The organism is Streptomyces hamibioticus, assembly GCF_047946815.1.
Classification (GTDB): domain Bacteria; phylum Actinomycetota; class Actinomycetes; order Streptomycetales; family Streptomycetaceae; genus Streptomyces.
In genome coordinates, this window is record NZ_JBKKQY010000001.1 from 4,251,941 (window position 1) to 4,308,673 (window position 56,733).

The 56,733-nt window shown below is 72.5% G+C and carries 50 protein-coding genes, 2 tRNA genes and 1 pseudogene (2 of these 53 only partly in view); 30 read left to right on the plus strand and 23 right to left on the minus strand.

Going from position 1 to position 56,733, the window contains the following annotated elements; translation table 11 throughout:
• The 3 genes from ACLGIH_RS19205 to ACLGIH_RS19215 all read right to left on the minus strand — a co-directional run.
• Positions 1–405, minus strand: partial view of a DUF2637 domain-containing protein gene (locus ACLGIH_RS19205; protein WP_416526475.1) — the 5' portion only. 522 nt of this gene lie to the left of the window's left edge; 405 of the gene's 927 nt are visible here — the first part of the coding sequence; the start codon lies at positions 403–405; its stop codon lies off the left edge, out of view.
• A gap of 354 nt (positions 406–759) precedes the next feature.
• Complete coding sequence (locus ACLGIH_RS19210) at positions 760–2,037, minus strand: DUF3631 domain-containing protein (RefSeq protein WP_416526476.1); 1,278 nt, start codon at positions 2,035–2,037, stop codon at positions 760–762.
• A gap of 233 nt (positions 2,038–2,270) precedes the next feature.
• Positions 2,271–2,486 carry a hypothetical protein gene (locus ACLGIH_RS19215; protein ID WP_416529423.1) on the minus strand — a complete coding sequence of 72 codons (216 nt, stop codon included), beginning with the start codon at positions 2,484–2,486 and terminating at the stop codon, positions 2,271–2,273.
• A 109-nt stretch (positions 2,487–2,595) separates the two neighbouring features.
• On the opposite strand from ACLGIH_RS19215, the gene ACLGIH_RS19220 reads away from it, so the two are divergent.
• Together ACLGIH_RS19220 and ACLGIH_RS19225 are read left to right on the plus strand one after the other, a co-directional pair.
• Entirely contained in the window at positions 2,596–3,279 is a 684-nt protein-coding gene (locus tag ACLGIH_RS19220) for a helix-turn-helix domain-containing protein (RefSeq protein ID WP_416526477.1), read from the plus strand.
• A complete protein-coding gene (locus ACLGIH_RS19225; protein ID WP_416526478.1) occupies positions 3,276–4,889 on the plus strand; it encodes a site-specific integrase in 1,614 nt (537 codons plus the stop codon). The genes ACLGIH_RS19220 and ACLGIH_RS19225 overlap by 4 nt, the downstream gene beginning before the upstream one ends.
• A gap of 44 nt (positions 4,890–4,933) precedes the next feature.
• Here the strand turns inward: ACLGIH_RS19225 and ACLGIH_RS19230 are convergent.
• The 3 genes from ACLGIH_RS19230 to ACLGIH_RS19240 all read right to left on the minus strand — a co-directional run bounded on the left by ACLGIH_RS19230 (position 4,934) and on the right by ACLGIH_RS19240 (position 8,273).
• A tRNA-Arg gene (locus tag ACLGIH_RS19230) sits at positions 4,934–5,009 on the minus strand.
• Positions 5,010–5,128: 119 nt separating this feature from the next.
• Positions 5,129–6,805 carry an IclR family transcriptional regulator domain-containing protein gene (locus ACLGIH_RS19235; RefSeq protein WP_416526479.1) on the minus strand — a complete coding sequence of 559 codons (1,677 nt, stop codon included), beginning with the start codon at positions 6,803–6,805 and terminating at the stop codon, positions 5,129–5,131.
• Positions 6,806–6,992: 187 nt separating this feature from the next.
• A complete protein-coding gene (locus ACLGIH_RS19240; protein WP_416529424.1) occupies positions 6,993–8,273 on the minus strand; it encodes a M6 family metalloprotease domain-containing protein in 1,281 nt (426 codons plus the stop codon).
• 339 nt (positions 8,274–8,612) lie between these two features.
• Here ACLGIH_RS19240 and ACLGIH_RS19245 point away from each other — a divergent pair, with 339 nt between their 5' ends.
• Positions 8,613–9,257: a TetR/AcrR family transcriptional regulator gene (locus tag ACLGIH_RS19245; RefSeq protein WP_416526480.1), complete on the plus strand. Its 645-nt coding sequence runs from the start codon at positions 8,613–8,615 to the stop codon at positions 9,255–9,257.
• 206 nt (positions 9,258–9,463) lie between these two features.
• The gene (locus tag ACLGIH_RS19250) at positions 9,464–11,008 is read left to right on the plus strand and encodes an MFS transporter (protein ID WP_416526481.1); all 1,545 of its coding nucleotides are present in this window, start codon (positions 9,464–9,466) and stop codon (positions 11,006–11,008) included.
• 126 nt (positions 11,009–11,134) lie between these two features.
• On the opposite strand, the gene ACLGIH_RS19255 is transcribed toward ACLGIH_RS19250, so the two are convergent.
• Positions 11,135–11,650, minus strand: coding sequence for a MarR family winged helix-turn-helix transcriptional regulator (locus ACLGIH_RS19255; RefSeq protein ID WP_416526482.1), 516 nt, complete (start codon positions 11,648–11,650; stop codon positions 11,135–11,137).
• Positions 11,651–11,781: 131 nt separating this feature from the next.
• Between ACLGIH_RS19255 and ACLGIH_RS19260 the strand changes: the two genes are divergently transcribed.
• From ACLGIH_RS19260 to ACLGIH_RS19270, 3 genes are all read left to right on the plus strand, one after another.
• Positions 11,782–12,543, plus strand: coding sequence for a dioxygenase family protein (locus ACLGIH_RS19260; protein WP_416529425.1), 762 nt, complete (start codon positions 11,782–11,784; stop codon positions 12,541–12,543).
• A 490-nt stretch (positions 12,544–13,033) separates the two neighbouring features.
• A complete protein-coding gene (locus tag ACLGIH_RS19265) occupies positions 13,034–14,032 on the plus strand; it encodes a sigma-70 family RNA polymerase sigma factor (RefSeq protein WP_416526483.1) in 999 nt (332 codons plus the stop codon).
• A gap of 591 nt (positions 14,033–14,623) precedes the next feature.
• Positions 14,624–15,370: a TetR/AcrR family transcriptional regulator gene (locus tag ACLGIH_RS19270; protein ID WP_416529426.1), complete on the plus strand. Its 747-nt coding sequence runs from the start codon at positions 14,624–14,626 to the stop codon at positions 15,368–15,370.
• 310 nt (positions 15,371–15,680) lie between these two features.
• Here the strand turns inward: ACLGIH_RS19270 and ACLGIH_RS19275 are convergent, their stop codons facing one another.
• The gene (locus ACLGIH_RS19275; protein WP_416526484.1) at positions 15,681–16,652 is read right to left on the minus strand and encodes a helix-turn-helix transcriptional regulator; all 972 of its coding nucleotides are present in this window, start codon (positions 16,650–16,652) and stop codon (positions 15,681–15,683) included.
• A gap of 251 nt (positions 16,653–16,903) precedes the next feature.
• Between ACLGIH_RS19275 and ACLGIH_RS19280 the strand changes: the two genes are divergently transcribed.
• The 4 genes from ACLGIH_RS19280 (at position 16,904) to ACLGIH_RS19295 (ending at position 22,599) form a co-directional block, all read left to right on the plus strand.
• Positions 16,904–18,343 (plus strand): MFS transporter, encoded by a 1,440-nt coding sequence (locus ACLGIH_RS19280; RefSeq protein WP_416529427.1) that lies wholly within the window; start codon positions 16,904–16,906, stop codon positions 18,341–18,343.
• A 255-nt stretch (positions 18,344–18,598) separates the two neighbouring features.
• The gene (locus tag ACLGIH_RS19285) at positions 18,599–19,360 is read left to right on the plus strand and encodes a DeoR/GlpR family DNA-binding transcription regulator (protein ID WP_416526485.1); all 762 of its coding nucleotides are present in this window, start codon (positions 18,599–18,601) and stop codon (positions 19,358–19,360) included.
• Positions 19,357–20,304 carry a 1-phosphofructokinase gene (pfkB, locus tag ACLGIH_RS19290; RefSeq protein ID WP_416526486.1) on the plus strand — a complete coding sequence of 316 codons (948 nt, stop codon included), beginning with the start codon at positions 19,357–19,359 and terminating at the stop codon, positions 20,302–20,304. The genes ACLGIH_RS19285 and pfkB overlap by 4 nt, the downstream gene beginning before the upstream one ends.
• Before the next feature lie 180 nt (positions 20,305–20,484).
• A complete protein-coding gene (locus ACLGIH_RS19295) occupies positions 20,485–22,599 on the plus strand; it encodes a fructose-specific PTS transporter subunit EIIC (protein ID WP_416526487.1) in 2,115 nt (704 codons plus the stop codon).
• Between the two features lie 120 nt (positions 22,600–22,719).
• Here ACLGIH_RS19295 and ACLGIH_RS19300 read toward each other — a convergent pair whose 3' ends face one another.
• From ACLGIH_RS19300 to ACLGIH_RS19315, 4 genes and pseudogenes are all read right to left on the minus strand, one after another.
• On the minus strand, positions 22,720–23,490 hold the full coding sequence (locus ACLGIH_RS19300; protein WP_416526488.1) for a DUF6227 family protein: 771 nt from the start codon (positions 23,488–23,490) through the stop codon (positions 22,720–22,722).
• 133 nt (positions 23,491–23,623) lie between these two features.
• A pseudogene (locus ACLGIH_RS19305) lies at positions 23,624–24,058 on the minus strand (L,D-transpeptidase); the annotation flags it as partial.
• Positions 24,059–24,090: 32 nt separating this feature from the next.
• Positions 24,091–25,122, minus strand: coding sequence for a P1 family peptidase (locus ACLGIH_RS19310; protein WP_416526489.1), 1,032 nt, complete (start codon positions 25,120–25,122; stop codon positions 24,091–24,093).
• Between the two features lie 55 nt (positions 25,123–25,177).
• Positions 25,178–26,419 carry a low temperature requirement protein A gene (locus ACLGIH_RS19315; protein WP_416526490.1) on the minus strand — a complete coding sequence of 414 codons (1,242 nt, stop codon included), beginning with the start codon at positions 26,417–26,419 and terminating at the stop codon, positions 25,178–25,180.
• Between the two features lie 145 nt (positions 26,420–26,564).
• Between ACLGIH_RS19315 and ACLGIH_RS19320 the strand changes: the two genes are divergently transcribed.
• Entirely contained in the window at positions 26,565–26,825 is a 261-nt protein-coding gene (locus tag ACLGIH_RS19320) for a hypothetical protein (RefSeq protein ID WP_416529575.1), read from the plus strand.
• A gap of 13 nt (positions 26,826–26,838) precedes the next feature.
• On the opposite strand, the gene mscL is transcribed toward ACLGIH_RS19320, so the two are convergent.
• The 6 genes from mscL to ACLGIH_RS19350 all read right to left on the minus strand — a co-directional run bounded on the left by mscL (position 26,839) and on the right by ACLGIH_RS19350 (position 32,680).
• Positions 26,839–27,306 carry a large conductance mechanosensitive channel protein MscL gene (gene mscL, locus ACLGIH_RS19325; protein ID WP_416526491.1) on the minus strand — a complete coding sequence of 156 codons (468 nt, stop codon included), beginning with the start codon at positions 27,304–27,306 and terminating at the stop codon, positions 26,839–26,841.
• 117 nt (positions 27,307–27,423) lie between these two features.
• On the minus strand, positions 27,424–27,903 hold the full coding sequence (locus ACLGIH_RS19330) for a hypothetical protein (protein WP_416526492.1): 480 nt from the start codon (positions 27,901–27,903) through the stop codon (positions 27,424–27,426).
• 342 nt (positions 27,904–28,245) lie between these two features.
• Positions 28,246–29,088 carry an S-methyl-5'-thioadenosine phosphorylase gene (locus ACLGIH_RS19335; RefSeq protein ID WP_416526493.1) on the minus strand — a complete coding sequence of 281 codons (843 nt, stop codon included), beginning with the start codon at positions 29,086–29,088 and terminating at the stop codon, positions 28,246–28,248.
• 107 nt (positions 29,089–29,195) lie between these two features.
• On the minus strand, positions 29,196–29,516 hold the full coding sequence (locus ACLGIH_RS19340; RefSeq protein WP_416526494.1) for an FmdB family zinc ribbon protein: 321 nt from the start codon (positions 29,514–29,516) through the stop codon (positions 29,196–29,198).
• Between the two features lie 67 nt (positions 29,517–29,583).
• Positions 29,584–30,867, minus strand: a complete 1,284-nt coding sequence (locus ACLGIH_RS19345) for an MFS transporter (RefSeq protein WP_416526495.1) — start codon at positions 30,865–30,867, stop codon at positions 29,584–29,586.
• A gap of 322 nt (positions 30,868–31,189) precedes the next feature.
• A complete protein-coding gene (locus ACLGIH_RS19350; RefSeq protein WP_416529428.1) occupies positions 31,190–32,680 on the minus strand; it encodes a potassium/proton antiporter in 1,491 nt (496 codons plus the stop codon).
• A gap of 338 nt (positions 32,681–33,018) precedes the next feature.
• Here ACLGIH_RS19350 and ACLGIH_RS19355 point away from each other — a divergent pair, with 338 nt between their 5' ends.
• Positions 33,019–35,850 carry a penicillin acylase family protein gene (locus tag ACLGIH_RS19355; protein WP_416526496.1) on the plus strand — a complete coding sequence of 944 codons (2,832 nt, stop codon included), beginning with the start codon at positions 33,019–33,021 and terminating at the stop codon, positions 35,848–35,850.
• Positions 35,851–35,965: 115 nt separating this feature from the next.
• Here ACLGIH_RS19355 and ACLGIH_RS19360 read toward each other — a convergent pair whose 3' ends face one another.
• Positions 35,966–36,583 (minus strand): 5-formyltetrahydrofolate cyclo-ligase, encoded by a 618-nt coding sequence (locus ACLGIH_RS19360; RefSeq protein WP_416526497.1) that lies wholly within the window; start codon positions 36,581–36,583, stop codon positions 35,966–35,968.
• 94 nt (positions 36,584–36,677) lie between these two features.
• On the opposite strand from ACLGIH_RS19360, the gene galU reads away from it, so the two are divergent.
• The 10 genes from galU (at position 36,678) to ACLGIH_RS19410 (ending at position 44,252) form a co-directional block, all read left to right on the plus strand.
• Positions 36,678–37,589 (plus strand): UTP--glucose-1-phosphate uridylyltransferase GalU, encoded by a 912-nt coding sequence (galU, locus tag ACLGIH_RS19365; protein WP_416526498.1) that lies wholly within the window; start codon positions 36,678–36,680, stop codon positions 37,587–37,589.
• Between the two features lie 134 nt (positions 37,590–37,723).
• On the plus strand, positions 37,724–39,013 hold the full coding sequence (gene glp, locus ACLGIH_RS19370; protein WP_416529429.1) for a molybdotransferase-like divisome protein Glp: 1,290 nt from the start codon (positions 37,724–37,726) through the stop codon (positions 39,011–39,013).
• A 191-nt stretch (positions 39,014–39,204) separates the two neighbouring features.
• Complete coding sequence (moaC, locus tag ACLGIH_RS19375) at positions 39,205–39,633, plus strand: cyclic pyranopterin monophosphate synthase MoaC (protein ID WP_416529430.1); 429 nt, start codon at positions 39,205–39,207, stop codon at positions 39,631–39,633.
• A complete protein-coding gene (locus tag ACLGIH_RS19380; protein ID WP_416526499.1) occupies positions 39,630–40,130 on the plus strand; it encodes a MogA/MoaB family molybdenum cofactor biosynthesis protein in 501 nt (166 codons plus the stop codon). The genes moaC and ACLGIH_RS19380 overlap by 4 nt, the downstream gene beginning before the upstream one ends.
• 23 nt (positions 40,131–40,153) lie before the next feature.
• On the plus strand, positions 40,154–40,807 hold the full coding sequence (locus tag ACLGIH_RS19385) for a GNAT family N-acetyltransferase (protein WP_416529431.1): 654 nt from the start codon (positions 40,154–40,156) through the stop codon (positions 40,805–40,807).
• A 169-nt stretch (positions 40,808–40,976) separates the two neighbouring features.
• On the plus strand, positions 40,977–42,152 hold the full coding sequence (sepX, locus tag ACLGIH_RS19390; RefSeq protein ID WP_416526500.1) for a divisome protein SepX/GlpR: 1,176 nt from the start codon (positions 40,977–40,979) through the stop codon (positions 42,150–42,152).
• Positions 42,153–42,248: 96 nt separating this feature from the next.
• Positions 42,249–42,322, plus strand: a tRNA-Ala gene (locus tag ACLGIH_RS19395).
• A 213-nt stretch (positions 42,323–42,535) separates the two neighbouring features.
• The gene (locus tag ACLGIH_RS19400) at positions 42,536–42,841 is read left to right on the plus strand and encodes a hypothetical protein (protein ID WP_416526501.1); all 306 of its coding nucleotides are present in this window, start codon (positions 42,536–42,538) and stop codon (positions 42,839–42,841) included.
• A complete protein-coding gene (locus ACLGIH_RS19405) occupies positions 42,763–43,074 on the plus strand; it encodes a hypothetical protein (protein ID WP_416526502.1) in 312 nt (103 codons plus the stop codon). The genes ACLGIH_RS19400 and ACLGIH_RS19405 overlap by 79 nt, the downstream gene beginning before the upstream one ends.
• Before the next feature lie 83 nt (positions 43,075–43,157).
• The gene (locus ACLGIH_RS19410; RefSeq protein WP_416526503.1) at positions 43,158–44,252 is read left to right on the plus strand and encodes a carbohydrate-binding protein; all 1,095 of its coding nucleotides are present in this window, start codon (positions 43,158–43,160) and stop codon (positions 44,250–44,252) included.
• 125 nt (positions 44,253–44,377) lie between these two features.
• On the opposite strand, the gene ACLGIH_RS19415 is transcribed toward ACLGIH_RS19410, so the two are convergent.
• On the minus strand, positions 44,378–44,866 hold the full coding sequence (locus ACLGIH_RS19415; RefSeq protein ID WP_416526504.1) for a GNAT family N-acetyltransferase: 489 nt from the start codon (positions 44,864–44,866) through the stop codon (positions 44,378–44,380).
• A gap of 66 nt (positions 44,867–44,932) precedes the next feature.
• Between ACLGIH_RS19415 and ACLGIH_RS19420 the strand changes: the two genes are divergently transcribed.
• A complete protein-coding gene (locus tag ACLGIH_RS19420) occupies positions 44,933–45,736 on the plus strand; it encodes an exodeoxyribonuclease III (RefSeq protein ID WP_416526505.1) in 804 nt (267 codons plus the stop codon).
• Positions 45,737–45,794: 58 nt separating this feature from the next.
• On the opposite strand, the gene ACLGIH_RS19425 is transcribed toward ACLGIH_RS19420, so the two are convergent.
• On the minus strand, positions 45,795–46,232 hold the full coding sequence (locus ACLGIH_RS19425) for an SgcJ/EcaC family oxidoreductase (protein ID WP_416526506.1): 438 nt from the start codon (positions 46,230–46,232) through the stop codon (positions 45,795–45,797).
• 44 nt (positions 46,233–46,276) lie between these two features.
• The gene (locus ACLGIH_RS19430; RefSeq protein ID WP_416526507.1) at positions 46,277–46,948 is read right to left on the minus strand and encodes a MerR family transcriptional regulator; all 672 of its coding nucleotides are present in this window, start codon (positions 46,946–46,948) and stop codon (positions 46,277–46,279) included.
• 143 nt (positions 46,949–47,091) lie between these two features.
• Here ACLGIH_RS19430 and ACLGIH_RS19435 point away from each other — a divergent pair, with 143 nt between their 5' ends.
• From ACLGIH_RS19435 to ACLGIH_RS19450, 4 genes are all read left to right on the plus strand, one after another.
• On the plus strand, positions 47,092–48,624 hold the full coding sequence (locus ACLGIH_RS19435; protein WP_416526508.1) for a flavin-containing monooxygenase: 1,533 nt from the start codon (positions 47,092–47,094) through the stop codon (positions 48,622–48,624).
• Positions 48,621–49,565 (plus strand): alpha/beta fold hydrolase, encoded by a 945-nt coding sequence (locus ACLGIH_RS19440; RefSeq protein WP_416526509.1) that lies wholly within the window; start codon positions 48,621–48,623, stop codon positions 49,563–49,565. Before ACLGIH_RS19435 ends, ACLGIH_RS19440 begins: the two co-directional genes overlap by 4 nt.
• The gene (locus tag ACLGIH_RS19445) at positions 49,562–50,446 is read left to right on the plus strand and encodes an SDR family oxidoreductase (protein WP_416526510.1); all 885 of its coding nucleotides are present in this window, start codon (positions 49,562–49,564) and stop codon (positions 50,444–50,446) included. The genes ACLGIH_RS19440 and ACLGIH_RS19445 overlap by 4 nt, the downstream gene beginning before the upstream one ends.
• Before the next feature lie 92 nt (positions 50,447–50,538).
• Positions 50,539–50,763: a hypothetical protein gene (locus ACLGIH_RS19450; RefSeq protein WP_416526511.1), complete on the plus strand. Its 225-nt coding sequence runs from the start codon at positions 50,539–50,541 to the stop codon at positions 50,761–50,763.
• Between the two features lie 106 nt (positions 50,764–50,869).
• Here the strand turns inward: ACLGIH_RS19450 and ACLGIH_RS19455 are convergent, their stop codons facing one another.
• Positions 50,870–54,175: a S41 family peptidase gene (locus tag ACLGIH_RS19455; RefSeq protein WP_416526512.1), complete on the minus strand. Its 3,306-nt coding sequence runs from the start codon at positions 54,173–54,175 to the stop codon at positions 50,870–50,872.
• A gap of 207 nt (positions 54,176–54,382) precedes the next feature.
• Here ACLGIH_RS19455 and ACLGIH_RS19460 point away from each other — a divergent pair, with 207 nt between their 5' ends.
• Positions 54,383–54,982, plus strand: coding sequence for a TetR/AcrR family transcriptional regulator (locus ACLGIH_RS19460; protein ID WP_416526513.1), 600 nt, complete (start codon positions 54,383–54,385; stop codon positions 54,980–54,982).
• 123 nt (positions 54,983–55,105) lie between these two features.
• A protein-coding gene (locus ACLGIH_RS19465) for an MMPL family transporter (protein ID WP_416526514.1) crosses the window boundary here: on the plus strand, positions 55,106–56,733 show its 5' portion. It continues 610 nt past the right edge of the window; only the first 1,628 of its 2,238 coding nucleotides appear in the window; its start codon is at positions 55,106–55,108; its stop codon lies beyond the right edge, outside the window.

Genomic DNA, 56,733 nt, shown 5'->3' on the forward strand with positions numbered 1-56,733 from the left:
CCAGTGCACAGTGCGGGCGTCGCTCGTTCCGCTCACGCCCGCCACGTTGAGCGCGATGGATCCGACCGACCCGATGGCGGTCACAGCGATGGCCCACAAGTCGGTGACCTGGCGCAGGCTCGCGCGGAGCATGAGCAGTTCGCCCGCGACGATGAACGCGTCGAGAGTGGCGGGCCACGCCCAGCGGCGGATCGGGGAGTTGCCGAGGCCGTGTTGGCCGGCAACGTCGGCCAGGTGCGCGTAGGAGAGCCAGAACGCTCCGGCCGTCAGGAGGACGATGACGACTCCGGCGGCGATGAGCGCGAACCGTTCGGCAGTGTGCCCAGTCGCCGTCGGCCGCCCCTCACCGGGCCTGCTACCCGGCTGCGTGCGGCGTAGTGGTCGAAGGCGGGAGAGGAGAGTCAAGCGGGGATACTCCTTGGGGTAGGGGTGTGAAGCGTCTTGGGCGTCTTGGCCGTTGCAAGCGCTGGTCAGGGCCGGTACGGCAGGCCCGGTCGGTGTCCGTCTCGGCCGCGCCCCGGGCGGAGGCGGGGCGCGGACGATACGGGGCTGCTTTCCGTCTTGGCCTCATGGCCGGTGACCTGCGGCGATACGGCACGTACGCGTGGGACGGCACGAGACGGATGCGGGCGACGTCCCGGCGCCGGCGGTCGTGATCGTGTGCCGTCTTGGGCCCGGTTGCCGTCTTGCACGTATGCCCTTTGACCTGCGCGATCACGGCAGGGACGGCAAGGACGGCAACCTGGGAGCGGGGCGGTGTCAGCCCTGCGGGAGGGTGCTTGCGGCGTCGACCGGGTGGACGGTCGGGCAGTAGCGGCGCCAGGGGTCGAGGAACTTGTTGCGCATGTAGCCCTTGCGCTGCGTTCCGTCGGCGATGCGGACGTTGCCGGGCTTGATGCCGAACTGCCGAAGCATCGAGCCGAGGTCGCGCGGGCTGAGCCCGCTGCGCCCCCACTCGGCCCACGGGTTCTCCGGGTCCTGGCGCAGGTGGTGGATCAGCTCCTCCGTGGAGAGGCTGTCCACCTCGCGCTGGGCGACGAAGACGCGCCGGATGTCGGCCAGAATGCGGGCCCCGCTGGGGTGGTCCTCCTCGGCCGCCGCCTCGGCGGCGACCATCCGCTCGCACGCGGTACGGGCACGGCGCGGCCAGGTACCGGCCGCGAGATCGGCGACGATGACCAGGGGCTCCCACGTGTCGGCGGCCCGGTCCTCGACCGGCATCATCGGTTCCAGGTCGGCGGCCTCGTCCACCAGGGGACCCGCCCAGGCCGCGATACGGTCGCGCAGGTCATGGAGTGCGGGGATGTCACGCCGCGACCGGAACGGCCGGACACTCTCTCCTTCCGCCCGCCGGCGCATACGGATGACCACCGATCGGTCCATGATCGTGTCGGGCAGGTCTCCGATCCCGGCGATGGCCGCCATGGCGAAGGTGGCGAACCGGTGGGGCGTGTGGTCGTTGCCGACCACCCGTGTCACGTAGCGGTTGCGCTGGTGGCCGGCGTTCAGCAGGCCGCGCATCTCCTCGTTCTTCTCCGCCTGCTTCGGCGTGCCGAAGATCGTGTCCGCCTCGTCCACGAGGAGCGTGGGCGGCTCCTCGGTGATGGAGCGGAAGACCGCCGCCGGCGTGGTGTTGATCGTGAGCATCGGCTCGTGGACCGTCTCGGTCAGCACGTCAAGCAGCCGCGACTTGCCGCACCGCTTTGCCGGCCCCACCACCGCCAGGCGCGGGGCGTGCTGCCACGCGGGCTGGAGATGCGTCGCCGCCACCCACAACGTGACGGCGTCGAGAGCCTGCTCGGAGGGCAGGATCACGAACTTCGCTATCCGCCGACGCAGTTCGTCCAGCAGGGCCGATCCTGCGGTCGGCTCGGGGTCCGGTTCCGTCTCCTCGGCAGGCTCGTCCGCCACAGCGCCCTCGATGTCGTCAGCGGCAGAAGCCTGACCGACGTACTCACCGGGCTTGCCGGGAGCGACCACCGGCGGCCACACGGGCTTGTCGGGGTGGGAATAGGGCTGGGGCTCGGGGTGTTCCACAGGGCAGCTCCTCGTCTGGCGGTGGCGGGCTCGCACGCCCTTGCCGCCGGGTTGGTTCTTCCAGGGCCGTTCGGGGTTGCTCGGGCCTCCGGCGTCGCACCGCTGGGGGCCCATCCCCTTCTCGCGGGCAGCAGGCCACCGCGAGGGAACACGGACAGTACGTCCACGCCTGGCCACAGTCCAGCGCTTCTGTGTCAGCTCAGCGCAGAACTGCCTGCTATGTTGCTTCGCCCTCAAGCGGCCAGCCCCAGCAGATTCAGCAGGTCGGCGGTCACCACGCGGTACGCCTTGCCCAGGCGCAGGACCTTGCACGGGTACTCGCCCCGCTTGGCCAACTCATAGCCCTTGCTCCGCCCGAGCCCCAACGCGCGGTTGCCCGTGTCCAGGTCAACGGCAACTGGAAGGGCCAGCAGTTCCTCGCGAGTCATGCCCCTCGCCTGCTCGACCATCGCCTCATCGCGCACGCAGCGCTCCCTTCGTCACAGCCCTCGGCGAACATGCCCAACACGTCCGGCTCCAGGCGGCTAGGAACCATCATGAGCGAGCTACTGTGTCTGCATGACACAACGTGGTTTCGATGATGAAGAGGACGACGACTTCCCCGAGTGGGTGGACCGGATCAAGGCCAACGTGGCCGGCGAGGTCCGGCGACGGAGAAAGGAGATGGGATGGAGTGCGCAGGACCTGGCCGACCAGTGCGAGCGGCTCGGGCACCCGATCCCGCGCAATGTGATCGCCAACATGGAGTCCGGACGCCGGGCCACCCTGCCGCTGGTGGACGTCATCGTGCTGGCCGCCGCCCTGGAGACGTACCCGGTCTGCCTGATCTTCCCGGTCGGATACGTCGATCAGACCCAGGAACTCCCGTTCCAGAGGCTCGTCCCCACCTGGGACGCCCTACGGCGCTTCACCGGCGAACAGGAGGTGCCCGAACGCGACGCGGGCATGGTCCCCGACTTCGAGCTGCACGCCAGACTCACGCGCACCGCGCTCGCCGCGCTCGAAGAGGAAGAACGGGCACGGTTCGCCGCCAAAACGGCCACCAGCCGCGCCCAGCAGGAAGAAGCCGAACGCAGGCGGACCGAATACGCCGACCAGGCCATCTCCGCCAAGTACAACCTCCGCCACCTCCGCCGCGATATCCGCGACGAGGGAGCCACCCCGCCAGACCTGCCACCCGCACTGGGCGATGTCGACCCACCCGAAACGGACCCCAACACCATCCCGGAGGAACGCCTTTGAAGGGCTCCACCCACCGCCGCTGCTACTGCCGCGACCCGAAGACTGGCAAGCCGCTCGGCAAGAGCTGCTCCAAGCTCTCCAGCCGCAAGCACGGCTCCTACTCCATACGTCAGGAGCTTCCCCCTCGTGAGGACGGCACCCGCCGTTCCTTCAGCCGCGCCGGCTACGAGAGCCTCAAGGAAGCCCAGGCCGACCTCGACCACGTGCGTGCCCTCCTGGGGCTCGCCGAGTCCGACGACCCCGAGGCCCTGGCCCAGATTGCCCAGCTTCTGGAGACCGTGGCCGCCGAGAAGGCGCCGCTGCCGAACATCGAGTCGACCCGGCGCCGCCTCACCCACGGCCTGGACCTGATCAGCAGGCTCACCGTCGGTGAGTGGCTGGACATGTGGCTGGCCGGCAAGAAGGGGCGGCAGAGCGCCATCAGCCGCGACGAGAGCAACATCCGCGTTCACCTCAAGCCGCGCATCGGCCACCTGCGGCTCGACCGTCTCCGCGTCTCTCACCTCTCGGAGATGTTCGAGGCCATCGCCGAGGACAACGTCGAGATCGCCGAGGGCAACGCCGCCCGGCGCAAGGCGTTCGAAGAGCTGGCCCGGGTCCCGTGGAAGGGGCGCGAGCCGCGCGCTCGCCGCAAGGCGATGAAGGCGGCCATCGCCGACATGGAGCCGTACCGCCGCATCGTCGGGCCGGCGACGCGCCAGCGCGTCCGATCCACCCTGCGCGCCGCTCTGAACTCCGCGATCGCGCAGCAGATGATCACCTTCAATCCGGCCGCTCACGTCGAACTGGAAGCGGGCAAGCGGCCCAAGGCGCTCGTGTGGACCGAGGAACGGGTCCTGCACTGGCAGCGCACCGGCGAGAAGCCCTCGCCCGTCATGGTCTGGACGCCGGAACACACCGGGCGCTTCCTCGACCACGCGGCGGACGACCGCCTGTACGCCCTGTTCCACCTCATCGCGTTCCGCGGGCTCCGGCGCGGCGAGGCGTGCGGGCAGAAGTGGACCGACACCCACCTGGACGCGGGCCTCATCACCGTCGCCAAGCAGCTCGTCGTCGACGGCTGGGAGGTCTACGAGGACGACCCCAAGACCGACGCAGGTGCGCGCACCATCGCCCTGGACGCGGACACGGTCGAGGTCCTGCGCCGGCACCGCGCTCGGCAGGACGAAGAGCGTGAGAAGTGGGGGACCGCCTGGGTGGAGACCGGCCGTGTCTTCACGCGGGAGAACGGGGAACTGCTCCACCCCGCCAATGTCACCCGCCGCTTCATCGAGCTGTACGAGGAGATCGGCCTCCCGCCGGTCCGGCTCCACGACCTGCGCCATGGCGCAGCGACCCTCGCCCACGCGGCTGGCGCCGACCTGAAGGACATCCAGGAGATGCTCGGCCACTCCTCGATCACCATCACAGCGGACACGTACACGAGCCTGCTGCCCGAGGCGGATCTCGTGATCGCCGAGGCGGCGGCCCGTCTTGTTCCGCGGGCACGTGCCCCTCGCGATGTGCCGGACGGTGCTGATCGTTTGGGGGCCATTTCGGGGGCTGCCGCCCCGTCCGCTCACGCAGCGCTCACGCAAACGGCCCCGGACGTGATGTCCGAGGCCGAGTGAGGCCCCTCCCTGGGGGGTAAACCCCAGGTCAGAGCGGTACTGCATGGTGCCCCCGGCAGGATTCGAACCTGCGACACCCGCTTTAGGAGAGCGGTGCTCTATCCCCTGAGCTACGAAGGCCGGTGATGGTGCGTGGCGGCGTCGCCGGTGCGGCGGTGCCACCGCGGACAGTGTAGCGGGTGGTGGGCGGAAGGCCGCGGGGTCGGGTCAGTGGGCCGCGGCGGAGCGGCCTGCCGCCGTCAGGCCAGGGGGACGCGGCGGAAGCGGCCCGCCGCCCTCAGGTCCGCTTCGATCGATGCCGCCGTTCTTCTCAGCTCGGGGAGGATGTCCTCGACGCACGCCGCGGTCGTGCGGCGGGCCGCGTGCATCGCCACGTTCAGGGCGGAGACGACGCGGCCCGCGCGGTCGTGGACCGGGACCGCGATGGAGCGCAGGCCGGCCTCCAGCTCCTCGTCGACCAGGGCGTAGCCGTGCGCGTGGACGTCGGCCAGGAGGGCGGTCAGGCGGGCCGGGTCGGTGATGGTGCGCGGGGTCAGGGCACGCAGGGGGCCGTACGTGCGTTCCGGGGCCGGGAGCGCCGCCAGCAGGACGCGGCCGAGCGACGTGGCGTAGGCCGGCAGGCGGGTGCCGACCGCGATGTCCGTGCTCATCACCCGGCCGGTGGCCACCCGGGCCGTGTACTGGATCTCCGTGCCCGTGTCCGCCAGGACGGCCAGGGACGTCGATTCGAGGACCCGGTCCGCGAGCTCCGTCAGGTGGGGCCGGGCGATCTGGGGGAGGGAGGTGCGGGAGAGCGGCGGGAAGCCCAGGGACAGGACCCTCGGGGTCAGCTCGAAGGTGTGGTCCGGTGCCGTCCGCACCAGACCCGCGTGTTGGTGGGTGATGAGGGCGCGGCGGGCCGTCGCGCGGGCCAGGCCGGTCGCCCGGGCCACCTCCGTGAGGGTCGGCGCAGGGCAGCCCTCGCCGAAGGCGGTCAGGACCGTCAGGCCGCGCGCCAGGGATTCGATGAAGTCCCGGCCCAGTTCCTGCTTCGACGCCGATGTCCAGGTGGCCAGGCCCGAGGGGGGCGCGGGCGGCTCCGGGGGCGGGGCCGTGCCCAGGTCGGTCTCCATCGTCTCCACCGCCGAGCGGAGACGGGGGAGGAGGGACGTGCGCAGGTCCTGTGCCGTGTGGCGGCTGGTGTGGCTCACCACGCTCGCCACACAGGCCACCCGGCCGGTCGCCGGGTGCCGTACCGGTACCGACACCGCGACCAGGCCCGGCTCGATCAACTGGTCGTCCAGGGCCCAGCCGTCGGCCGCCGCCCGTGCCGTGCGGGCTTCGAAGTCCTCGTCCGGGGGCGCCTGTTCCCGGGGCGGCACGGCCGGGAAGCCGTGGTCGTGCGGGTCGCTCGCCCGGCGGCCGCGCCAGCGGTCCCAGTCCGGATCCGTCCACTCCGCCGCGAACAGCGGTCCCGGCGCGGTGCGTTCGGCGGGCAGCAGGTCGCCGATGCGGAAGCTGAGGGACATCGCGCGGCGGCGGGTGGCCTGGTGGATGAAGCGGATGCCGTCGCGGTCGCCCACCGCGAGGGAGACCGACTCGTCCAGTTCGTCGGCGAGGGCGTCGGCCCGCCAGGACAGCAGGGCGGGGAGGCGGAGGGCGGCCAGGTAGGCGTTGCCCAGTTCCGTCAGGCGGGGGGCCAGGGTCACGTCGCGGCCGTCCAGGCGGACGTAGCCCATGCGGGCGAGGGTGGCCGTGACGCGGTCGACGGTGGAGCGGGCCAGGCCCGTCGACTTCTCCAGGGCGCTGAGGCTGAGTGTGCCGTCCGCGTCCGTCAGCCGCCGCAGGACGGTGATGCCGCGCAGCAGCGGGGTGACCGCCTCCGCCGGTGCGGCGGTGCCCTCGTCGGGGGCGTCGGGGGTGATGTGGGCGGGCATCGGGTCGGTCTCCGGTGGGCGGCGGTCGCGGCAGCCCTACCGTAATCGGAGAATCCGAGCGTCCCCGCTTGCCCGGCCATGTCCCTGGCCCTGTCTGTGGCCCTGGCCCTGACCTTCGACCCCTCCCCTTCCCCCTCGCCCCCTCGCCCTCCTCGCCGTCCGCCGCTCCGCCCGCCGGGCCGAGTCCTCACCTGCGCGTCACGCGGACCCGGTGGTGCCCCTCCAGATCCGCCCCGGCCACGGTGATCGTCACGCCGTCGCGCGGGTCCTTGAAGGTCTCGCCCGGAGTGAAGGTGGCGTCGGACAGCTCGGCGTGCACGTTCGGGCTGCGGGTGCAGCCGCCGCTGTCCCGGTGGGAGTCGTAGACCGTCACCGGCCCCATGCCGGTGTCCACGTCCGCGTCGACCTTGTAGATCAGTACGCCCGGACGGCACACCGCCTCGTCGTTGCCCGCCCGGGTGCGCAGCTCGACGGCGTACCCGGAGCGGGCGTTCAGCGGGACGAAGACCAGCTTCGAGCCGTCCTTGCCGGCCAGCGGCGTCAGCTCGTACTCCGTCGTGCCCGGCTTGGACGCGCAGTGCACCTGGTCGGCGTCCAGCCAGCCCAGCTTCCACTTGTGCCAGCCGAGCAGGTCGTTGTTGGCCCCCCAGTCCTCGCTCATGATGTCCCAGTGCCCGACCGCGCCCCCGCCCTCCTGGGTGTAGAGGTCGGGCAGGCCGAAGACGTGGCCGTTCTCGTGGGGCAGGACGCGGTAGCCGGTCTTGTCGTAGGAGCCGGAGCCGTCGTCCTGGCGGGAGTAGACGAAGGAGGCGTTCGCGACGGGCACGCCGTCGGCGACCGGCGCCTCGGCGTTGCCGGCGAAGGTGACGGACAGGACGGTGTCCAGGGCGGAGGGGCCCGCGTTGGGGGTCACCAGCACGTTCAGCAGGTCGTACGCCCCGAAGTCCACGTCCGCGTCGGCCGTCGCCACGATGTCCTCGACGAGCTTGCGGTAGCCCGGGTCGAAGGGGGCGCCGCGCTCTATGCCGTACTCGGCGAACGGCTTCGGCATGCGCAGCCAGTCCCGGATCGGGGTGGCGGGGCGGTAGTCGAGACGGCCGTAGGAGCTGGTGCGGAACCACTCCTCGGTCTGCGGGAAGAACTCCGCGTAGCGGTCGAGGGCGCGGCCCTCGCCGGGCGCGTCGGAGAAGTCGATCATCAAGGTGAGGGCGCGGACGGTGCCGGTCGAGCGGGTGTAGTCGTCGGAGGTCGGGATGCCCTCCGACATCTGGACCTGGGGACCGCCGGTGATCAGGCAGGGGCCGTGCGCGGAGGAGCGGGAGAGGGAGGACGGCCCGGCTCCGGCCGGTGCCGCACCCGGCGTGAGCTGCCCGGTGCCGGCCGAGGTGCTGACGGCGAGGGTCAGGACGGTGACGGTCGCCAGGGTGACCACGCGGCGCGGGCGTATCCGACGGCGCTGCGGCTGCATGCAGACCTCCCGGACCACGGCAGCCACCCGTCTCCGGCTGCTCCCTTGCGCTCACCCTCCGCCGAGGGACCCGGGGGCGCGCGCTGGAGGAGACCGATCGTGGGTTTCCCGGCGGTAGCGCACCGGAGGGCTGTGACACAGGTCACCGGAAGATTCTCGCGGGTGGGAAATAAGCGGGGATCGTTTCCCCGTTTAGACCGGTGTCCAAGCGAAACGGGGAGCAGCTCCCCGGTTCGGGGCCCCGGCGGCCACAGTCGTCACATGGCTCACAGCGGTCACAGGGCCACCGGTCACAGGGCCCACCGGTCCACATATTTCGACGATCACGAGGAGTACGCCGTGCAGACCGCAAGCCCCGTGCAGCGCAAGGCGTCCCGGCCGCGTGCCGACGCCCTGCGCAACCGGGAGCGGATCGTCACCGCCGCCCGGGAGATGTTCGTCGAGCACGGCCCCGACGTGCCGCTCGACGAGATCGCCCGCCGGGCCGGTGTCGGCAACGCCACGGTGTACCGCAATTTCCCCGACCGCGACGCCCTCGTCCGCGAGGTCGTCTGCTCGGTCATGGAACGTACGGCGCGGGCGGCCGAGCTGGCGCTCGCGGAGACCGGCGACGCGTTCGCGGCGCTGGAGCGCTTCGTGCACGTCGCCGCCGACGAGCGGATCAGCGCCCTGTGCCCGATGGTCGCCAGCACCTTCGACCAGCACCATCCGGACCTGGAGGCGGCACGTGAACGCGTCGAGCGGCTCGTCGCCGCGGTCATGGACCGGGCGAAGGCGGCCGGGCAGCTCCGTACCGATGTCGGTGTCGGTGACCTGATGGTCGCCGTGGCGCAGCTCAGCCGGCCGCCGGCCGGTACGGAGTGCCTGCACGGCGACCGTTTCGTCCACCGTCATCTGCAGCTGTTCCTGGACGGTCTGCGGGCCCCGGCCCGTTCCGACCTGCCGGGCACGGCCGCGACTCTGGAGGATCTGCGCCGGGCCTGACCGATCAGTTCGGCGCCGGGCTCCGGTCAGTAGCAGCAGCAGCCGGCAGCAGCCGGCAGCAGTCAGTAGTCGGCAGTAGTCAGTAATCAGCACTGGTCAGTAGTCAGCAGCAGTCAGTACTCCGTTTTCCGCGACTTCCCTTTCTTCCCTTTCTTCCCTCTCTTTCTTTCCCTTCTTCCGTCCCGAGTCCCGAAGTGGGTACCCCCATGTCTCGAACAGCCGCCGAGGCCCAAGCTCCCGGCGTCCCCGATGCCGGCCGCTGGAAGGCGCTCGTCTTCATCGCGCTCGCCCAGCTGATGGTCGTCCTCGACGCGACCATCGTGAACATCGCACTGCCCTCCGCCCAGCAGGACCTCGGCATCTCCGACGGCAACCGGCAGTGGGTCGTCACCGCCTACGCCCTCGCCTTCGGCGGTCTGCTGCTCTTCGGCGGCCGGATAGCCGACCTGTGGGGCCGCAAGCGCGCCTTCGTCGTCGGCCTGGCCGGCTTCGCCGTCGCCTCCGCGCTGGGCGGTGCCGCGACCAACGAGGCGATGATGTTCGGCGCCCGCGCCCTGCAGGGTGTCTTCGGCGCGCTGCTCGCCCCGGCCGCGCTCTCGCTGCTCGCCGTGACGTTCACGGACGCCAAGGAGCGCGCCAAGGCGTTCGGCATCTACGGTGCCATCGCCGGTGGCGGCGGCGCCGTCGGTCTGATCCTCGGCGGTTTCCTCACCGAGTACCTGGACTGGCGGTGGACGTTCTTCGTCAACATCCCGTTCGCCATCGTCGCCGCGGCCGGTGCCTGGTTCGTGATCCGTGAGCCCGCGGGCGGCCGCAACCGCTCGTCGCTCGACGTGCCGGGCGTGATCCTGTCCACCCTGGGCCTGGTGGCGCTGGTCTACGGCTTCACCCGCGCCGAGTCCCACGGCTGGAGCGACACCGTGACGGTGGGCATGTTCGTCGCGTCCGTGGTGCTGCTGCTCACGTTCGTCCTCGTCGAGGCCCGGGTCAAGGCGCCGCTGCTGCCGCTGCGCGTGGTCACCGAGCGCAACCGCGGTGGTGTCTACCTCTCCCTCGGCCTGGCGATCATCGCGATGTTCGGCCTGTTCCTCTTCCTGACCTACTACCTCCAGGTCGTGAAGGGCTACTCGCCGGTGAAGACCGGCTTCGCCTTCCTGCCGATGATCGCGGGCATGATCACCGGTTCCACCCAGATCGGCACCCGACTGATGACCCGGGTCGCGCCGCGGCTGCTGATGGGTCCCGGCTTCCTGGTCGCCGCGCTCGGCATGCTGCTGCTGACCCGGATGGAGATCGACTCCTCCTACGCGGCCCTGCTGCTGCCGGCCATGCTGCTGCTCGGCCTCGGCATGGGTACGGCGTTCATGCCGGCCATGTCCCTGGCCACCCAGGGCGTCGAGCCGCGCGACTCCGGGGTCGCCTCCGCGATGGTTAACACCTCGCAGCAGGTGGGCGGCGCGATCGGCACGGCCCTGCTGAACACGATCGCCGCCTCCGCCACCACGTCCTACATCGCCGACCGCATCGGCTCCGCCACCTCGCCCTCGCAGCGGCAGCTGGTCGAGCTGGAAGGCATGGTGAACGGCTACACCAGCGCGATCTGGGCCGCCGTCGGCATCCTGGTGGCCGCGGCGCTGATCGCCCTGACCCTCGTCAACGCCGGCCGCCCGGGTGGCACGCCGGTCACCGGGTCCGGTGCGGGTGACGCGGCTCGGGAGGACGAGGTGCCGGTCCCGGTCGTCGCGCACTGACACCGGCATCGGGGCCCGCTTCGGGGCGGCCACGACAGATCCGTACGGCCGTATCCGTACACGCCACGTCCGTACGCGGGGGAGGGGACGCCCCCGCGTACGGTCCCGGGCCCGACCCGGCCGCGCTCAGCGCAGCCAGGGCAGGTCCGCGCCCGCCTCGGCGGGCTGGAGTCCCTCGGCGATGGTCCGCATGATCTCGCCGAGGGACTTCTGCTGTTCCGGCGACAGCCGGTCGAAGACCGCTTGGCGCACCGCGGCCACATGGCCCGGCGCGGTCTGCCGCAGCACCTCGTAGCCCTCGTCCGTCAGCACCGCGAACTGGCCGCGCTTGTCGGCGGGGCAGTCCTCGCGCCGCACCCAGCCGCTCTTCTCCAGCCGCGCGACGGCGTGCGACAGCCGGGAGCGGGTGATCTTGGCGTACCGGGCCAGCTCCGTCATCCGCAGCCGCCGGCGCGGCGACTCCGCGAGCTTGACCAGCAGCCCGTAGTACACGTGGGGCATGTCGGCATCACGCTGGAGCTGGCGGTCGAGATGGTCCTCCAGGAGCGTGGCCGCCTCGATGTACGAACGCCAGACGCGCTGCTCCTCGGTGGTGAGCCAGCGGGTTTCGGCGGCGGGGGAGGAGGTGGATGCCGTGTTCATGTATCCACTGTACGAGGCGCATTCTTGAAGTTTGAACAAAGGAGGCCTAGGGTTGACCCCCTAGAGATTGAATGTTCAAGTAATTGTGAAAGCGGAGGAGTCGCCTCATGTCCGCCGCCGTCCAGGAGCGCATGCCCGCGCTGTACCTCAGCCACGGCGCCCCGCCGCTGGCCGACGACCCGGTCTGGCCGGGCGAACTGGCCGCCTGGGCCGCCGCCCTGCCCCGCCCGAAGGCGATCCTCGTCGTCTCCGCCCACTGGGAGGAGGCGCCGCTCGCCCTCGGCGCCACCCGCACCGTCCCGCTCGTCCACGACTTCTGGGGCTTCCCCGAGCACTACTACCGGGTGCGCTACGAGGCGCCCGGCGCCCCACGGCTCGCCGAGTCGGTACGGAAGCTGCTGCGCGCCCCGGGCACGCCCGTGCAGGACGTGCCGGACCGCGGCCTCGACCACGGCGCGTACGTCCCGCTCGTCGAGATGTACCCGGAGGCCGACATCCCCGTTCTCCAGGTCTCGATGCCGACGCTCGACCCCGCCCGGCTGATGGAGACCGGCCGCCGGCTGGCGCCGCTGCGCGACGAGGGCGTGCTGATCGTCGGCTCCGGCTTCTTCACCCACAACCTGGCCGCGCTGCGTCAGGGCGGCGTCCCCGCCTGGTCGGCGGAGTTCGACGACTGGGGCAGGCGGGCGCTGGACGCCGGTGACGTGGACGCCCTGCTCGACTTCGCCCGCACCTCCCCGGCCGGTGCGCTGGCCCACCCGCGCACCGAGCACTTCGCCCCGCTGTTCGTCACCCTGGGCGCGGCGGACGCCGGTGGCGGGGTGCGGGAACAGAAGTCAGTGATCGACGGGTTCTGGATGGGGCTGGCGAAGCGGTCGGTGCAGTTCGGCTGACGCGTGCCTGTGCCTGTGCCTGTGCCTGTGCCTGCGTCTGGGGCTGGGGCTGGGGCTGTGCCTGTGTCTGTGTCGTGGGCCGGGGTGACGTGTGACCGTGTGGCAACCATCCGGCGGTGCGGGCCGTCTTCAGGGTAGGAGGGCGGCCAAGGGTGGCACTCGCCCGGAGTGCAGAGTTCGGCACCGGGGTGACGGGTGTCTCACTCACGCACTGGCCGTGGAGGCCGGTGAGGGTCGTGAGCCCCTCTCGCCCCCGGCCTGACCTGGTCGTCCCGTCCCTGGGCAGCGCCCCGACCCCTCGTGTGGCGGGACAGGGTACTGCATGATCACAAAAATTGCGGGTCAGGTTGGGAATTCTGTCCGGATTCCAGTCGTTGTTTCCATCAGATGCAGGGCACCCGAGGAGAGTCCGGGGAGTACCGGAGAGACCGGAGAGGGTGCCGAGCGTCCGAAGGACCACCCGCTGACCCACCATCGCAAGGGAGCACGCATGGCAACCCGTGCCGTCGCCCGTCGTCAGTCCGCCACCGGCGAGACGGCCGATGCGGCAACCAGCGTCCGCGCCAACGGCGGCGAGCTCGCCGACCGCGATCTGGTCGGCATGTACCTCGACGAGATCGCACGGACCCCGCTGCTCGACGCCGCCAGGGAGGTCGAGCTGTCCCAGACCATCGAGGCGGGTGTGTTCGCGCGGCAGGTCCTCGAAGGCTACGAGGAGACCGGGGCGGATGCCACTCGCGAAGAGCTCCAGGCCCTGATCGACGAGGGCGAGCGGGCGAAGGACGTCTTCATCCGCTCCAACCTCCGGCTGGTCGTCGCCGTCGCCCGCCGCTACCCCCGCAGCGGCCTGCCGCTGCTCGACCTGATCCAGGAGGGCAACGCCGGCCTGGTCCGCGCGGTGGAGAAGTTCGACTACCGCAAGGGCTTCAAGTTCTCCACGTACGCGACCTGGTGGATCCGCCAGGCGATCACCCGCTCGATCGCCGACCAGTCGCGGACCATCCGCCTCCCCGTCCACCTGGTGGAGGAGCTGGGCCGGATCAGGCGCGTGCAGCGCGAGTTCAACCGCGAGCACGGCCGGGAGCCCGAGCCCACCGAGATCGCCGCGGAGCTGGGCTCGACGCCGGAGCGCGTCACCGACGTGCTCGACTGGGCCCGCGACCCGGTCTCGCTGAACATGCCGGTGGACGACGAGGGCGAGACCCAGTTCGGCGACCTGCTGGAGGACACCTCCGCCGTGTCGCCCGAGCAGTCGGTGCTCACGCTGCTGCGCAGCGAGGAACTCGACAGCCTGATCGGCCGCCTCGACCCGCGCACGGCCTCCATCATCAAGATGCGGTACGGCATCGAGGACGGCCGCGAGCGCACGCTGACCGAGGTCGGCAAGGAGCACGGCCTGACGCGTGAGCGCATCCGTCAGATCGAGAAGCACGCGCTGCTGGAGCTGAAGAAGCTGGCCCGTGACACCGGCTTCGAGGCGGCCGCGTAAGGTGCCGCCGGAGTGGCGCACGCCGTGCCGGGCGCGGTGTGCGCCGGGTGGCGAAACCCCGCGCAAACATGGCCGTGGAACGTCGCTTAACCTTCAGCGGCCAGGGAACAAGACTTCAGGGCCCACCAGTTCGGGCCTCGGGCCACACCCCCCTGGCCCCTTCAGCCAAGTCCCGCCGCACTCCCCCCGGCGCCGGGACTTCCCCGAGCCGGGCTCGGCGTCCCTCCCCCCCCGGGCGCCTGAGCCCGGCTCGTCTTTCGGCGTCCCGCTGCGGCGCCGCCTTTTGGACCTGCGCCGCTGTTCGGGCGCGCGCCGCTGTACAACCCTGCGGCGTTTTCGGGCGTGCGTCGTTTTCGGGCGCGCGCTTGAAAACGACGCACGCCGTTTTTGGGCCCGCGTCGCTCGGGCGTGCTTGGATGGCGGGCCACCCCGGACCTGAACCCCGGGGTGGCCCGCCGGATGGCAGATTCTGCCACATGGGCATAGCCTGCCGAAGTGAGCAGCACCACCTCCAGCTCCGGCGGTCCCGTCGGCGTCGCCCGCCGCCGGACCGCCGTTTCGCTGACCGAACGCCGCAAGGCCGAGACCCGGATGGAGATCGCCCGGGCCGCGGCCAGACTCTTCGTACGCCAGGGACTGCGGGCAACGCGCGCCGAGGACATCGCCCAGGCCGTGGGCATCGCCCCGCGCACCTTCTACCGCTACTTCCCGACCAAGGAGGAGGCCGTCGCCCCGCTCTACTCGGCGGGCGCCGAGCGCTGGGCGGAAGCGGTGCGGGACGCTCCCGCCGACCTCTCGCCGCCGCAGGCCCTGGAGCACGCGGTGCGCCACACACTGACGCCCGGGGTGGGGGTGTCGGCGGCCTCCTGGGAGTGGGTGCGCACCCTGATCCGGCTGGCCCAGGAGAGCCCGGCGCTGCGGAAGGTGTGGGCGGAGGTCTGTCACCGCGCGGAGGAGACGCTGGCAGAGGTCCTCGCCGCACGCGCGGCACGGGCGGCGCACGCCGATCAGGGTGCCGAGGGGGCCGGTGGCCGGGACGCCGAGGGGTCAGGGGACCGGGACGCCGCAGTGGTCGGCGGTCGGGGCGCCGAGGGGCCCGCTGGTTGGGAAGCCGAGAGTGGCGACAACGTTGCCGAGAGTGTCGCCCGCCTCGCCGCGTCGCCCGCCCTTCGGTTCGCCGCCGCCACGGCCGGGGCGGCGGTCCGCGTGGCCGTGGAGCGCTGGGCCGCCGAGGACCTGCCACCGGACGGGCCGCACGGCCCGATCGCGCTGGCTCTGCGCAATCTGGAGGCGCTGCGGGCATTCCCCTGGGAGGACGTCACAGCACCGCAAGCGTGAAGCGCGCGGGCAAGCGGGCGTTCCTTCCCCCCGGCCGTCAGCCCGGACCCCGTATGCCGCAATACACGTCCCCCGTCCGCCCGGCCGGGCGGACGCCTGCTGGGCACACGCCAGTTGGGGCGGACGTCGGCCTGGCGGGCGTCCGCCGAGAGGCCGGGCTCCGGGTCGGGAGGACGCCCGCCCGTGCGGTCGGACGGACGCCGAGCCGGACGGGAGTCGGCCAGGCGTCGAGGCGGCCGGGCGACCGCACGGGCGGGCGTCGGACCGGCCGGGCGTCGGGCCGGGCGGGTCTCGCAGCGCCCTCGCCGTGTCACTCGGCCCCCGCGGCCCGAGTCAGGCGTGCCCCCAAGTCCCGGACGCACCGCGCCAGTTCCTCCGGCCGGCGGACCCGGAACTCCAGCCCCAGCATCGCCAGCCGTACCGCCAGCCACTCCACCGAGTCCGACACCGTCGCCCGCAGGACGCACGACGTCCCGTCGGCCGACGCCTCCGGCGGGCCCAGCCAGCCCGGCAGGCGCGCCGCGACGACCTCCAGCGGCGCGGGGAAGGCGACCTCCACCTCGTAGGAGTCGTTCCGGCGTTGCATGGAGCGCCGCAGGTACTCCGCCGCGCTCCCGGTCGGCAGCTCCCGCGGGGTGAACCGCGCCCCCGTCGCGAACGGCTCGCTCACCCGGTCGACCCGGAAGGTCCGCCAGTCGTCCCGGTCGAGGTCGTAGGCGACGAGGTACCAGCGCCGGCCGGTCGACACCAGCCGGTACGGCTCCGTCAGACGCCGCGACTCGGTGCCGTCCCCGGCGCGGTAGGCGAACCGCAGCCGCTCCCGGCCGGCCACCGTCGAGGCCATCACGGTCAGCGTCTCCGGCGCGATGCTCGGCCCGTCCCCGCTGGTCAGCGGCGTGGTCGCGGCCTGGAGGGTGGCCACCCGGTGGCGCAGCCGGGAGGGCAGCACCTGCTCCAGCTTGGCCAGCGCCCGCACCGACGCCTCGTCCACGCCCTCGACCGCGTGCCCGGCGCCGGCGCGCAGTCCGACCGCGATCGCCACCGCCTCCTCGTCGTCGAGGATGAGCGGCGGCATCGCCTTGCCCGCGACCAGCCGGTACCCGCCCTCGGCACCCATGGTCGCCTGTACCGGGTAGCCCAGTTCGCGCAGCCGGTCGACGTCCCGCCGGACCGTGCGCCGGGAGACCCCCAGCCGGTCGGCCAGCTCGCCGCCGGGCCATTCCCGGGGTGTCTGGAGGAGGGAGAGGAGCGTCAGCAGCCGGGCCGGTGTGTCCGTCGTCATGTCTTCGAGGATGACGTACTACTAGGACATGATCTGACCTACTGACCGCATACCTTCACGGCATGTCCTTCACCGAGACCTCCACCGACTCCCGTGGCGACACCCCTGGCGACACTCCTGGTGGCACTTCCGGTGGCACTTCTGGTGGCACCTCTGCCGACACTGCCGACAGCCCTGCCGACGCCCCGGCCGGCTCGGCTCGGGCGGCCGCCGCGGGTGACCGCCGCCGGTGGTTCGCCCTCGCCATCGTGATGACCGCGGCCTTCATGGACCTCGTCGACGTCACGATCGTCAACATCGCGATCCCGTCCATCCAGCGGAACGAGGGCGCCACCTTCAGCCAGATCCAGTGGATCACCGCCGGCTACGCCCTCGCCTTCGCCGCCGGGCTGATCACCGGCGGCCGGCTCGGTGACATCCACGGCCGCAAACGGCTCTTCCTCATCGGCATCGGCGGCTTCACCGTCGCCTCCGCGCTGTGCGGGTTCGCCGTGAACCCGGAGATGCTGGTCGTCTCCCGGATCCTCCAGGGCGCCATGGCCGCGCTGATGGTGCCGCAGGTGCTGTCGATCGTGCACGCCACCTTCCCGTCGCACGAACGCGGCAAGGTGTTCGGTCTGTTCGGCGCGGTAGTCGGGCTCGGCGCGGTCTCCGGTCCGCTGCTCGGCGCGCTGCTCACCGAGTGGAACCTGTTCGGGCTGGAGTGGCGGCCCATCTTCCTGATCAACCTGCCGGTCGGCATCGCCGGCCTGATCCTCGGCAGCCGCTTCATCACCGAGTCCCGTGCCCCGCGCGCCCTCAAGCTGGACCTCGTCGGCGTCGCACTGGTCACGCTCGGCCTGCTGATGCTGGTCTACCCGCTCACCCGCGGGCACGAGCTGGGCTGGCCGCTGTGGGGGCACCTGTCCATGGCCGGCTCGCTCCTCGTCCTCGCGGCGCTGGTGGCGTACGAGCGGCGCAAGAGCGCGCGGGACGGCTCCCCGCTGGTCGAACTGTCGCTGTTCAGGGTGAAGAGCTTCGCCGCGGGCATCGCCGTGCAGACCGTCTTCGGTGTCGCGCTCGGCGTCTTCTTCCTGGTCTGGACGCTCTACCTGCAATTCGGGCTGGGCTGGAGCCCGCTGAAGGCCGGGCTGACGGGCGTGCCGTTCTCGCTCGCGGTGTCGACGGCGGCGGCGCTGTCGGTGCAGAAGCTGGTCCCGCGCTTCGGGCGCAAGGTGCTCCAGGCGGGCGCGCTGGTGATGGCCGCCGGGGTGCTGCTCTACCTGTGGGAGGCCGACCGGTACGGCCTCGGCATCGCACCGTGGCAGATGGCACCGCCCCTGGTCGTGATGGGTGCCGGCATGGGTCTGATCGTGGCCCCGCTGACCGACGCGATCCTGTCCGAGGTGCCGCGCGAGCACGCGGGGTCGGCCTCGGGGCTGATCAACACCGTGATGCAGATGGGCAACGCGCTGGGGCTCGGGCTGGTGTCGGTGGTGTTCTTCGGCGTGATCGCCGACGACGTCACCCCGGCCCGGATCGGTCCGGAGTACACCGACGCCTTCCAGCACGCGCTGGACTGGGTGGCCGCGGTGCTGGGCGTCATCTTCCTGCTGATGTCCGCCCTGCCGAAGCGTCCGGCGCAGCACCTCGAGGGCGGCGCGCCGGAGGCGGCCGCGTCGGAGGAGCGGGAGCCCGCGCTCGTTCCCTGAGCGCACCGTCCTCCCCTCCCGCCCAGCCCGCTCGCTCGCCCGCACGTCCGCCTGGCCAGGGGCCGCCTCCTCGTGGGGCGGCCCCTGCCGCATGCCCTCCCGCCCCTCCCGTGCCCGGCCGCGCTCACCTGCCCAACCGTGCCTACGCATGCCCGATCGAGCCCGTTCAAGCCCGAACCTGTTTACTTTCTCGAAAACCGGGCGTAGCCTCCCGAAGAAACCACAGGTTCGGGCACCGATCGGAGACGAACGGACATGTACGCACCGGAGCGGCAACAGGAGATCCTCCGGCTGGCCCGCGACGGCGGCCGGGTGGACGTGGTGTCGCTCGCCGAGGAGTTCCAGGTGACGGCGGAGACCATCCGCCGCGACCTGAAGGCCCTCGACCGCGCCGGCCTCCTCCGCCGGGTCCACGGCGGCGCGATCCCGGCCGGCCGCCTCGACTTCGAGCCGGACCTCGCCGAGCGCGAGTCCACCGCGGCCGACGAGAAGGACCGCATCGCCAAGGCCGCCCTCGCCGAACTCCCGGCCGAGGGCACGATGATCCTCGACGCCGGTACGACGGTGGCCCGCCTGGCCGCCGCCCTCCCGCCGGCGGCGTCGCTCACCGTCGTCACCCACAGCCTCCCCATCGCGGCCCGCCTCGCCGACCACCCCGGCATCCAGCTCCACCTCGTCGGCGGGCGCGTCCGGCACCGTACGCGCGCCGCCGTGGACGCCTGGGCGCTGCGGGCGTACGCCGAGATCCGCGCCGACGTGCTGCTGGTGGCCGCCAACGGCTTCTCGGCCGAGCACGGCCTGACCACCCCCGACCTCGCCGAGGCCGCCGTCAAGCGGGCGGCCGTCGCCGCCGCCCGCCGCGTGGTCCTCCTCGCCGACTCCTCCAAGCACGGCCAGGAGCACTTCGCCCGCTTCGGCGACCTCGGCGACGTCGACCTGCTGATCACCGACAGTGGCCTGAGCCCCGAAGACGCCGCCGCCATCGAGCGCGGCGGCACGGAAGTAGTACGCGCATGATCCTCACCGTGACTCCGAACCCGTCCCTCGACCGCACCTACGAGGTTCCCTCCCTCGACCGCGGCGAGGTCGTCCGTGCCACCGGCGAGCGGGTGGACCCGGGCGGCAAGGGGGTGAACGTCTCCCGCGCGGTCACCGCCGCCGGGCGGCGCACGGTCGCGGTCCTGCCGCTGGGCGGCGCACCCGGCGCGCTCGTCGCCGACCTGCTCGACGCCCAGGGCATCGAGGCCGCCCCGGTGCCCGTCGCCGGGGCCACCCGCTCCAACATCGCGCTCGCCGAGGCGGACGGCGTCCTGACGAAGATCAACGCCCCCGGCCCCGAACTGACCGCGAACGAACGGGAACTGCTCCTGGAGACCGTGCGCGAGCAGTCGCACGGCGCCGACTGGATCGCCTGCTGCGGCAGCCTGCCGCGCGGCCTCGCCCCCTCCTGGTACGCCGACCTGGTCGCCCGCGCGCACACCGCCGGCGTCCGGATCGCGCTCGACACCTCCGGACCCGCACTCCTTGAGGCGCTGCGCGAACGGCCCGACGTGGTCAAGCCCAACGCCGAGGAACTCGCGGGAGCGGTCGGACGCCCCCTGGCCACCGTCGGCGACGCGCTGAAGGCCGCCGAGGAACTGCGCGGGCTCGGCGCGCGGGCGGTGCTGGCCAGCCTCGGCGCCGACGGGCAGTTGCTCGTGGACGACGCCGGCGCCTGGTTCGGCAGCGCGCGCGTCGGCGCCGTACGCAGCAACGTCGGCGCCGGTGACGCCTCACTCGCCGGTTTCCTGATCGCCGGCGGCGCGGGGCCCGGCGCCCTCGCCTCGGCCGTCGCCCACGGCGCCGCCGCCGTACAACTGCCCGGCAGCGTGATGCCGGGGCCCGGCGACCTGGACCCGGACGCGGTGACGGTCACGGCCGTGGTGCCCGTGGACCGCGCCCTGAAGGAGCCGGCGTCTTGACCCCTCACCGCCGCACGGCCCCCGTCCCCTCCCTCCACCCGCTGCACCTCCCCGCCCCCTCCCTCCACCCGTTACGCCTCCCCGTCTCCTTCCCCCTCCGCTGCACCTCCCCGCCCCCGTCCCCCTCCCCGCCCCCGCCCACTTCTCCGACCGGGCGATACGCGAGCTAAGGAGCCCGCGATGAGCGACTTGATCACCGCGGACCTGGTCGACCTCGACCTGTCCGCCGACAGCAAGGAAGCGGCGGCCCGCGCCCTCGCCGAGCGGATGGTGGCGCTCGGCCGGGTGACCGACCTGGACGGCTTCCTCGCCGACGTGGCCGCCCGCGAGGCGCAGATGCCGACCGGCCTCGACGGCGGCATCGGCATTCCGCACTGCCGCAGCGAGCACGCCACCGAGCCGACGCTCGCCTTCGGGCGCAGCGCGCGGGGCATCGACTTCGGCGCGGCCGACGGTCCGGCCGACCTGATCTTCCTGATCGCCGCGCCGGCGGGCGCCGACGACGCCCATCTGACCATCCTGTCCTCCCTGGCCCGGCAGTTGATGAACACCGAGTTCACCGACGCGCTGCGGGCGGCGGCGGACGCGGGGACCGCTGCGGCGCTGATCCGCGGGGAGGACGTCGAGGAACCCGCGCCGGCGTCCCCCGACGACTCCGTGGCGGCGTCGGTGGCGGCCTCCACCGACGCCGCCACGGGGACCACCGAGGACGCCACCGGATCCGCGACCGGGCCCGGATCCGCGACCGAGCCCGAGGCCGAGCCCGAGGCCGGTTCCGGGACCGCGCGCCCGTTCCGTATCGTCGCAGTCACCTCCTGCCCCACCGGCATCGCCCACACCTACATGGCGGCCGAGTCGCTGGAGAACGCGGGCCGTGAGGCGGGCGTCGAGGTCGTCGTCGAGACCCAGGGCTCGGCCGGCTTCACCCGCCTCGACCCGGCCGTGATCGAGGCCGCGGACGGCGTGATCCTCGCCCACGACGTCGCCGTCCGCGACAAGGACCGCTTCGCCGGGAAGCCGACCGTCGACACCGGTGTGAAGGCCGCCATCAACCGGCCCGGCGAGCTGATCGCCGAGGTCCGCGAGAAGGTGGCACGCGGTGAGGTCACCGCCGGTTCCCCGGGCGCCGGCGGGACGCCCGTCGAGCGCACCGGCGAGTCCGGCGAGGGCTACGGCACCAGGCTCCGCAAGTGGCTGATGTCCGGCGTGAGTTACATGGTCCCGTTCGTCGCCGCGGGCGGTCTGCTCATCGCCCTCGGCTTCGCGATCGGCGGCTACGAGATCAACGAGGCACCGTCGGTGATGGACCACTTCGTGTGGAGCCAGGCCGACAGCTGGGCGGCACTGCTGTTCCAGATCGGCGGCGTGGCCTTCGCCTTCCTCGTCCCGGTGCTCGCCGGCTACATCGCCTACGGCATGGCCGACCGGCCGGGGCTGGTCCCCGGCTTCGTCGGCGGTTCCATCGCCCTGACCATCAACGCGGGCTTCCTCGGTGGACTGGCGGCCGGTCTGATCGCCGGTGCGGTGGTGATGGCGATCCAAGGGGTGCGGATCCCGGCGGCGCTGCGCGGCATCATGCCGGTGGTGGTGGTCCCGCTGGTCTCCTCCGCGGTCGTCGGCTTCCTGATGTTCGTGGTGATCGGCAAGCCCATCGCCTCCGCACAGAAGGCGATGACCGACTGGCTGAACGGCCTGTCCGGCGCCAACGCGATCCTGCTGGGCGCGCTGCTCGGCCTGATGATGTGCTTCGACCTCGGCGGTCCGGTCAACAAGGTCGCCTACACCTTCGCCACCGCCGGTATCGCCGTCTCCGCCCCGAGCGACTCGGCGATGAAGATCATGGCCGCGGTGATGGCGGCCGGTATGGTCCCGCCGCTGGCGATGGCCCTGGCGACGACCGTGCGCAGCAAGCTCTTCAACGCCGCCGAGCGGGAGAACGGCAAGGCCGCCTGGGTCCTGGGCGCGTCCTTCATCTCCGAGGGCGCGATCCCGTTCGCCGCGGCCGACCCGCTCCGCGTCATCCCGGCGTCGATGGCGGGCGGCGCGCTCACCGGCGCCCTGTCGATGGCCTTCGGCGCCACCCTGCGCGCCCCGCACGGCGGCATCTTCGTCGTCCCGCTGATCGGGAACCCGCTGCTCTACCTGGTCGCCATCGCGGCCGGTGTCTGCGTCACCACGGGCCTGGTCATCCTGCTCAAGGGACTGCGCAGGCCGGCACCCGGCACGGCCGCCCAGGGCCCGGACACGGGCACGGCCGCTCCGGCGGCGGGTACCAAGCAGCCGGTGGCCGCGTAAGGCCGAGGGCGCGGGCGGAGGGCAGGGGCTGATGGCTCGGCGGACTCGGGCCGAGGGCTCGGCGGGCGCCGGCCGGTTTTCCCACGGGAACCGGCCGGTGCTCGCGGCTCTGCCCACGGGTCAGGAGACCTGTGCCGCCCGTCGCTCCATCGCCCGCCGTGCGGCCTCCTCGGTCACGTACACCTCGCACATGTGCCGCCCGTCCGGGGTGGCCGTGTGCTCGACCTCCCAGAGGGAGACCTCCCGGCCGTCCCCGGTTCCGTCCGTCTCCTCTTCGCCGAGCAGGAACGCGTGCTCGTACAGCGAGAAGGACAGCCCGGCGCGGCTGGTGCGGCCGGGGCGGCCGAAGGCCTGCGTGATCTGGTGCGCGGTCGCCGTGGCCAGCAGCGCGGCGACATCGGCTCCGGGCCGGTCCGGGTTCTCCGCCCGGCGCAGCAGCCGGCGCGCGTGGTCCGCCGAGCCGCGCCGGACGTAGGACTGACGCGGGGCCGGGATCGACGACAACTGCATCAGCACGGGCAGCTCGAAGTCCGGCGTGTCCGGCGGCAGCGGCAGCCGGGCGGTGGCGGCGCGCAGTTCCTCCTCGTCGACGTACACCTCGTGCCGGGGCTCGCTGCCGGGGGCGGTGTTGTGGACGAGCTCCCAGAGGGTGAGCGCCGAGCCGTCGGCGAGCAGCCACGTGTGCCGGTACGTCTCGCGGTGGCGCCCCGCGCTGTGGTGCGCCGAGTGCAGCGAACCGTCGTGCGCCAGCGCGCAGTCCAGCCGGCGTATCGTCTCGTCGGGCAGTTCGAAAGAGTTCAGAGCACGTCCGAGCAGGCGCGCGAGGTGGTCCTCCGGAGTCTGCGGCGACCCGGGTGGTTCGTACGCTGCGGTCTCGTACGGAACGCTCAAGGTTTCTCCTGGCGTTGCTGCATGTCACCTTGTGGGTGCATACCGTAGCCCCTCGGTCGGACATCATGTCCGGGAACCGAGAAAACGTACGCACGAAAAACGGGCGGGCCGCGCGAAGAGTTCCGGCGCAGCCTCACGCTTCGCCAAAATTCGCTGGTCGTACGGCACTTCCGGCGGTCCACTCGCTCCACGGCAGGTTCCAGCCGTTGAGTCCGTTGTCCGGCGCCACCGTCTCGTCCGGGGAGTTCTTGACGATCACGACGTCACCTACGAGCGAGTTGCCGAAGAACCACTTGCCGGAGGTGTCGCCCTGTCCGCCCCGCACGTCCCGCAGCCCGATGCAGCCGTGGCTGGTGCCCGCGCGGCCGAAGGGCGGATCGGCCGGCTCGTACCAGTAGTTGCCGTGCAGGAAGGTCCCGGACCGGGTCAGGCGCATCGCGTGCGGCACGTCCGGGATGTCGTACGTGAAACCGACCGTCGAGCCGTCCATGCGCGTCTGCGCGAACTTCTCGGAGATCACCATCTGCCCGTTGTACGTCGGGTTCTCCGCGCTGCCCGACGAGACCGGACCGACCTGACCGTCAGCGGCCGTGCGCACGGCTACGCCACCCCGTACAGCTCCGTGTACGACGGCCAGGCCCCGCCCGGACCGTCCACCGGTTCCGCCGACCGCACCGCGCGCACGATCGCCCGGGTCACCATGTCCGCGCCCGCCGCCAGCACCTCGTTCAGCGCGAGCGGACCGCCCGTGTCCAGCGGACGCCGCCCGGTCGCCAGGGCGAACACCGTGTCCCCGTCGCTCAGCAGGTGCACCGGGCGGACGGCCCGCGCGATGCCGTCGTGCGCCGTGCCCGCCAGCTTCTGCGCCTGCGCCTTGGACAGGTCGGCGTCGGTGGCGACCACCGCCAGCGTGGTGTTCAGCGGCGGGGTCGCGTTCCGCGCCGCGGCCTCGGCGAGGCGCCGCCGCGCGGCCTGGTGCACCGGCGCTTCCGGGTACGCCACCCGCCGGCCCTCGAACAACTCCCCGTACAGCACCCCCGTCTCCGGATCCACCGCCGACCCGACCGCGTTGGCCACCACCAGCGCCGCCACCGTCACCCCCGAGTCCAGCACCGTGCCGGCGCTGCCCACTCCGCCCTTCAGCGGTCCGACCACCGCCCCCGTCCCGGCCCCCACGCACCCCTGCGGCACCGGTGCCCCCGGTTCGCTCGCGTCGGCCGCCTCGACCGCCGCCCGCCCGAGGGCCGCGTCCGGCCGGGCCCGGAAGTCGCCGCCCCGCCCCAGGTCGAAGACGCAGGCGGCCGGGACCACCGGCACCACGTGCGCGGGGTCCGGTCCGACGCGCACTCCGCGCCCCCGCTCCTCCAGCCAGGCCATCACCCCCGACGCCGCGTCCAGCCCGTAGGCGCTGCCGCCGGTCAGCACCACCGCCTCCACCTTCTGCACCAGATTGCGCGGGTCGAGGGCGTCGGTCTCCTTGGTGCCGGGGCCGCCGCCGCGTACGTCCACCGCGGCGACCGCCCCGCCCTCCGGGGCGAGCACCACCGTCGTACCGGTGAGCCATCCGTCGCCTGTCCGTGTCGCATGGCCCACCCGCACGCCGGCCACGTCCGTCAATGCGTCAGCTGTCATGCCGTCAGTGTGGTCCAGGCCGAAGGCTCCCGTGGCCCGCGCACCGGCGACGGCGTCAGACGGCCGGCGCGGCCGGGCCCGGCTCCCGGGCGGCCCCGCGCGCCGTCAGCGTCACGCCCGCCGCCACCGCCAGTGCCGTCACGATCCCCGCCGCGGACACCGCCCAGTCACCGAGGAACGTGCAGCAGATGACCAGCAGCGCGGCGGTCGGCAGCACCAGTTGCTGAGCGATGCCCACCTTGAAGTGGCGCGAGTGCAGCGCCCACACCGTCAGCAGGTACAGCGCCGTCGGCAGCGTCACCGCGGCGGACGCGGCCAGCGTGGAGATGTGCGCCTTGCCGACCGCGTGCTCCACCGCCACCTCCAGCCCCGCACCGATCGCGGCGGCCGAGGCGAACACCAGGTAGTGGCCGTACCCCCACAGGAACGCCTGTCTGTTGGAACGCAGATGCCCGTGGACCGGCACCGCGAAGTAGACCCACCAGGCGGCGAACACGATCAGCAGGCCGCCCGCCGCGATCGGCAGCACCTCGCCGAGCGCGTCGTTCTCCTCGACGCCCGACTTCACCGCGACCGTGGCCGCCAGGATCGTCTCGCCGAGCACGATGATGGTGAACAGCCCGTACCGTTCGGCGATGTGGTGCGGATGCCAGGACGACGCATGGCCCTGCTCCGCGAACACCGGTACGCACATCTCCAGCATCGCCATCACCAGGAACAGCCACGGCCGTCCGTCCTCCGGCAGGAACAGCAGCCCCAGCCAGCCGATCTGGCAGAGCAGCACACCACCCGCGTACCGCAGGGCCATCGTGCGCTCGCCGGGCGCGGCGCCGCGGGCCGCCCGCAGCCACTGCGTCACCATCGCGAGCCGCATGATCGCGTAGCCCAGCCAGACGGCCGTGAAGTCGTGGTCCGCGAAGGCCCGGGAGACCCCGGCCGCCAGCACCAGCACACCGGCCATCTGCACCAGGGTGACGACGCGGTAGAGCACGTCGTCGTTGTCGTACGCCGAGGCGAACCAGGTGAAGTTCATCCAGGCCCACCAGATGGCGAAGAACACCATCGCGTAGTTGAGGATCCCCTCACCGGCATGGCCCTCCGCGACGGCGTGCACCAGCTGGACACCCGCCTGGGCGACGGCCACCACGAAGCACAGGTCGAAGAAGAGCTCCAGTGGTGAGGCACCGCGGTGTGCCTCACCCCGGTCGCGCGCCGTCAGCCTCCGCAGCGGCCTGCGGTCGCCCGGGCCACCCGGGCCACCCGGGGGCGGGGGAGTGGAAGTCGCACTGGACGTCATGATTCCCAGCACAACAGAGCCGGACCCGATGCGCTTGCGGACCGCGCCGCGGGTGGGGCGGCGGGTGGAGGGGGAAACACGCGCGCGGCGGGGGTGGCGGGGCCGCCCGGAGGGCCGGTCGGCCCGGGCGCCGTACCCTGGAGGCATGAGCACCGCCCCCGACCCGGCCCCCGAGCCGGTCCCCCGCCCGGCCCCCGAGCCGGCTCCCGGTCCAGCCCCTGTCCCGGCCTCTGATCCGGCGCCCGGATCGCGCGCGCCCAGGCCCGCGCTGGTCTTCGACGACCCGCTGGACCAGCAGACCTCGGACGACACCGACCGCGGGTGGGGCGAGCGGCCGGGCACCGACGGCGGCGGCGCGGCCGACCTGAGGCGCTTCCTCGACGAGAAGCCCCCGCACCACCTCTGAGACGAGAAGTCCCCTACCGCTGGTCGTGGCCCGAGCCGCGCTGGGCGACCAGGGCGTCCCGGATCTCCTTGAGCACCTCCAGCTCGGTCACGTCGACGACCTCCTTCATGCCCTCCTTGGCCTTCCTGCGGGCCTCCTGCCGGGCCAGGTACTTGGACATGGGCAGCACCATCAGGAAGTACACGACCGCCGCCGTGATCAGAAAGCTGAGCGTGGCGCCGAGGACGGAACCCCAGAGGATCCGGACCCCCGTGGCAGCGTCGCCCGTACCGGTGCACGGGCCCTTGAGGCAGTAGCTGTAGCTGTCCAGGCTCTTGGTGCCGAACGCTCCGACCAGTGGGTTGATGACCCCCTGCACCACCGAGTTGACGATGTTGGTGAAGGCGGCGCCGATGACCACCGCCACGGCCAGATCGATGACGTTCCCTCGCATCAGGAAGGCCTTGAAGCCGTCCCAGACGCTCGGCTGCTTCTCGCTCACCTCGGGGGCACTCCTCGCATGAACCGGTTATGGAACAAAACGCTCCGCAACCTACGGCAGCGTTGGGCCGTCCTGTCCACTTGGGTGCCTCGATCGAGGGACTTGACAGCCGGTCGCTCACCACAGCGTCACCGCCAGCCGGGCCGTCGCACCCGCTCCGGCGAGACGGGCCGCCGTGCCGCGCGGCACCGAGAGCACGACCAGCGCCCCGCTCCCGTCGACCCCCTCCGCCGCCGGTACCTGTGTCACTCGCGCCCGGCGTGCGACGACCCGGGCCCGGCCGCCCGACGCGGCGTCCTCGGCGGCGATGACGTCCACCCGGTCGCCCGGCCGCAGCAGCCGGACCGTGGCCCCGTCGGCGATCCGTACCGGCACCGTCACCCGGTCGGCGCCGGGACGCGGGGCGGCTGCCGAGGCCGGTCCCGCGTGCGCCGGCGGGTGCCCGCGCGCCCGGTGGGCGGTGTCCCCCGGGCCGGCGGCCACCAGCGCCGCCGCGGTGACGGCGAGCCCGGCCGCGACGGCCCGCCTCCGGTGACGCACCAGCCGGCGCAGCGGGTAGCGCCCGCCGCGCACCCGCACCGGCGGGAACCGCGACACCTCGCACGTGGGCGGGACGTCACTCCCGCCCGGGTGCGCGGCGGACGGAAACGGCGACGGGACGGAGGACGGAAACGGCGACGGGAGGGAGGAGGGAAAGGGTGACGGGACGGAGGGGGGATACGGGGACGGGGACGGAACGGAGGACACGGGACCACCACCTGCGACGAGGGACCGGCTTGCGCATCCACGATGACGTCGCCGGCCGATGCGTGCGGCAGCCCGTGCGCTACCCGCGGGTTGTGGACAATCCCGTCACCCGAACCGGTCGTTCCGCCCCGCCCGAACCCGCCCCGCCCGAACCCGGCCCGCCCGAACCCGGCCCTCGAGAACGCCCCGGCCCTACGGCAGCGCGAACCCGGGATCCATCCCGCCCAGCGCGCTCGTGCACGGGCAGTCCCGCTCACCGGCCGCCGGCAGCGTGGCCACCGCGTCGAAGAGCACGCCCCGCAGCCGGTCCACGTTGGCCGCGAACACCCGCAGTACCTCGTCGTGCGAGACGCCCTCGCCGGACTCGGCGCCCGCGTCGAGGTCGGTGACGAGGGTCAGCGAGGTGTAGCACAGCTCCAGCTCACGGGCGAGGGCCGCCTCCGGATGACCGGTCATGCCCACCACGGACCAGCCCTGAGCCCGGTGCCACAGCGATTCGGCACGGGTCGAGAAGCGCGGACCCTCGACCACGACCAGGGTGCCGCCGTCCACCGGCTCCCAGTCCCGCCCCCGCGCCGCCTTCAGCGCCGCCGCGCGCCCGGTGGGGCAGTAGGGGTCCGCCAGCGAAACGTGCACCACGTTCGGCACCGTGCCGTCGGGCAGCGGCAGGCCGTCGAAGTAGGTCGTGGCCCGGGACTTCGTGCGGTCGACGAACTGGTCGGGCACCAGTAGCGTGCCCGGCCCGTACTCGGGCCGCAGGCCGCCGACCGCACAGGGGCCGAGGACCTGGCGCACGCCGACCGACCGGAGCGCCCAGAGGTTGGCCCGGTAGTTGATCCGGTGCGGAGGCAGATGGTGGCCGCGTCCGTGCCGCGGGAGGAAGGCGACCCGCCGGCCCGCGACCTCGCCGAGGAAGAGGGAGTCGCTGGGCGGCCCGTAGGGGGTGTCGACCTGGACCTCGGTCACGTCGTCGAGGAACGAGTAGAAACCTGAGCCGCCGATCACGCCGATCTCGGCCTGCACGCTGTTCGCCATGTCCGCACCCTAACCGCCGGGTCGGCACCCGAGAACGCCGCAGACCCCGCCGTCGTACGACGACAGGGTCTCGTAAGAAGTCCCGGTGGGTCCCGGTGGGAGTCGCGCTAGGCGGCGGTGCTGCCGGCGGAGCTGCTGGAGCTCGACGACGAGCCCGAGCCCGATCCCGAGTCAGAGGACGACGAGGACGACGAGGAGCCGGAGGCCCCGGAGGACGACTTCGACGACGCCGACGAGCTGCTCGACGAGGAGCCGCGGCTGTCGTTGCGGTAGAAGCCGGAGCCCTTGAAGACGATGCCGACGGCCGAGAACACCTTCTTGAGGCGGCCCTCGCAGCTCGGGCACTCGGTCAGGGCGTCATCGGTGAACTTCTGCACCGCCTCGAGGCCCTCGCCGCACTCGGTGCACTGGTACTGGTAGGTCGGCACTGTCTTCCTCCTGGCACTCTCACTCAATGAGTGCTAACGACGATCCATAGTGACGCATTCCCCGGGATCAGTCCACTGTGGCGGGCACGCGGTGACCCACGCCACGTGCCACGGTCCGCCCGCGCGGCGCCGCCGCCAGCCGGGAACGCAGCGCCACCAGGGTCATCAGGGCGAGCACCGTGCCGCCCATCGGCACCAGGAATCCGGCACCGTCCCACAACCGGTCCTCGAGCTGACCGGCGACCGTGACGGCCGCCGCCTGGCCGAGCGCGACCGCGCCGGTGAGCCAGGTGAACGCCTCCGTGCGGGCCCCGGCCGGGACCAGGCTCTCGACCAGGGTGTAGCCGGTGATCAGGGCGGGCGCGATGCACACGCCGACGAGCAGGCCGAGGCCGGCCAGCACCGGCACCGAGTGCGCGACCCACAGGCCGGACGCGGTCAGCGCGAGGGCGGTGTACCCGACGAGCAGACGGCGCTGCGGGGCCACCTTCCAGGCGATGGCGCCGCAGATGACGCCGGAGAGCATGTTGCCCGCGGCGAAGATGCCGTACAGGACGCCGTTCATGCCGGGCTCGCCGATGGACGCGGTGAACGCGGCCAGCGCCACCTGCATGCCGCCGAAGACGGAACCGATGCCGAGGAACGTCACGATCAGCACCCGCACGCCGGGGACGCGCAGCGCGGAGGCGTGCTCCACGCGCGCGTGGACGCCGTCGGCGGCGGCGACCGGGGGCTGGGTGCCCTTCTGGGCGGCGAACAGCAGGCCGCCGACCAGGGTCAGCGCGGCCTCCGTGACCAGGCCGGCGGCCGGGTCGACGGCCGTGCACAGGGCGGTGGCCAGCAGCGGGCCCACGACGAAGGTCAGCTCGTCGGTGACCGACTCGAAGGCGGCCGCGGTGGTCATCAGGGGCGAGCCCTTGAGCTTCACGCCCCAGCGGGCGCGCACCATGGGCCCGACCTGCGGCACCGAGGCGCCGGTGGGCACGGCCGCGACGAACAGCGCCCACAGGGGGGCGTCCGCGAGCGCGAGAGCGGTCAGGGTCAGACCGGCCACGGTGTGCACGAGCACCCCGGGGAGCAGGACGGTGCGCTGCCCGTAGCGGTCGGCCAGCCGTCCGGTGTAGGGCGCGAACAGCGCCATGGAGACGCCGGTGGCGGCCGCGACGGCGCCCGCGGCACCGTAGGAGCCGGTGGTGTGCTGCACCAGCAGCACGATCGAGAGCGTCAGCATCGCGAACGGCTGGCGTGCCGCGAAGCCGGGGAGCAGGAAGGTCCAGGCGCCGCGCGTGCGCAGCAGCTGTCCGTACCCGGGGCGGGACGCCTTCTGGGTCGCAGTGACCGTGGATGCCACGGCCCATGCCTTTCTGCCGCCTGGTAGCGCGGCCCTGGCTTGTGGCCGGGGCGGCACCGAGAGCTGTCCTCTTGCGCGGACTGCGGTAGATACCGGCGCCCGCTGCGAAGAGAGGGGGGCGTCCGGCCGCCATACGGTCGCGCCAGCTCTGCGTCAGGCAGAGTTGGTTCGATCAGGTGACGCCTTCATTGTACAAGGGGAAAACGGCGGAATCCTGTGAATACGAGCACTAGGCAACCCTCCACCTAAGATTTCCCTCCCGTTCACCCGGCCCGCAACCGCCAAGCCGCCGTTCACCCGGCCCCGACCGCCGCGCCGCCGTTCACCCGGTGCCCAGCCACCCCGCCAGCTTGCCGCCGCGGCCGACCGCGCGCAGTCGTCGCTCGGCGGCGTCCCGGACCGGGTCGGTGGCGACCACGAGCAGTTCGTCCCCGCGTCGCAGCACCGTGGAGGGCTGCGGCACGAAGGACTTCCCCTCGCGCACGACGAGGGTGACCGCGGCCCCGGGCGGCAGCCGCAGCTCGCCGACCTCGACGCCGTGCATCTTCGACTCCTCCGGGATGGCGACGGACAGCAGATGCCCGCGCAGCCGCTCCAGCGGCGCCGACTCGATCCCCAGGTCGGCGGCGGTCTCCGCCCGCTCGCCCAGGTGCAGCTTGCGGGCCAGCCACGGCAGCGTCGGACCCTGCACCAGGGTGTAGACGACGACCAGGACGAAGACCATGTTGAAGATCGGGCGGCTGCCCTCGACGCCCTCCACCATCGGGATCGTCGCCAGGATGATGGGCACCGCGCCGCGCAGCCCGGCCCAGGACATCAGGGTCTGTTCCTGCCACGGCACGCGGAACGGCAGCAGGCACAGCACCACGCTCAGCGGCCGGGCCACCATGGTCAGCACCAGGCCGATGACCAGGGCGGGCAGGATGTCGTCGTCCAGCTCGTGCGGGGTGACCAGCAGGCCGAGCAGGACGAACATGCCGATCTGGGCGAGCCAGCCGACCCCGTCGGCGAACCCGCGGGTGGCGGGCCAGTGCGGCAGCCGGGCGTTGCCCATGACCATCGAGGCGAGATAGACGGCCAGGAAGCCGCTGCCGTGGGCCATGGCACCGGCCGCGTAGGCCGCGACGGCGATGGCCATGACGGCGATCGGGTAGAGGCCGGAGGCGGGCAGCGCCACGTGCCTCAGCCCCAGCGAGCCCAGCCAGCCGACCGCGAGTCCGATGGCCGCGCCGATGGCGAGCTGCAGCGTTATGACGCCGAGCAGCACGTACCAGTCGTCCACCGGCCCGGCCGTGGAGAAGGAGACCACCAGGATGACCACCGGGGCGTCGTTGAAGCCCGACTCGGCCTCCAGCGTGCCCGTCACGCGCGCGGGCAGGGGGATGCGGCGCAGCACCGAGAAGACGGCCGCCGCGTCCGTCGAGGACACCACCGCCCCGATGATCAGCGCCTGCCGCCATTCCAGTCCGGTGAGGTAGTGCGCGCCCGCCGCGGTCACGCCGACGCTCACCGCGACCCCGGCCAGCGCCAGCGCGGAGGCGGCCGGCAGGGCCGGTTTGATCTCGCCCCACTTCGTGCCGAGGCCGCCCTCGGCCAGGATCACGACCAGTGCCGCGTAGCCGATGACCTGGGTCAGTTCGGCGTTGTCGAAGTGGATGCCCCCGAGTCCGTCCTGGCCCATGGCGATGCCGATGGCCAGGTAGATGAGCAGGCTGGGGAGCCCGCTGCGCGAGGAGAGCCGGACCGCCGCGACGGCGACGAGCAGGACGAGCGAGCAGACGAGCAGGAGCTGGTTGAGGTACTGGACAGTCAGGGGCCGTTCCCTTCCCTGGCACGGAGCGAGTGCGTGGACGGTCGAAAGCGCGCACGAGTGCGACGGAGCGTGCCGACCGCACACGGCGTGCGGCGGCGCACACACATGGCACTACGCACATGGCACACGAAGCCGCGGACACCGGGGCGAACTACTTCGTTACCTTACCTAACTCTTGACGATTTCTTGACGCTCGCCTTGGCAAGATCGAACGTCCGTACGTGTCTGTTCCGGACTCCGCGTCAAGGGGGAGCGGGCCCTGCGCCTATGGTTGCTCCAGCGTTCAGTACAAAGCACAGCCAGCCCCTGCCGCTCGTGTTAGGACAGCAAGGACAGCGATGCCCCCCACCACCACCGCCTCTACGGGTCAGCAGCCCGGCAAGTCCGGCAGGAAAAAGGGGCGCAAAGCCCGACTGATCGTCCTCGTGCTGGTGCTGGCCCTCATCGGCGGCCTGGTCTACGGGGCGTACTGGTCGATCAGCACCGTTCGTGCCTCCTTCCCGCAGACGAAGGGCTCGATCACGCTCGACGGCCTGTCGGGGCCGGTCGACGTCAAGCGCGACGACTACGGCATCCCGCAGATCTATGCCTCCTCCGAGCAGGACCTGTTCATGGCGCAGGGCTACGTCCAGGCGCAGGACCGGTTCTACGAGATGGACGTGCGCCGGCACATGACCGCCGGGCGCCTGTCGGAGATGTTCGGCAAGGGCCAGGTCGACAAGGACGCCTTCCTGCGCACCCTGGGCTGGCACCGGGTGGCGCAGAAGGAGTACGACGAGAAGCTCTCGGAGCCGACGAAGAAGTACCTCCAGGCGTACGCCAAGGGGGTCAACGCCTACCTGGCGGGCAAGGACGGCAAGGACATCTCGCTGGAGTACGCCGCCCTCGGGTTCACCAACGACTACAAGCCGCAGAAGTGGACCCCGGTCGACTCGGTCGCCTGGCTGAAGGCGATGGCCTGGGACCTGCGCGGCAACATGCAGGACGAGATCGACCGCGCCCTGATGACCAGCCGCCTCGGCCCGAAGCAGATCGCCGACCTGTACCCGGAGTACCCGTACGACCGGAACAAGGCCATCGTCCAGGAGGGCCAGTACAGCGAGCTGACCGGGACCTTCGAGGGCGGCGACGGCGGCTCGACGGGTTCGTCCGACGGCACCGGCACCGGCGCGGGTACGGGCGCCGGGACGGGCACGGGCACGGGCACGGGTACCGGCATCGGCACGGGTGCCAGCGCAGGCGACGGCACCGGCACCGGCGGCTCCGCCCTGCAGAGCCAGCTCTCCGGACTCCAGGACGTCCTGGACGACCTGCCCACCGCCGTCGGTGTGAACGGCAACGGCATCGGCTCCAACTCCTGGGTCATCGGCGGCGAGCACACCATCACCGGCAAGCCGCTGCTGGCCAACGACCCGCACCTGTCGCCCTCGCTGCCCTCCGTCTGGTACCAGATGGGCCTGCACTGCCGCAGCGTCTCCGACAAGTGCCGGTACGACGTCGCCGGCTACACCTTCGCCGGCATGCCCGGCGTGGTCATCGGCCACAACCAGGACATCGCCTGGGGCCTGACCAACTCCGGCGTCGACGTCACCGACCTGTACCTGGAGAAGATCACCGGCGACGGCTACCAGTACGACGGCAAGGTCGTCCCCTTCACGACCCGCGAGGAGACCATCAAGGTCGCCGGCGGCGAGCCGAAGAAGATCTTCGTCCGGGAGACCAACAACGGCCCCCTGCTGTCCGACCGCGACGACGAACTCGTCAAGACCGGCCGGAAGGCCACCGTCGACGCCGCCGCCCCCGACCGCGGCGACGGCTACGGCGTCTCCCTGCGCTGGACCGCGCTCGAGCCCGGCACCACCATGGACGCCGTCTTCGCCATGAACCGCGCGACGGACTGGGACGACTTCCGCGAGGCCGCCGCCCTGTTCGAGGTGCCCTCGCAGAACCTGGTCTACGCCGACCGCGACGGCAACATCGGCTACACCCTGCCCGGCAGGATCCCGGTGCGCGCCGAGGGCCACGACGGCTCGGTCCCCGCCCCCGGCTGGGAGTCGAAGTACCGGTGGACCGGTGAGTACATCCCGCAGGACGAGCTGCCCTACGAGTACAACCCGGACCGCGGCTACATCGTCACCGCCAACCAGGCCGTGATCGACGAGGACAAGTACCCCCACACCCTCACCACGGACTGGGGCTACGGCACCCGGAGCCAGCGGATCACCGCCCTGGTCGAGCAGAAGATCAAGGACGGCGGCAAGATCTCCACCGACGACATGCGCCAGATGCAGCTGGACAACAGCAGCGAGATCGCCAAGCTGCTGGTGCCCCACCTGCTGAAGATCGACGTCGCCGACAAGGACGTCCGGCAGGCACAGAAGCTGCTGGAGGGCTGGGACTACACCCAGGACGCCGACTCCGCGGCGGCCGCCTACTTCAACTCCGTCTGGCGCAACGTCCTCAAGCTGGCCTTCGGCAACAAGCTGCCCAAGGAGGTGCGGGTCGAGGGCCAGTGCCTGTGGGTGGACCCGGTCAACAGCACCAAGCCCCAGGACGCGACCCAGAAGGTCCGCGAGTGTGGCCAGCGCGACGCCGAGCAGGCGCAGCCGGACGGCGGCGACCGCTGGTTCGAGGTGGTCCGCACCCTGATGGACGAGCCCGAGAGCGACTGGTGGACGACGCCCGGGTCCCACACCCGCAAGGGCGCCGACCGCAACCGCGACGACCTGCTCAAGCGCGCCATGATCGACGCCCGCTGGGAGCTGACCGCCAAGCTCGGCAAGGACATCGACACCTGGAGCTGGGGCCGGCTGCACCGCCTGTTCCTGAAGAACCAGACCCTGGGCACCGAGGGCCCCGGCTTCGTGAAGTACGCCCTGAACCGCGGCCCCTGGGAACTGAGCGGCGGCGAGGCGGCGGTCGACGCCACCGGCTGGAACGCGGCCGGCGGCTACGGGGTGATCTGGGTGCCGTCCATGCGGATGGTGGTCAACCTCGGCGACCTCGACAAGTCCCGGTGGATCAACCTCACCGGGGCCTCAGGGCACGCCTACAGCGCCCACTACACCGACCAGACGGAGAAGTGGGCCGAGGGCGAGCTGCTGGACTGGGCGTTCACGGACAGGGCGGTCGAGGAGAGCACGAGCGACACGCTGGTGCTGAAGCCGTAGGCCACCGCTCCCGACGGGAAACGGCCCTCACGCGCGCGTGAGGGCCGTTTCCCGTACTGGACGCTTGGGGTCTGTGCACGCGTGCGGGCTGCTCACTGCGGTCCGCCGGGGCCCGTCACCGGAACCGCCGCACCCCCGACGGTGTCACCACCAAGTCCACCGGACGGTCGTGCGGCTCCGCGGGCACCCGCGCGACGACCTCGGGGTCGTACAGCAGCACCACCAGCGCGGGATGCGCGCCCGCCCGCTCCAGACGGGCCAGGACCCGGTCGTACGAGCCACCGCCGCGCCCCAGTCTCAGGCCGCGCCCGTCGACCGCCAGACCCGGCAGCAGCACGGCGTCGGCGGACGTCACAGCATCCGCTCCCAGGCGCTCGCCGGCGGGCTCCAGCAGCTCCATCCGCCCGCCGCCGTGCCGCACGCGCGCGAGGGAGCCGGGTCCGTCGTACGCGCCCCAGTCCAGGTCGTTGTCGGGCAGCAGCGCCGGCAACAGGACGCGCACGCCCCGCCCGCGCAGCGCGTCGAGCAGCGCGAGCGTCCCGGGCTCGGCGCCCACCGAGACGTACGCCGCCACCGTGCGCGCCCCCGCCAGCTCCGGCAGGCCGAGCGCCCGCGCGGCCAACGCCTCCTGCGTTTCCCGCAGGTCACCCGCCGTCAACCCGTTCCTCGCCGCGAGGATCTCCCGCCGCAAGGTCCGCTTGTCAGGCTCGGGCGCCCGTCCGATGTGGGTCACAGCTCGCTCCGTTACCGTTTTTCAATGTGCTCATATGAGCGCCAACCGGCCCGAGTCGCAGTTTCCCCCAATCACACCGGCTATGGTGGCGGGCATGACTCAGGCGCAACCCAGGATCAGCAAGGCTGTCATCCCCGCAGCAGGCCTCGGCACCCGGTTCCTGCCGGCCACCAAGGCCACTCCCAAGGAGATGCTGCCGGTCGTCGACAAGCCGGCGATCCAGTACGTGGTCGAGGAGGCCGTGGCCGCGGGCCTCGGTGACGTCCTCATGGTGACGGGCCGCAACAAGCGGCCCCTGGAGGACCACTTCGACCGCAACTACGAGCTGGAGTCCGCCCTGGAGAACAAGGGCGACGCCGAGCGCCTGGCCAAGGTCCAGGAGTCCAGCGACCTCGCGATGATCCACTACGTCCGCCAGGGCGACCCCAGGGGCCTCGGCCACGCCGTCCTGTGCGCCGCCCCGCACGTCGGCGACGAGCCCTTCGCGGTCCTGCTCGGCGACGACCTGATCGATCCGCGCGACCCGCTGCTCCAGCGCATGATCGAGGTCCAGGAGGAGCACGGCGGCAGTGTCGTCGCCCTCATGGAGGTCGCGCCCGAGCAGATCCACCTCTACGGCTGTGCCGCCGTCGAGGCCACCGAGGACAGCGACGTCGTCAAGGTCAGCGGCCTGGTCGAGAAGCCCGACCCGGCGGACGCCCCCTCCAGCTACGCCATCATCGGCCGCTACGTGCTCGACCCGCACGTCTTCGACATACTGCGCAAGACCGAGCCGGGCCGCGGCGGCGAGATCCAGCTCACCGACGCCCTCCAGCAGCTCGCGGCGGACGAGCAGGTCGGCGGCCCGGTGCACGGCGTGGTCTTCAAGGGCCGCCGCTATGACACCGGCGACCGCGGCGACTATCTGCGTGCCATTGTCAGACTCGCGTGCGAACGTGAAGACCTGGGCCCGGACTTCCGGACCTGGCTTCGCAGTTACGTAGCCGAGGAGATGCAGCAACGTTGAGCAGCGCCGCGCCCCGCGCCACCGGGCACGACCACTCCGGTCATGAGCACTCCGGTCATGAGCACTCCGGTCATGACCACTCCGGTCACTCCGGTCACTCCGGTCACTCCGGTCACTCCGGTGACGACACCCCCCTGTGGTCGGTCGACGACCACCTGGAGGACATCCTCGCCACCGTCCGCCCCCTCGAGCCCATCGAGCTGAACCTCCTCGACGCCCAGGGCTGCGTCCTGGTCGAGGACGTCACGGTGCCGGTCTCCCTGCCGCCGTTCGACAACAGCTCCATGGACGGGTACGCGGTCCGGGTCGCCGATGTCGCGGGCGCGAGCGCTGAGTTCCCCGCCGTCCTGGAGGTCGTCGGGGACGTCGCCGCCGGCCGGGCCGACCCGCTCCAGGTGGGCCCCGGCCAGGCCGCTCGCATCATGACCGGTGCCCCGCTCCCGCCGGGCGCCGAGACCGTCGTGCCCGTCGAGTGGACCGACGGCGGGCTCGGCGAGGGCCCGGTCAGCGGCATGCGCGCCCGCAGCCAGGCCCCCGAGGGCGCCGAGGGCCAGGTGCACGTGTACCGCCCGGCCGAGCGGCGCGCGCACGTGCGCGCCCAGGGCAGCGACGTGAAGGCCGGCGACCGTGCCCTGGAGGCCGGCACCATCCTCGGCCCGCCGCAGATCGCCCTGCTCGCCGCGATCGGCCGCGGCCGGGTCCGGGTCCGCCCCCGCCCGCGCGTCGTCGTGCTGTCCACGGGCAGCGAACTGGTCCAGCCCGGCGAGGAACTGGCCCACGGTCGAATCTACGACTCCAACAGCTTCGCCCTCACCGCTGCCGCCCGCGACGCCGGTGCGATCGCCTACCGCGTGGGCGCGGTCGCCGACGACGCCGAGACCCTGCGCTCCACCATCGAGGACCAGCTGGTCCGGGCCGACCTGATGGTCACCACGGGCGGCGTCAGCGTAGGGGCCTACGACGTGGTCAAGGAGGCCCTTGCGCACGTCGCCGACGAGGACGAGCCGGGCAGCGGCGTGGAGTTCCGCAAGCTCGCCATGCAGCCCGGCAAGCCGCAGGGCTTCGGCTCCGTCGGCCCCGACCACACCCCGCTGCTCGCCCTGCCCGGCAACCCGGTGTCGTCGTACGTCTCCTTCGAGCTGTTCGTCCGCCCCGCCATCCGCGCCCTCATGGGCCTGCCGGACGTCCACCGCCCGACGGTCACCGCCACCCTCGCCGCCGGCAAGGCGCTGGCCTCCCCGAAGGGCCGCCGGCAGTTCCTGCGCGGCCGGTACGACGACGGCGCCGGCACGGTCACGCCGGTCGGCGGCGCCGGATCGCACCTGGTGGCCGCCCTCGCGCAGGCCGACGCACTGATCGTCGTCCCCGAGGACACCGAGTCCGTCGAGCCGGACACCGAGGTCCAGGTGGTCCTGCTCGGCTGACGGCCCCGCCTTGGCGGTACCGTGTCGCGCACAACAGGCCCGCGTGCCGCACCGCGGCGGGCCCGGACCGGGAGCGCCACACGAGCATGAGCACGCAGGACCCGCAGGACCGCCAGACCCAGGACCACCAGGCCCAGGACCGCCAGGCCCAGCACCGGCTGACCCACATCGACGAGGCGGGCGCCGCCCGCATGGTCGACGTCTCCGGCAAGGACGTGACCGCACGCACCGCCCGCGCGAGCGGACGCGTCCTCGTCTCACCCCGGGTGATCGAGCTGCTGCGCGGCGAGGGCGTCCCCAAGGGCGACGCGCTGGCCACGGCCCGGATCGCGGGCATCATGGGCGCCAAGCGCACCCCCGACCTGATTCCGCTGTGCCATCCGTTGTCGGTGTCGGGTGTGACACTGGACCTGTCGGTCGCGGACGACGCCGTGGAGATCACCGCCACGGTGAGGACGACGGACCGTACGGGCGTGGAGATGGAGGCGCTCACCGCGGTCTCCGTCGCCGCGCTCACCGTGATCGACATGGTCAAGGCCGTCGACAAGAAAGCGGTGATCACGGACGTGCGGGTGGAGGAGAAGACGGGCGGAAAGTCGGGCGACTGGAGCCGGGCATGAGCTACCGCGCGCTGGTCGTGACCGCGTCCAACCGAGCCGCCGCCGGAGTCTACGAGGACAAGGGCGGCCCGCTGATCGCCGACGGCCTGAAGCGCTTCGGCTTCGCGGTCGACGGCCCCCAGGTCGTCCCGGACGGCGACCCGGTCGAGGCCGCCCTGCGAGCCGGCGTCGACGCCGGGTACGACGTGATCGTCACCACCGGCGGCACCGGCATCTCGCCCACCGACCGCACCCCCGAGGCGACCCGGGCCGTGATCGAGCACGAGGTGCCGGGCATCGCGGAGGCCATCCGGGCGTACGGCCGGGACAAGGTGCCGACCGCGGTGCTCTCCCGGGGCCTGGCAGGAGTGGCGAAGGGCACACTGATCGTCAACCTGCCGGGCTCCAGTGGCGGCGTCCGGGACGGGCTGGCGGTCCTGGAGCCCCTGCTGACCCACGCCGTCGACCAGATCCGCGGCGGTGACCACCCACGACCGAGCAGCGGGAGCGCGAGCTGAACAGCCCTTCCTGGCCAGTGGAGCTGGTGGACGGCGATATCGTCCTCCGGCCCATAAAGCTGCGCGACCAGCGGGCCTGGCGCGAGGTCAACCGGCGCAACCGCGACTGGCTGCGGCCCTGGGAGGCGACGATCCCGCCGCCCGGGCCGGGCGGGCCGACCGCCCACCGGCCGACCTACCGCCAGATGGTCCGGCACCTGAGGTCGGAGGCGAACGCGGGCCGGATGCTGCCGTTCGTCATCGAGTACCAGGGCCGCCTGGTCGGGCAGTTGACGGTGGCCGGGATCACCTGGGGCTCGATGTGCTCCGGGCACGTCGGTTACTGGGTGGACGAGGCGGTGGCCGGCCGCGGGGTGATGCCGACGGCCGTGGCGATGGTCGTGGACCATTGTTTCCGCACCGTCGGTCTGCACCGCATCGAGGTCTGCATTCGCCCCGAGAACGGGCCCAGCCGCCGGGTCGTGGAGAAACTCGGTTTCCGCGAGGAGGGCCTCAGGCCCCGATATCTCCACATCGACGGCGGCTGGCGCGACCACCTCGTCTTCGCGCTCACCGCGGAAGAGGTGCCCGACGGACTCCTGCGCCGCTGGCACCGCACACGCTCCCGAAGCGCCCCGGGGGACACCCGGCGGAGCGCCCCGGGGAATCCCGCCCGACCGGGCACCGGAATTGAATAAACGTTCGAAATTGTTCGAGTCGGGCCCCCTGGACGCCCCGGAATTTCACGGGCTTGGCGGCCTCTTGATCGCATCCATCACAAAAAACTTTCGAAATATCAGCCAGATCGTGCGACACACCGGCTCAATTGGCGGATGGCCTCACGCAAACCCCTCTACGGTGTGAGGCGTGAGCAGCAGCGGCCTCATCTACGCAGTCATCGTCGGGGCCTGGGCCGCCTACTTGGTGCCGATGTGGCTCCGTAGGCAGGACGAGCTGAACGAGGCCCGTCCGACGGAACGCTTCAGCACCGCCATCCGGCTGCTGTCCGGGCGGGCGGCCATGGAGCGCCGGTACACCAAGGGCCTGCGGACGCGCTCCGCCGAGGAGGGGGAGCCCGGCACCGACGCCCCGGACGCCGTCACCGACTCGGTGGACGTCCGGGCCTTCGCCGTGCCCCCGACCCGCCAGCACACCCGGCCGTCCGCCCCGGCCCCCGCCCCCGCCTCCGGCCCCGCCCCCGACGCCGAGCGGCCCGAACCGGCGCGCCGGCCGGTGCCGCCCGCCCGGCGCGCGACCGGTGCCGAGGCCGCCGCCCGGGCCCGGCGCTCCAAGGTGCTGGCCCGGCGCCGCCGCACCACCACGGTGCTGTTCCTTGCCTTCACGCTCGGCGCGATCGTCGCGGCGGTCGGCGGGCTCACGTTCCTGTGGGCGCCCGGCGTGCCCGCCGTCCTGCTCAGCGCGTACATCGCGTACCTGCGCTCCCAGGAGCGCCGCCGCTTCACCTACCAGATGGACCGCCGACGGGCCGAGGCCGCCGCCCAGCGGCTCCGCGACCGCCAGCCGCGCCGGCGCGCGTCCGCCGAGGCGGCGGCCGAGGCCGAGGCCGACGAACCGGACGAGGAACCCGGCACGGACACCGACCCCGGCCTGTCCGCGCTCGCCGCGGACCGGCGGGCCCTGGTCGAGCAGACCGACCACGCCGAGTGGGTCGACCAGCAGCGCGAGCGGCAGCGCCGCCCCGGCCAGGGCGGCGACAGCTGGGACCCGGTGCCGGTGCCGCTGCCGACGTACGTCACCGCCCCGGTCGCCCCGCGCGCCACGAACGACGTGGACCTCGGCGCGCCGGACGCCTGGAGTTCGGCCCGCTCCAGCGCCGCCGCGCGGGATCCGGAGGAGGCGGCGGACGCCGTCACCGGCGCGCCGCAGGAGCCCGGCGCCGACGGAGCCGCCGCCCGCGCCGAGGACCGGCCGGGCTGCGGCGCCCGCCGCGCCGCGTCCGCGCGCCGGGCCCGGGAGCGGGGCCGTACGCCGCTGTTCGACCAGTACGAGGACGGCGACCGGCCGCGCGCCGCGAACGAGTAGACCCGGCCGCCGGACCCGGCCGCCGCGCCGCGGGCCCGCTCCCGGAACGGATTTTTGAGCAGGCCGATCGGGGTGCTAAAGTTTCACTCGTTGCAAGGGCCTGTGGCGCAGTCCGGTAGCGCACCTCGTTCGCATCGAGGGGGCCAGGGGTTCAAATCCCCTCAGGTCCACGCACATTGACGAGATCCCGTTCGATCATCACGATCGAGCGGGATCTTCGTCGTTCCGGGGCCGCTCCCGCCCGCACCGGCTGCCCATAAGGCCGAGGTGAATCCGTGACCGCACCTCGCGCAACCATGGCGCTGGCCGCCGGGTCACCTGGGCACGGTGCCACCGCAGTGACGGTGATGCCTCCCTGTCGTCTGCGGAACGGAAGAAGGGCCATGAGACGTAGCCCCCCGCGCTCGCCCTGGAGCCGCGCGGCGGTGGCCGGGGTGGCCGCCGCCGGGCTCGCCACGGCCGGCCTGGCCGGTGTCGCCCACGCCGCGGAGGGCGAGGCACCGCTGCCCGTCACCATCACCGGTCCGGACAAGGTGGACCTGGCGCTGGACGGGGCCGAGGCGGAGCCCGGGGAGCCGCAGATCCGCCTGGGGATCACCGGGCCCGGGGAGTGGGACCCGGACAGCGACGAGGACCCGGAGCCGATCCCGAACGACGGCTCTCCGTCACCATCGACGCCACCGCGCTGAAGGACTTCGCCGACGTCGAGCTGCCGTGCGACGTCAACGGCCTGGTCGCGGTCTGCGACGAGAGCAGCCTCTACCCGGGCAGCACCTACAACCCGAGCTCGAACGTCCGCCTCGATCCGAAGGACGGCGCCGAGGCCCGCGACTTCGGCGAGATCAAGGTGACGGGTGCGGGCGAGGGGCTGGAGTTCAACGAGCACACCGTCGACGTCCTGGTCGGCGGACCGAACTGCTGAAGAAGAAGCTCCCGGCCGAGCCGAAGGGCTTCGAGGCCGGCGACATCTACGAGGCGCCCCTCGGCTTCCGCAACGTCGGCAGCATGCCGGCCGACGGCGTCGTGCTGCGCTTCGCCGGCTCCCGCGGGCTGTCCTTTCCCGACTCGTACGCCAACTGCGCGTACGCCGAGGAGAACAAGGACGACCTGATCCGTTATCAGAAGGTCGCCCTGTGCACCTTCGACGGCGAGTTCCTGCCGGGCATGGCCTACGAGCTGAGCGAGCCGGTCCGGGTCGAGACCGCCGACTTCGCGTTCGGGGACATCTTCCACTACGGCTTCGACGCGGTCGGCGCCAAGGACGCCGGCGAACTGCGGGCGGGCGCCGACTACCGCGCCGGCTCCGGCCGGACGCTGACCCTGAAGCCGGTCGGGAGCGGTGACACCGGTGACTACGCCAAGTACACCGACGTCGACCTCGCCACGAAGAACACCTACGACCTGGACCTGACCGGCGCGCGCGTCGCGGGCGAGCGGGGCGAGACCGTCGCGGTCGACATCGCCCTGAGCAACCACGGGCCCGCCTGGATCGGGTCGCTGCGCATGGGCGGCGAGCCGCTGGGCTTCTCCGTGCAGATCCCGGAGGGGGCCGGCGTCGTGCAGAGCCCCTGCCGGCCCATGAACGGCGACTCCCCGTCGGAGTACCTCTGCTTCGCCGACACCCCGTTCCTCGAGGACGACCGGCGCACCTTCCGCTTCGAGCTGCGCATCGACGAGGTCGTCGAGGGCGCCAAGGGCAGGATCGCGCTTCCCGAGTACGACAACCCCTGGGAGGGCGACCCGTCCAACGACGACGGCTGGATCGTGCTGAACGGCACGGGCGACGAGGAGACCCCGGGCGACACCGGAGGTTCCACCGGCGGTGAGAGCGGCGGCACCACCGGCGGCTCGGACAGCACCGGCGGCTCGGGCTCGACGGACGGCGGATCCGCCTCCACCGGTGGTTCCACGGGCGGCGACGGCGGCGGAACCGCCGGGTCCACCGAGGGCGGCACCAGCGGCGGTGAGTCGCCCCAGGGCGGCCTGGCCTCCACCGGTTCCACCGCCCTGCTCGCCTCCGCCGCCGCCGTGCTGGCGCTCGCCGCGGGTGGCGTGCTGTTCGCCGTGTCGCGCCGCCGCGGGGCCGGCGACACGGCCTGACGGTCGCACGGACAAGAGCCGAGGGCCCCGCGGACGCGCCGCCGTTCGCGGGGCCCTCGGCCCCCTTCGGACGCCGGGCAGGCCGAGGGCTCCGTGTCCGCGCTCGCCGAGGCGGCGTCCCCTCCTCAGGGCGTGACCCGGAGTCTCTTGGCGTAGCAGAGGCTGTCCTCGTGGAAGCGGTAGTAGCCGAACTTCCCGCACGGCTCGTAGCCGCTGGAGGTGTACAGGGCGACCGCCTCCGGCTGCTTGATCCCGGTCTCCAGGACCATCCGGGTCCGGCCGGCCGCGCGGGCGTCCTCCTCCAGCAGGGCCAGGATGCGGCGTGCCAGGCCCCGGCCGCGCATCTGCTCGATCACGAACATCCGCTTCAGCTCCGCGTCCCCGTCGAGGTTGCCCTCGTCGTTGGCGTCCTGGGCGCGCCAGCCGCCGGAGGCGACCGGTACGCCGTTCTCGTCGTACGCGATCAGGTACAGGCCGTTGGGCGGCGTGAAGTCCGCCGCGGCCATGGGCGTGGAGTCGCCGTCGTCGCCGTAGCGGACCGCGTACTCGGCCTGAACCTCGTCGTTGAGTTTCACGGCGTCGGGGTGATCGAAGGGAACCCGGCGAATATTCATGCTGCCTACCGTATGTGAATGCAATCCAGAACGGGACCTCGTCCAGTGTGCCGGTATCGTGCCCGGGTGTTTACCGTGACCTCCGTCAATGTCAATGGGCTGCGCGCCGCCGCGAAGAAGGGCTTCGTGGAGTGGCTCGCCGGGACCGAAGCCGATGTGCTGTGCCTCCAGGAGGTGCGCGCCGAGCCGCACCAGCTGCCCGAGCAGGTGCGCACGCCCGACGGCTGGCACGTCACGCACGCCCCCGCCGCCGCCAAGGGCCGCGCCGGTGTCTCCCTGTACTCGCGCCGGGAGCCGGAGCGGGTCCGGGTCGGCTTCGGCTCGTCCGAGTTCGACGGCAGCGGCCGCTATGTCGAGGCCGACCTGCCCGGTGTGACGGTCGCCTCCCTGTACCTGCCCTCCGGCGAGGTCGGCACCGAGCGGCAGGACGAGAAGGTGCGCTTCATGGGTGAGTTCCTCGCCTACCTCAAGGAGCTGCGCGAGAGCGCCGCCGCGGCCGGCCGCGAGGTCGTGGTCTGCGGCGACTGGAACATCGCCCACCGCGAGGCCGACCTGAAGAACTGGCGCGGCAACACCAAGAACTCCGGGTTCCTGCCGGAGGAGCGGGAATGGCTGGGGCGGGTCCTCGACCCGGCCGAGGGCGGCTACGTCGACGTGCTGCGGGCCCTGCACCCCGAGGTGGCCGGGCCCTACACGTGGTGGTCGTACCGGGGGCGGGCCTTCGACAACGACTCCGGCTGGCGGATCGACTACCAGGTGGCGACCCCCGGGCTCGCCGCCAAGGCCGTCAAGGGCGTGGTCGAGCGCGCCGCCACGCACGCCGAGCGCTGGTCGGACCACGCCCCCGTGACGGTGGTCTACGACCGCTAGGGCCTGGTGCGGAAGTGGCACCTGCCTCCGGGCGACGACGCCGCTTTCACGACAGGCCCTAGCCGGCCCGCACCTCGGTGTTCTGGCACGCGTGCAGCAGCCACCGGCCGTCGTCCTGCCGGCTCATGACGTACAGCGGAGCGCCCTCCGAGCCGTTCTCCGCCGAGTGGTAGACCTGGCGGACCTTGACGGCCGCCACATCGGGCCGCAGGAACTGCACGTGCGCCACCTCGTAGGTGACCTCGCCGTCCCAGCTCGCGCCGGGCAGGACGGCGCGGGTGAACTCGGCGATGGCGTCGAAGCCGATGAGGACCTTGCCGTGGGCGGTGGTCCACAGGGCGTCGGGGTGGAAGAGGGAGAGGAAGCCCTCGGCGTCCTTGGCGCGCTGAGTGCGCTCGACGGTGGCCACGACCTCCTCGATGGCCTCGAGGTCCGCAGAGCGGGTGTGGCCGGTGTCGGCGGCGTTGGCGGTGTTGTCGCTGCTGGCGGTGTTCATGCGGATCAGCCTGCTGCCTCAAGTGTGCTCGAGGTCAAGGGAATTCAGGGCCCGCCGTCCTCGGGGCCGGCCCCCGTCGCCTTCCGCAGCCGTCGGTCCAGGGCCAGGGACAGCTCGGCGTCCACCACGCTGCGGGCCAGTGGGCGCAGCCGGTGGAGGTCCTCCTCCTGGGCGTGGCGCAGGATCAGCTCGGCGAAGAGTTCCGCCATGGCGTCGGCGTGCTCCCGGACGCGCCTGCCGGCGGCCAGCACCTCGGCGAGCGGGATGCCCTCGCGGACCAGGGCCGAGGAGACGTCCAGCAGGCGGCGGCTGATGTGGACGATCTCGTCGCCGTCGGTGCCCACGTAGCCCAGCTCCATCGCGGCGGCGAGGTTCTCGGGGGTGACCTGGCCCTCGAAGCGGGCGGCGAGTTCCTCGGGGGTGAGGCGGACCGGGGTCTCCTCGGTGGGCTCGCCGAGGCCGAGCAGGTCGCCGACGTCGCGTCCGTGGTCGAAGGCGTCGGCCAGCTCCGCGATGCCGTTCAGGGTGTGGCCGCGCTCCAGCAGGGCCGCGATGGTGCGCAGGCGGGCCAGGTGGTGGTCGTCGTACCAGGCGATCCGGCCCTCGCGGCGGGGTGGCGGGATGAGCTTGCGTTCGCGGTAGAAGCGCAGGGTGCGCACCGTGATGCCGGCCAGCCGGGCCAGTTCCTCCATGCGGTACTCGCGCTTGTCGGTCACGGCCCCGACCTTACGGCGTACCGGCGGTAACTTTCCTTCGCCGACCCCCTACCCATCGGTAGCCGCCTCCTCTACTCTCCCCATTGCGCCAGTGTTCACTGGCAGAGTCAGTAGGGTCAACAGCGATGCGTGGAGGCGTCTGGATGGCCGAGCACAAGCATGTACGTGTAGCGGTGGTCGGGTCCGGGTTCGGCGGGCTGGGTGCCGCCGTGCGGCTGCGCCGCGAGGGGATCACCGACTTCGTCGTCCTGGAGCGGGCCGGGAGCGTGGGCGGTACCTGGCGGGACAACAGCTACCCAGGGTGCGCCTGCGACGTGCCGTCCCACCTGTACTCGTTCTCCTTCGCGCCCAATCCCGACTGGCCGCGCACCTTCTCCGGGCAGCGGCACATCCGCGCCTACCTGGAGCGCGTGGCCGACACCTTCGGGCTGCGCCCCCACATCCGCTTCGACTCGGAGGTGAAGCGGATGGCCTGGGACGCCGAGCAGGTGCGGTGGGAGATCGAGACCGCGAGCGGGAACCTGACCGCCGACGTCGTCGTCTCCGCCACCGGGCCGCTGTCCGACCCCAAGATCCCGGACATCCCCGGCCTGGACTCCTTCCCCGGCAAGGTCTTCCACTCGGCCCGCTGGGACCACGACTACGACCTCACCGGCAAGCGCGTCGCCATGATCGGCACCGGCGCCTCGGCCATCCAGATCGTGCCGTCCATCCAGCCGAAGGTCGGACGGCTCACGCTCTTCCAGCGCACCCCCGCCTGGGTCATGCCCCGCATGGACCGCGCCGTCAGCGGCGTCGAGCGCGCCCTGCACCGGGCCCTGCCCGTCACCACCCAGCTGCGCCGCGGCCTGCTGTGGGGGATCCGGGAGCTGCAGGTGCAGGCGTTCACCAAGCACCCCGAGCAACTCGGTCTGGTCGAGCAGCTGGCCAAGCGCAACATGGCCCGCGCCATCAAGGACCCTGCCCTGCGCGCCAAGCTGACCCCGGACTACCGCATCGGCTGCAAGCGCATCCTGCTCTCCAGTGACTACTACCCGGCGCTCGCCCGGCCGAATGTCGATGTCGTCGCCGGCGGGCTGAGCGAGGTGCGCGGCTCCACCCTCGTCGCCGCCGACGGCACCGAGGCCGAGGCCGACGCGATCATCTTCGGCACCGGCTTCCACGTCACCGACATGCCCATCGCCGAGCGGGTCGTCGGCGCCGACGGACACACCCTCGCCGAGACCTGGAAGGGCGGTATGGAGGCGCTCCGCGGCGCCTCGGCGGCCGGCTTCCCGAACTGGATGACGATCATCGGGCCCAACACCGGCCTCGGGAACTCCTCCATGATCCTCGTGATCGAGTCCCAGCTGAACTACATGGCCGACTACCTGCGCCAGCTGAACGTCCTCGGCGGGCGGGCCGCCCTCGACGCCCGCCCCGCCGCCGTGGAGGCCTGGAACCACCGGGTGCAGGAGCGCATGAAGCGCACCGTGTGGAACACCGGCGGCTGCACCAGCTGGTACCTCGACGCCAACGGCCGCAACACCACCATCTGGCCCGGCACGACGGCCGAGTTCCGCCGCGCGACCCGGCGCGTGGACCTCGCGGAGTACGAGGTGCTGCGCCCGGCCGCCGGGAAGGCCGCCGCGGCCGACGGCCGGGCGGAGGCCCCGGCGGCGGAGGTGAGCGCGTGAGCCGCCTGACCGCCGTCACCTCCGGCCCGTACGCCCCGCCCGCCCCCGCCCGCGAACTGACCGCCGTCTCCGCCGACGGCGCCCGGCTGCACGTCGAGATGCACGGACCCGTCGACGACCCCGCCGCCCCGGCGGTCGTCCTCGCCCACGGCTGGACCTGCTCGACCGCCTTCTGGGCCGCGCAGATCCGCGCCCTGGCCCCCGACCACCGGGTCATCGCCTACGACCAGCGCGGCCACGGACGCAGTCCGGCGAGCCCCGCGTGCAGCACCGACGCCCTCGCCGACGACCTGGAAGCCGTACTGAAGGCCACCCTCGCGCCCGGCGAACGGGCCGTGCTCGTCGGGCACTCCATGGGCGGGATGACGCTGATGGCCGCCGCCTCCCGGCCGGCGGTGCGGGAGCACGCGGCGGCGGTGCTGCTGTGCAGCACGGGCAGCTCGCGGCTGGTGGCCTCCTCGACGGTGATACCGCTGCGGCCCGGCCGGCTGCGGACCTGGCTGACCCGGCGCGTGCTCGGCTCCCGGGCGCCCCTCGGCCCGGTCACCCCCGTCGCCCGGCGCGTCCTCAAGTACGGGACGATGGGCCCGCGTTCGGCGCCGCACATGGTCGAGGCGTGCGCCCGGATCGTGCACGCCTGCCCGCGCCGGGTGCGGCACGCCTGGTCGCACGTGCTCGACCTGCTCGATCTCGACCACGGCGTACGGGAGTTGCGGGCGCCCGCCGAGATACTGGTCGGCTCGGCGGACCGGATGACCCCGCCGCTGCACGCCCGCCGGCTGGCCGCCGCGCTGCCCGACTGCCGGAAGGTCACGGAGCTGCCGGGCATAGGGCACATGGCGCCGGTCGAGGCGCCCGACGAGGTGACCGGCAGGATACGCACACTCGCCGGCACCCACATACGGACCGAGCACGCGGCACGAGTCGAGGAGAACGCATGAGAAGGGTCAGCCTGGAAGGGCAGGTCGCCGTCGTCACCGGGGCGGCGCGGGGCGTCGGGGAGCTGCTGGCCCGCAAGCTGTCCGCGCGCGGCGCCAAGGTCGCGCTGGTCGGCCTGGAGCCGGACGCGCTCAAGCAGGTGTCGTCCCGGCTGCACAGCGAGAGCGGCCACTGGCACGCCGACGTCACCGACCACGAGGCGATGGCGCAGGTGGCCCGGGAGGTCAAGGAGCGGTTCGGCAAGGTCGACATCGTGGTCGCCAACGCGGGCGTCGCCACCGGCGGTCCGTTCGCCGACTCCGACCCGGAGGCCTGGCGCCGGGTGATCGAGGTCAACCTGATCGGCTCGGCGGTCACGGCCCGCGCCTTCCTGCCACTGCTGATGGAGAGCCGCGGCTACCTGCTCCAGATCGCGTCCCTGGCCGCGATCACGCCCGCCCCGATGATGACCGCCTACTGCGCCTCCAAGTCCGGCGTGGAGGCGTACGCGCACAGCCTGCGCGCCGAGGTCGGCCACCGGGGCGTGCGGGTCGGCGTCGGCTATCTGTCCTGGACCGACACCGACATGGTGCGCGGTGCCGACCAGGACGACGTCATGCGCGAGCTGCGGCAGCGGCTGCCGTGGCCGTCGAACAAGACCTACCCGCTGGGCCCCGCCGTCGACCGGCTCGTGGAGGGCGTCGAGCGGCGCGCGAGCCACGTCTACGGGCAGTGGTGGCTGCGTGGCATGCAGGGCGTGCGCGGCTACCTCCCGGGGGTCATCGGGACCGTCGGCCAGCGGGAGATGCGACGGTTCGCCGACCGGCTGACGGGCATGCGAACGGGCCTGGTCGGGGCGGGTGGCGCGGCCGACGAACAGCAGCGGAACACGGTCCGTAACTGATCGACATGCGGACGGTCACCGCCCGTGTGAATCTGATCGAGCCCGGCCGACTCGAACGGGCCGGGCCCGATCTCACCCAGGAGTGAACCCACATGGGTATGAAGGACCAGTTCCAGGAGAAGTCCGAGCAGTGGCAGCAGCAGGGCCGGCAGAAGGCCGACCAGGCCAAGGAGCACATGCAGGACCGTGGCCGCCGTCGGGACGACGACGACATGGACCAGCCCCTGCGCCAGGAGCGCCAGGAGCGCCAGGAGCGTCAGGAGCGCCGTGAGGGCCGGGAGCCCGAGGACCGCTTCAACGCGGACTACGACGCCTGACGCACCGCCGCTGAGCGGCAAGGGGTGCCTCTCCGCGACGCGGAGGGGCACCCCTCCTTCATGCGCTCACGCCGCCCGGTCACGCCGGGCGGCGCATGTCATGGGCTCACGTCCGGGGCGGCAGTGGGGGCCGGGACCGGTCCGGTACGTCGCGGTAGTCCGGCGGGACGGCAGGCGGGTTGGTCGCCAGCAGCTCCAGGGCCAGGCGGACGCCCTCCTCCAATACCGGGTAGCGGCCCTCGGCCCAGTCCAGCGGGGTGCGCAGCACCGGCACGTCGGGATCGACGCCCCGGTTCTCCACCGACCAGCCGTAGGCGTCGAACCAGGCCGCGTTCATCGGCACGGTGATCACCGTTCCGTCGCCGAGCCGGTGCCGGCCGGTCATGCCGACCACTCCGCCCCAGGTGCGCTGCCCGACCACCGGCCCGAGCTTCAGCAGCTTGAACGCGGCCGTGATCATGTCGCCGTCGGAGGACGTCGCCTCGTCCGCGAGCGCCACCACCGGCCCGCGCGGCGCGTTCGAGGTGTACGACACCGGCTGCGCGTTCCGGGTCAGGTCCCAGCCCAGGATGGTGCGGGTCAGCTTCTCGATGACGAGTTCGCTGATGTGCCCGCCCGCGTTGCCACGCACGTCCACGATCAGCGCGGGCCGGGACACCTCCATGCGCAGGTCGCGGTTGAACTGGGCCCAGCCCGAGCCGCCCATGTCCGGGATGTGCAGATAGCCGCAGCGTCCGCCGCTCAACTCCCGCACCACCTCCCGGCGTTTGGCCACCCAGTCCTGGTAGCGCAGTGGCCGGTCGTCGACGAGCGGCACGACGGCGACCCGGCGGGCCGGGCCCTCGCCCTCGGCGGGCCCGAAGGTCAGCTCCACCGTCGTACCGCCCGCCGCCGCCAGCAGCGGGTACGGTCCTGTCACCGGGTCCACCGGGCGGCCGTCCACGTGGGTCAGCACCGCGCCCTCGCGGATGCCCGTGCCGGCCAGCGGGGAGCGGGCCTTGGAGTCGGAGGAGTCGCCCGGCAGGATCCGCTTGACCAGCCACCGGCCGTCCCGGCACACGAAGTTGGTGCCCAGCAGGCCCTGCCAGCGCTGGTAGTGGGCCGGTCCCTCGTTGCGGCGGGCGGGGGAGACGTAGGCGTGCGAGGTGCCCAGCTCGCCCAGTACCTCGCGCAGCAGGTCGGCGAACTCGTCGGGGGAGGCGACCCGTTCGACCAGCGGCCGGTACTGCGCCAGCACCGCGTCCCAGTCGATGCCGCACATGTCCGGCTCCCAGAAGTAGGCGCGGATCAGCCGCCCCGCCTCCGCGTACGCCTGCCGCCACTCGGCGGCCGGGTCCACCTGGTGCAGGATGCGGCGCAGGTCGATCCAGGTGGTGGAGTCGCTGTCGCCGGCCTCGGTGGCGGGCACCGCGCGCAGGTCTCCCTCGTCGAGCAGCACCAGCCGGGTGCCGTCGCCGCTGACCCGGAACCAGTCCAGATGGTCGACGAGTTCGGACTTCTTCGCCTTGGCGAGGCTGAAGTGCTCCAGGGTGGGCCGTTCGCTGGGGTCGTTCGGGTTGGCGAAGGTCTCGCCCAGCGCACCGGAGATCGGCCAGCGCAGCCACACCAGCCCGCCGCCCGCCACCGGGTGCAGCGCCGAGTACTTGGAGGCGGTCACCGGGAACGGCGTCACCCGGCTGGCCAGGCCCTCCACCTCGACGGTCACCGCACCCCCCTCGCCGGGCTCCTCCTCGACGGGGTCCAGGCCCCCGGCGGCCGGGCGGCCCTCGGGGTTCAGCGCGAAGGGTGAAGGGGTCGCCGAGGACAGCGGCACCAGATAGGGACGGCAGCCCAGCGGGAAGGACAGGTCGCCGGTGTGCACGTCGTAGACCGGGTCGAAGCCGCGCCAGGACAGGAACGCCAGATAGCGGCCGTCCCGGGTGAACACCGGGTTCTCGTCCTCGAAGCGGCCGTCGGTGACGTCCACGACGAAACGGTCGGCGATCCGGGCGATCTTGATGTCCCGCAGCGACCGCCCGATCCCCGGATGCGACCAGGCCAGCCACGCCCCGTCCGGGGAGAAGGCGAGATCGCGCACGGGCCCGTTGACCGACCGGATGAGCTCCGTGACCCCGGCCTCCCCGGCCTCCCCGGCCTCCCCGGCCTCCCCGGCGCCCCCGGCCGACTCCGCGTCGGGCACGTCGAGCAGCAGCAGCCGCCCGTCGTGCGCGGCGATGGCCAGCCGCTCGCCCTCGGGGTCGGAGACCAGTTCCAGGACCCGGCCGAGCCGCCCCGAGGCCAGCCGCCGCGGCTCCCGGCCGCCGGTCGCGCGCGGCAGGTAGGCGATCTCGACGGCGTCCTCGCCGTCCGCGTCCGTGACGTAGGCGATCCGCCCGCCCGCCCCGAGCATCTCCGGCAGGCGCACCCGCACCCCCGGTGTGTCGGAGAGGGTGCGCGCGGGGCCGTCCCGGTGGGTGAGCCAGTACAGGCTGCCGCGCACCACGACGGCGCTCGCGCGGCCCGTCTCGTCCACGGACAGACCGCCCACGTGCTGCGCGGCGGGCACCTGGTACGTCCGCCGCCCCGCGCGCGGGCCACTCAGCCGGACGTCGAGCCGGCGCGGCACCGAGCCGGGCGCGAGGTCGTCGACGATCCACAGATCACCCGCGCACTGGTAGACCACCCGGGTGCCGTCGCTCGCCGCGTGCCGGGCGTAGAAGGCGTCGTGGTCGGTGTGGCGGCGCAGATCGGAACCGTCGGGTGCGCAGGAGTAGAGGTTGCCGACGCCCTCGTGGTCGGAGAGGAAGGCGATCCGGCCGGCGACGAACATGGGGGAGTGGAGGTGCCCGCCGAGGTCCTCCAGCAGCCGGTGCCCGTGCAGCCACAGCCGGCCGGTGGCCCCGCCCCGGTACCGCTTCCAGGAGGCGGGCTCGTGCGGCGGGGTGCCGGTGAGCAGGAGCGTCTTGCGCTCCCCGTCGACGTCGGCGACCTGGAGGTCGGAGACCGGGCCCCAGGGGAGCTTGCGGCCGGGGTCGCCGGCGGGGTCGATCTTGTAGGCCCAGGTCAGGTGCGAGAAGGGCTCGTCGTGGGAGGAGACGGCGAGGACGGCGGCGCCGGTGTCCCGGTCCGCGGGCGCCCAGCCGCACACGCGTGCGTCGAGGCTGCCCCAGTGGCTGAGCTGGCGTCCCGGTCCGCCGTCCACCGGCACGACGTACACCTCCGGCACGAGGGTGCGCCAGCTGGCGTAGGCGATGTGCCGGCCGTCGGGCGAGAAGCGGGGGTGGCCGATCTTGGTGCGGTCGACGGTGAGCCGCCAGGCGCGGCCCGGTTCGTCGCGCCCGTCGAGCGGGGCGAGCCAGAGGTCGTCCTCGGCGACGAAGCACAGCAGGTCGGCGTGGAGGTGCGGAAAGCGCAGATAGCTCACCTTTCCCATGCTTTTCCGGGGGCTGGGCGGCAGCAACTCGTGAGGAACTCGGCTCGTGAGGAACTCACCACGGTGACGGACTCGCCACCGTGACGGCTCCGCTGTGACGGCTCCACCGTGACCCAGAACACGAACGAAACCGTTTCGTTTCGCTTGGTCGGGGGATACGCTACTCACGTACGAAACGGTGTCGTTCAGAGCGGAGGTGAGAGGGAGATGGCCGAGGCCGCAACGGCACGCCGCAGCCGGCTCACTCCCGAGCGCGAGGCCGAGCTGTACGGCGCCGTGCTCGACCTGCTCCGCGAGGTCGGCTACGACGCCCTGACCATGGACGCCGTCGCCGCCCGCACCCGGTCCAGCAAGGCGACGCTCTACCGCCAGTGGGGCGGCAAGGCCGAGCTGGTCGTCAGGGCGATCCGGCAGAACAAGCCGGTGGAGATCGACGAGATCGACACCGGGTCGCTCCGCGGCGACCTGCACGCCCTGATGGCCCGCGAGGACGACTGCACGATGGCGCAGAACTCCGCGCTGATGCGCGGCGTCGCCATGGCGCTCCACCAGAACCCCGACCTGCGCCAGGCGTTCCGGGAACAGCTCGTCGAGCCGGAGATGGAAGAGTTCCGGCGCCTGCTGCAACGCGCCGTCGACCGGGGTGAGCTGAGAGCCGACTGCCCGGCGCTGGACTTCCTGCTGCCGATGCTGGTCGGCGGGTTCGCCACCCGCACGCTGCTGGACGACCAGCCGCCGACGCGCGCCTACCTCACCTCGTACATCGACGCCGTGGTCCTCCCCGCCCTCGGCGTCGCCACCGCCTGACACGTTCCGCGCAAGCCCACCTGACGTCACCCCCCATGCGTGAGGGCATGGGCGGTGTCCCCAGCGTCGTCGGGCTGATCCCTTCTGCCCCGAAGACCCACGACTGACCGGGAGTACGCCTCCGTGGCCACGTTCCTCTGCAAACTCGGCCGGCTCGCCTTCCGGCGACGGCACTTCGTCGCACTGATATGGGTGGCGCTGCTGACCCTCGCCGGCGTCGGCGCGGCCGGCGCCCCGCCCGCGGGCACCACCTCGTTCTCCATCCCCGGCACCGAGGCGCAGAAGGCCTTCGACCTGCTGGAGGAGCGCTTCCCCGGCACCAGCGCCGACGGGGCCACCGCACGCGTCGTCTTCAAGGCACCGGACGGCGAGAAGATGACGGACGCGGACAACAAGGCGGCCGTCGAGAAGACGGTTCAGGAGCTGTCCGACGGCGCCGAGGTCGCCTCCGTCGCCGACCCCTACACCGGCAACGCGGTCAGCCGGGACGGCACCATCGCCTACGCCTCCGTGCGCTACGAGGTCTCCGGCATGGAGCTGGAGCAGTCCAGCAAGGACGCGCTGAAGGACGCCGCCGAGCACGCGCGGGACGCCGGGCTGACCGTCGAGATCGGCGGTGACGCGCTCCAGGCGGTGCCGCACACCGGTGCCACCGAGGTCATCGGCATCGCGGTCGCCGCCGTCGTCCTCGTCATCACCTTCGGCTCCCTGGTCGCGGCGGGCCTGCCGCTGCTGACCGCCCTGATCGGCGTGGGTATCGGTGTCTCGACGATCACGGCCCTGGCGAGCGTCCTCGACCTGGGCTCCACCACCTCCATCCTGGCGATGATGATCGGCCTGGCGGTCGGCATCGACTACGCCCTGTTCATCGTCTCCCGCTACCGCGCGGAGCTGGCCGAGGGCCGCGAGCGCGAGGAGGCCGCGGGCCGGGCGGTCGGCACCGCGGGCTCGGCGGTGGTCTTCGCCGGTCTGACGGTGGTCATCGCGCTGGTGGGTCTCGCGGTCGTCAACATCCCGATGCTCACCAAGATGGGCATCGCGGCGGCGGGCACGGTCGCCATCGCGGTCGTCATCGCCCTGACGATGATCCCGGCGCTGCTCGGCTACGCGGGCCGCAGGGTCAAGCCGGCCGGCGCGAAGAGCAGGCTGCTGGGCGGCGGCCGGTCCTCCGGCGAGTCCTCCGGCGAGTCCTCCGGCAAGGGGGTCGGGCCGGCCAGGGCCAACCTCGGTACCCGCTGGGCGAGCTTCGTCGTCCGGCGCCCGGTGGCGGTCCTCCTGCTCGGCGTCGTCGGCCTCGGCGCGGCGGCGATCCCGGCCTCGGGCCTGGAACTGGGCCTGCCCGACGACGGCTCCCAGCCGACGTCCACGACCCAGCGCCGCGCCTACGACCTGCTCTCCGAGGGCTTCGGGCCGGGCTTCAACGGCCCGCTGTTGGTGGTCACCGACGCCAAGGGCAGTGACGACCCGCAGGCCGCGTTCGGTGCGGTGACCGACGAGATCAAGGGCCTGAAGAACGTGGTGGCGGTGACGCCGCCGCAGCCCAACAAGGCCGGCGACACGGCCACGATCACCGTGGTCCCGGACTCCAAGCCCTCCTCCGTCCAGACCGAGGACCTGGTGCACGCCATCCGTGACGCGGGCGGCGACATCACGTCCGACACCGGCGCGGAGGTGCTGGTCACCGGCGCCACGGCGATGAACATCGACGTGAGCCAGAAGCTGAACGACGCGCTGGTGCCGTACCTGGTCCT

Excerpts from the sequence above, each read along its gene's own strand:
- ACLGIH_RS19215 (WP_416529423.1), bottom strand. The coding sequence starts at position 2,486 with ATGGTCGAGCAGGCGAGGGGCATGACTCGCGAGGAACTGCTGGCCCTT.
- ACLGIH_RS19220 (WP_416526477.1), top strand. The coding sequence starts at position 2,596 with ATGACACAACGTGGTTTCGATGATGAAGAGGACGACGACTTCCCCGAG.
- ACLGIH_RS19235 (WP_416526479.1), bottom strand. The coding sequence starts at position 6,805 with ATGCCCGCCCACATCACCCCCGACGCCCCCGACGAGGGCACCGCCGCA.
- ACLGIH_RS19240 (WP_416529424.1), bottom strand. The coding sequence starts at position 8,273 with ATGCAGCCGCAGCGCCGTCGGATACGCCCGCGCCGCGTGGTCACCCTG.
- ACLGIH_RS19250 (WP_416526481.1), top strand. The coding sequence starts at position 9,464 with ATGTCTCGAACAGCCGCCGAGGCCCAAGCTCCCGGCGTCCCCGATGCC.
- ACLGIH_RS19255 (WP_416526482.1), bottom strand. The coding sequence starts at position 11,650 with ATGAACACGGCATCCACCTCCTCCCCCGCCGCCGAAACCCGCTGGCTC.
- ACLGIH_RS19260 (WP_416529425.1), top strand. The coding sequence starts at position 11,782 with ATGCCCGCGCTGTACCTCAGCCACGGCGCCCCGCCGCTGGCCGACGAC.
- ACLGIH_RS19265 (WP_416526483.1), top strand. The coding sequence starts at position 13,034 with ATGGCAACCCGTGCCGTCGCCCGTCGTCAGTCCGCCACCGGCGAGACG.
- ACLGIH_RS19270 (WP_416529426.1), top strand. The coding sequence starts at position 14,624 with ATGGAGATCGCCCGGGCCGCGGCCAGACTCTTCGTACGCCAGGGACTG.
- ACLGIH_RS19275 (WP_416526484.1), bottom strand. The coding sequence starts at position 16,652 with ATGACGACGGACACACCGGCCCGGCTGCTGACGCTCCTCTCCCTCCTC.
- ACLGIH_RS19280 (WP_416529427.1), top strand. The coding sequence starts at position 16,904 with ATGACCGCGGCCTTCATGGACCTCGTCGACGTCACGATCGTCAACATC.
- ACLGIH_RS19285 (WP_416526485.1), top strand. The coding sequence starts at position 18,599 with ATGTACGCACCGGAGCGGCAACAGGAGATCCTCCGGCTGGCCCGCGAC.
- pfkB (WP_416526486.1), top strand. The coding sequence starts at position 19,357 with ATGATCCTCACCGTGACTCCGAACCCGTCCCTCGACCGCACCTACGAG.
- ACLGIH_RS19295 (WP_416526487.1), top strand. The coding sequence starts at position 20,485 with ATGAGCGACTTGATCACCGCGGACCTGGTCGACCTCGACCTGTCCGCC.
- ACLGIH_RS19310 (WP_416526489.1), bottom strand. The coding sequence starts at position 25,122 with ATGACAGCTGACGCATTGACGGACGTGGCCGGCGTGCGGGTGGGCCAT.
- ACLGIH_RS19315 (WP_416526490.1), bottom strand. The coding sequence starts at position 26,419 with ATGACGTCCAGTGCGACTTCCACTCCCCCGCCCCCGGGTGGCCCGGGT.
- ACLGIH_RS19320 (WP_416529575.1), top strand. The coding sequence starts at position 26,565 with ATGAGCACCGCCCCCGACCCGGCCCCCGAGCCGGTCCCCCGCCCGGCC.
- ACLGIH_RS19335 (WP_416526493.1), bottom strand. The coding sequence starts at position 29,088 with ATGGCGAACAGCGTGCAGGCCGAGATCGGCGTGATCGGCGGCTCAGGT.
- ACLGIH_RS19355 (WP_416526496.1), top strand. The coding sequence starts at position 33,019 with ATGCCCCCCACCACCACCGCCTCTACGGGTCAGCAGCCCGGCAAGTCC.
- galU (WP_416526498.1), top strand. The coding sequence starts at position 36,678 with ATGACTCAGGCGCAACCCAGGATCAGCAAGGCTGTCATCCCCGCAGCA.
- moaC (WP_416529430.1), top strand. The coding sequence starts at position 39,205 with ATGGTCGACGTCTCCGGCAAGGACGTGACCGCACGCACCGCCCGCGCG.
- ACLGIH_RS19380 (WP_416526499.1), top strand. The coding sequence starts at position 39,630 with ATGAGCTACCGCGCGCTGGTCGTGACCGCGTCCAACCGAGCCGCCGCC.
- ACLGIH_RS19400 (WP_416526501.1), top strand. The coding sequence starts at position 42,536 with ATGAGACGTAGCCCCCCGCGCTCGCCCTGGAGCCGCGCGGCGGTGGCC.
- ACLGIH_RS19410 (WP_416526503.1), top strand. The coding sequence starts at position 43,158 with ATGCCGGCCGACGGCGTCGTGCTGCGCTTCGCCGGCTCCCGCGGGCTG.
- ACLGIH_RS19415 (WP_416526504.1), bottom strand. The coding sequence starts at position 44,866 with ATGAATATTCGCCGGGTTCCCTTCGATCACCCCGACGCCGTGAAACTC.
- ACLGIH_RS19425 (WP_416526506.1), bottom strand. The coding sequence starts at position 46,232 with ATGAACACCGCCAGCAGCGACAACACCGCCAACGCCGCCGACACCGGC.
- ACLGIH_RS19435 (WP_416526508.1), top strand. The coding sequence starts at position 47,092 with ATGGCCGAGCACAAGCATGTACGTGTAGCGGTGGTCGGGTCCGGGTTC.
- ACLGIH_RS19445 (WP_416526510.1), top strand. The coding sequence starts at position 49,562 with ATGAGAAGGGTCAGCCTGGAAGGGCAGGTCGCCGTCGTCACCGGGGCG.
- ACLGIH_RS19450 (WP_416526511.1), top strand. The coding sequence starts at position 50,539 with ATGGGTATGAAGGACCAGTTCCAGGAGAAGTCCGAGCAGTGGCAGCAG.
- ACLGIH_RS19455 (WP_416526512.1), bottom strand. The coding sequence starts at position 54,175 with ATGGGAAAGGTGAGCTATCTGCGCTTTCCGCACCTCCACGCCGACCTG.
- ACLGIH_RS19460 (WP_416526513.1), top strand. The coding sequence starts at position 54,383 with ATGGCCGAGGCCGCAACGGCACGCCGCAGCCGGCTCACTCCCGAGCGC.